The organism is Sphingomonas sediminicola (assembly GCF_049991885.1).
In the GTDB taxonomy this organism is placed as follows: domain Bacteria; phylum Pseudomonadota; class Alphaproteobacteria; order Sphingomonadales; family Sphingomonadaceae; genus Sphingomicrobium; species Sphingomicrobium sediminicola.
The window spans coordinates 1110776-1165689 of sequence record NZ_CP178916.1 but is presented as its reverse complement, the minus strand read 5'-3'; the positions used below and the strand labels follow the sequence as shown (position 1 = coordinate 1165689).

Below are 54914 nucleotides of genomic sequence, written 5' to 3'. Positions count from 1 at the left end.
GTCGATGTCGCACTCTGCCTTCCAGCAACCCTGATCGAGCGGGCGGTACGGTCTGTTTCCGGCTTTTCATTCGGCGGGCAGGACGTTCACCAGGAAGCTAAGGGCGCACACACGGGCTGCGTCTCGGCCCCGATGCTTCTGGATGCCGGTGCGAGCCTGACGATCGTCGGCCACTCCGAGCGCCGCGCCGGGCAATGCGAAACAGACCAGCAGGTCCGCGCAAAGGCAGAATCTGCACTAGGAGCCGGGCTGGATGTCATTCTTTGCATCGGTGAAAGCCTGGAAGTCCGGGAGGCAGGGCAGGCGCTAAGCACCGTTCAAGCTCAGCTCGATGCATCGCTGCCGCATGGTGAAGGTGCGGCCGCGGGAGTTCCGGCAAAGTTTGCGATAGCTTACGAGCCCATGTGGGCGATCGGGACGGGCAAGGTTGCCTCAACCGCCGACATTCGCGAAATGCACAGCGCCCTGCGCGAGCGGCTTGTCGCCGCCTATGGTGATGCGGGCAACGAGGTGCGCATCCTCTACGGCGGGTCGGTCAGTGCCTCGAATGCTTCGGAAATCTTTGCGGTCGACGACGTCGATGGCGCATTGGTGGGCGGAGCAAGCCTGACTGCCGAAAAATTCGTGCCAATCGTAATCGCGGCGGCATCAATCGGGTGACTGTTCAAGCCTCCAATCATTAGATGATTGATAAGATTGAAGTTCATTGTGGGAAGGAGATCATGAAACTCATTCTTCGTTCGATTGCGGTCCTGTCTTTGACCGCTGCGGTGCCTCTGGCGCCTTCCTTTGCGCAGACTGCTGGCCAGCAGGTGATCGACACCAGCGGCGCAGCCGTCGGTACGGTCGTTCGCGTCGATGGCGGCAACGTCATCGTCAAGACCGACAAGCATGAGGTCGCGCTTCCCAAGACTAGCTTTACGCCGAACGAGGGCAAGCTGCTGTTCGGGATGACCCAGGCGCAGTTGAATGCCGAGGTTGAGAAAAACCTTGCGGCTGCTGCGGCGCTGATTGCTCCTGAAGCAAACGTTAAGGGATCCGCAGGCGCCGTCGTCGGCACTATCGATGCGGTCGACGCCGAGTTCGTGACCTTGAAGCTTCAATCCGGAGCCCTTGTTCGCTTGCCTCGCAATGCAGTAGCGGCAGCTAACGGTGAAGTGGTGATCGGAATGACGGCCGAGGAATTGCAGGCGCAGGTCGCGGCACCTGCCGCGCAGTAGACGCTGACGGCATTGAAACGGCGGGCATCGAACGCTAGATGCCCGCCGCACCTCCCTGAAAGGCCGCCATGTTCAAGTTTCTTCTGATCGTTCAGACGCTCGTCGCCGCTTCGCTGGTAGGCGTGATCCTGATGCAGCGCTCGGAAGGCGGCGGACTGGGGGTTGGAGGAAGCTCGTCCGGCTTCATGACGGCGCGCGGCGCAGCAGATTTCCTGACTCGCTCGACGGCAATCCTCGGCGGCCTCTTCATCACGCTGTCCATCGTGCTTGCCGCGATTGCCGGCGCTACGCGCGAGCCGACCAAGGTCGATACTTCGCTCGCCAACCAGGTCGCTCCGGCGCCGACCACGGCACCCGCGGCGCCGCAACAGCAGCCAGCGCAGCCGACGCAAAATCAGAGCCAGCCGGCGGTCCCGCTCGCTCAATAACGGGCCCGAAACCAGATTTTTTTCGCATCGCGGGTTGCGCGGTCGAGCGGTTCGCCCCTAAGCCCCGACTCCCATGGCGCGGTTTATTTTTGTCACCGGCGGCGTGGTCTCATCGCTTGGCAAGGGTCTCCTCTCAGCCTCTCTCGGGGCGTTGCTTCAGGCGCGTGGCTACAAGGTCCGCATCCGGAAGTTCGACCCCTATCTGAACGTCGATCCGGGGACGATGTCGCCGTATCAGCACGGCGAGGTCTACGTGACCGACGATGGGGCCGAGACCGACCTCGATCTCGGTCACTACGAGCGGTACACCGGCGTGTCCTCGCGCCAGTCGGACAATATTACGACCGGTCGCATCTACCGCGACATCATCGCGAAGGAGCGGCGCGGAGATTATCTCGGCGCGACCGTTCAGGTCATCCCGCACGTCACCAATGCCATCAAGGAATTCGCGCTCGCGGAGACGGACGACGTCGATTTCGTCATTTGCGAGATCGGTGGAACCGTTGGCGATATCGAGAGCCTGCCCTTCATCGAATCGATTCGGCAGCTTCGGAACGATCTCGGTCGCGACCAGACGGTCAGCGTTCACACGACACTCGTGCCTTGGATCGCCGCCGCCGGTGAGCTGAAAACGAAGCCGACGCAACAATCGGTGCGGGAGCTATCCAGCCTGGGCGTTCAGCCCGAGGTCTTGCTTTGCCGCAGCGATCGGCCGCTTCCGGAATCTGAGCGCGAAAAGATTGCCCTGTTCTGCAACGTCCGGAAATCCGCGGTTATCCCGGCGCTCGACGCTCGCAACATCTACGACGTCCCGCTTCAGTATCATGAAGCCGGCCTCGATGACGAAGTCCTGTACGCGTTCGGGATCAAGGATGCTCCTGCGCCGGACCTGACACGCTGGCGCGAAATCATGGATCGCATCGATCATTACGAGAGCGAAGTGACGATCGGCGTCGTCGGCAAATATGTCGGCCTTCCCGACGCCTACAAGAGCCTGCGCGAAGCCCTGGTCCACGGCGGCATCGCCAATCGCACCAAGGTCAACATCGAGTGGATCGATGCCGAAATCTTCGAGCATCCGGAGTCCGACATCGTAGCGCAGCTCGAGCCGCTGAATGCGATTCTCGTTCCCGGTGGCTTTGGTGAACGGGGGTCCGAGGGTAAGATCGCCTCGGTAAAGTTCGCCCGCGAGCGCGAGATTCCTTTCTTCGGCATCTGCCTTGGCATGCAGATGGCCTGCATCGAAGGCGCCCGGAACACCGCCGGGATCAGCGAAGCCTCGACGACCGAGTTTGGCCCGACATCGGAACCGGTAGTTGGGCTGATCACTGAATGGATGAGCCCCGAGGGCCTGCAGGCCCGCGCGGAAGGTGGCGACCTGGGCGGAACGATGAGGCTCGGCGCCTATCCGGCCAAGCTCGACGGCAACAGTGTCGTCCGCGGCATCTACGGCAAGGACGAGATCAGCGAGCGCCATCGTCACCGCTACGAAGTGAATAGCCATTACAAGGATGCGCTGGAGAAGGGCGGTCTGGTCTTCTCCGGAATGTCGCCGGACGGCCGTTTACCGGAGATCGTCGAGCGTCCGGACCACCCATGGTTCATCGGCGTTCAGTTCCATCCGGAGCTTAAGAGCCGCCCGTTCGATCCGCACCCGCTTTTCGCCGGTTTCATAGAGGCCGCGCTGAAACAGTCGCGTCTGGTTTAATTCAGCTTAGGCACTAAATCGGGCTTCCCATGACCAATACCATGTCTACCCGCGTCGCAATTCTCGGCTCAGGTCCGGCTGGCCTGACTGCCGCAATCTATGCCGCGCGCGCCGGCCTTTCGCCGATCGTCATCCAGGGCATCCAGCCCGGCGGCCAGCTCACCACGACGACCGACGTCGAGAATTATCCCGGCTTCCGCGACGTCATTCAGGGTCCCTGGCTGATGGAGGAGATGCAGGCGCAGGCCGAGCATGTCGGCACGCGCATGGTGTGGGATCACATTTCCGCGGTCGACCTGAAGAGCCGGCCGATCCGGCTGACCGGTGACAGCGGCACGCAATATTTTGCCGACACGTTGATCATCGCGACCGGAGCCCAGGCCAAGTGGCTCAACCTGCCGTCGGAAGAGCATATGAAGGGCAGGGGCGCCTCCGCCTGCGCGACCTGCGACGGCTTCTTCTACCGAGGCAAGCGCGTCGCCGTGATCGGTGGCGGCAATACCGCGGTCGAGGAAGCCCTCTACCTCACCAATCACAGCCACGACGTAACCCTGATCCACCGCCGCGACAGCCTTCGAGCGGAGAAGATCCTTCAGGACCGGCTGTTCGCCAACTCGCACATCAAGATCATCTGGGATTCGGAAGTCACCGAGTTTGTTGGCGGCGGCGAGCCCGAAGCCCTCATCGGCCTCGACATCAAGAATCGCCTCACCGGAGAAGTGTCACGAATTGACGTCGAAGGCGCTTTCGTCGCCATTGGCCACAAGCCAGCGACGGAGTTGTTCGACGGGCAGCTCAAGCTCGACAGCGACGGCTATCTGGAAGTCGAGACCGGTACGACCAAGACCAGCATCCCGGGCGTGTTCGCCTGTGGCGACGTCATGGACAAGATCTACCGACAGGCCGTGACGGCGGCTGGAACCGGCTGTATGGCCGCGCTGGATGCGGAGAAATATCTGGCGGCGCAGGAGTTCGAAGCGCTCGCCGCGGAGTAACTAGCGGCTCTGAAGCCGCTCCACGAAATCCAGCAGGCTGCCGAAACTGGCGAAGTCCTCGGCGTCGACGTCGTCATCCTCGATGAGAACCCCAAGCCGTTCCTCGAGCGCGGTCAGGAAGTTTGCCACCGCCATCGAATCGAACTCCGGAAGCGAGCCGAACAGGGCCGTGCTCTCCGCAAACCCGCTCACCTGGTCCTCGGCCAGCCCGAGAACCTCGGACAGCAGTTCACGAAGCGTCACCTCGGCGATGACTTCGTCGGGCGCTTTCTCGACCTTTTTCAACACGCCCGCGGCCCTAGTCGAAGGCCATTGTTACGGCAACATCATTGCCTAGCGCCTCTCCGGCGGCGATGACGGCGGCGTGACGCCAGACCCGACGCCTCTTCCGCTCGATCGGCTGACGAGCCGTGGCGCGCCCGATGCTCCGGCACTGACCGCGGGAGCAGAGACGCTCTCTTACGCAGAGCTCGAGTGCGAGGTTGGCCAGGTGGCCGCGGCACTCTTGGATCAAGGTCTTCAAGCCGGTGATCGTATTGCGAGCTGGATGGGCAAGACCAAACTTGCCTGCGTACTACCGTTGGCCGCTGCCCGCGCAGGGTTGATGCACGTGCCGATCAATCCCGTCCTTAAACGCGCGCAAGCGGCTCACATCCTCGCGGACAGCGGGGCGAGGCTGCTGATCGCCAATGAGGCACGGCTGAAGTCGCTCGAGGCTGGCGATCGCGCCGAGGCGAGCCTGGCCTCTATGGAACAGTGGCAGCCGGGCGAGGAAATCCTTCCGCCATCCTCCCACAATCCAGATAAACTTGCGGCGCTCCTATACACGTCGGGTTCGACCGGAAAGCCGAAGGGCGTGATGCTGAGCCACGCCAATCTCTGGCTCGGTGCAATCAGCGTGGCGGATTACCTCGGTTTGTCGCTCAAGGATCGGACACTGGCGGTCCTGCCTCTGGCTTTCGATTACGGACAGAACCAGCTGCTTTCGACTTGGGCCGCCGGCGGTCACGCAATTGCGTTCGACTATCTCCTGCCGAGAGATGTGGTCCGTGCGGTTGGACGCCATGACGTCACGGTTCTCGCGGGCGTTCCCCCACTCTGGATCCAGCTTGCTGAAGCGGATTGGTCCAAGGGCGAGGGAGCCTCGCTGCGAACTCTCACCAACAGCGGCGGGCATCTGCCGGAGACGGTCCTCCGGAAGCTGCGCTCACTCTTCCCCGAAGCTCGCGTGCACCTGATGTACGGACTAACCGAAGCCTTTCGCTCGACAAGTCTTGAACCGGCACTGGCGGATGAGCATCCGGATAGCGTCGGGACTGCAATTCCCTTTGCCGAAGTGATGATCGCCCGGGAGGATGGTAGCGAAGCCGCGCCGGAAGAGGAGGGCGAACTCGTCCATGCCGGCCCTCTCGTTGCGCAAGGCTATTGGAACGACCCAGCGAAGACTGGCGAACGGTTCAAGCCGGCTCCGTCATTCTCGCGCTACGGCGGATCCGCTGTCTGGTCTGGAGATCGGGCGGTTCGAGGCAAGGACGGCCTCATCCGCTTCCGCGGCCGTGACGATGCGATGATCAAGGTGAGCGGCAATCGATTGAGCCCGACGGAGATCGAAGAAGCAGCTCTCGCCAGCGGAGCGGTCAGCGAGGTTTTGGCAATCGGAGTAAAGGAAGAGCGGTTAGGCCAGGCGGTGAAGCTGATCGCGGTCGCCAAGGGGGCAGGGGCCGAAGAACGCCTGCGAGCATATTTCGCGAAGGAACTGCCAGCCTATATGCAGCCAAAGGAGATCGTCTGGCGTGATGCTCTTCCGCTTTCGCCAAACGGCAAGGTTGACCGGGCGGCGATCGTGAAGGAATTCGCATGAAGGCGATGGGACTCGTCCCGTCCGGCTTCGGAGCCGATGTCGAGGGCCGCTTGCTGATTGGCGGACGCACCGCCGACGATCTCGTCGCCGAAGCGGGCGGCACGCCATTGTTCGTCTACGATGCGGGTCTGATCCAACAAAAGATCGGACTCTTCCGGGCGGCTATGCCGCCTGAGATTTCACTACATTATGCCGTAAAGGCAAACCCTTACACGCCATTGCTGTCATGGATTGCTGACAAGATCGACGGGTTTGACGTGGCTTCCGCTGGCGAACTCGGCCGGGTCGTGCACCTGGGCCTCCCGATCAGTTTCGCCGGCCCGGGCAAGACGGACCAGCAACTCGAGACCGCGATTCGAGCCGCCATCACCATCAACCTCGAAAGTGAGGGTGAGGGGGAACGCGCTCTGGCCATTGCTGCTCAAGGAAGCCGGCCGCCAAAGCTTGCCGTGCGTGTGAACCCTCCGTTTTCGCTGAAAGGTGCCGGGATGAAGATGGGTGGCCTCGCCAGCCAGTTCGGTGTCGATCATGATCGGGCGCCCGCACTTATTCGGCGGCTGATCGACGCCGGGGCGGATTGGCGCGGCCTGCACATCTTCGCCGGTAGTCAGGCGCTGCATGCGGACGCGCTGATCGAAGCTCAGGCCGCAACGGTTGCGCTTGCCGCGGAAATATCGGAGCAGGCCGGAACACCTCCGCCTGAAGTCAATCTCGGGGGTGGATTCGGCATTCCGTACTTCCCGGGCGACCAGCCTCTCGACATCGAGACCGTAGGAACGGCACTCGCCAAGACGTTGGAAGGCCGCCCGAAAATCCTCGGGGAGACCCGCTTATCAATCGAGCTTGGCCGTTGGCTCGTTGGAGAGGCCGGCGTCTATCTGACTCGCATTGTCGATCGGAAGGAAAGCCGTGGCGAGACCTTCCTGGTCACCAATGGCGGCTTGCATCACATGCTCGCGGCGAGCGGCAATTTCGGTCAGCTCCTGCGCCGCAATTATCCTGTCGCCCTGGCCAATCGCTTCGGAACGGAAGCCGACAGCGAAGCAACGATTACAGGCTGCCTCTGCACGCCGCTCGACCTGCTGGCGCATGAGGTTGCGCTTCCAAGAGCGGAAGTCGGCGATCTCGTGGCGATTTTCTGCGCGGGTGCCTACGGCCTTAGCGCGAGCCCGCAGGAATTCCTGAGCCAGCCCCGCGCACGCGAGCTGCTTCTTCAGGGGTAGGCGGCCTCGACGAAATATAGGCCCTCAGGCGGTGCGTTCAGGCCGAGCTCCGCGCGATCGCGTGCTTCGAGCGCTCGACCGATGTCGTTCGGTTGCCACTGGTTCCGACCGACCAGCGCAAGGCAACCCACCATTGAGCGGACCTGATGATGGAGGAAGCTCCGTGCGGCCGCCTCGATGTGAATCTCCTCGCCGACACGCTTCACATCAAGCCGATCGAGCGTCTTTACCGGACTATCCGACTGGCAGTTGACCGATCGGAAGGTCGTGAAGTCGTGGCGGCCGACGAGCATTGCCGCGCCCTCGGCCATCGCCTCGACGTCCAGCGGTACGGCGATGTGCCACACGCGCCCGAGATCCAACGCTGGCGGAGCACGGCGATTAAGGATGCGATACAGATACTTGCGCCCGATACATGAGAAGCGGGCATGCCAATTGTCATCGACGGGTTGAACTGCTGTGACCGAAATCGGATTCGGTCGAACGAGAGCATTAATGCCCTCGCGGAGGCGGTGCTCGGTGAGCGACTTCGCGATGTCGACATGGGCTGCCATCGCCAGTGCGTGGACGCCTGCATCCGTGCGTCCGGCGGCATGCACGGCAATGAGCTCGCCGGTCATCCGATGGATCGCTTCCTCGAGCGCCTGCTGGACCGATGGACCGTGGTCCTGCCGTTGCCAGCCCATGAAGGGGCCGCCGTCGAACTCGATCGTCAGACGCCAGCGGGTCACTCGCTTCCTCTCGGATTGAGTTGAGCTCCCTTGGGAATGGGGAAGCCGCGGAGCAGCTCATCCGGATGCATTCTCGTTCTACCGGCGCGCTGAACGACTATCGGCCTGATTGCTCGTTCTCCGCAGGCAATCTTCAAATGATCGTCGGCGACGATGCCAGGCGGGCCGCTACCCGGTACGACCTCAGCAGATAGCACCTTAATTCGCTCTCCCATGAACTCGAACCAGGCGCCGGGTGGATTGAATGCTCGCACCTGCCGTTCGACCGCGTATGCGTCCTGCGTGAAGTCGAGTTGAGTCTCCGATTTGTCGATTTTCGAGGCGTAGGTAACACCTTCCGCAGGTTGTGCTCGGGGTGGGTATTGTTCGGTGTCGGCGAGCCACCGCCAGAGAGCCTGTCCGCCGAGAACTGCAAGTTCTTCAGTAAGTTCCCCGGCATTCTTGCTATCGATTTCGATAGGCCATTCCAGCAACATCGGGCCGGTATCAAGGCCTTCGTCCATCTGCATCAACGTGACGCCTGTTCTCTTGTCGCCCGCGATAATCGCGCGCTGAATTGGCGCCGCGCCGCGCCATCTGGGCAGCAGCGAGGCATGAATATTCACGCAGCCCATCCGAGGTGCTTCGAGGATCGGCTTCGGCAGGATCAGGCCATAGGCCGCCACGACGGCAAGGTCTGCGTTAAGGGCTGCGAACTTCGCCTGCTCCTCTTCGCTTCGCAGCGACCTCGGCGTGCGAACTTCAAGACCGAGATCGTCCGCCCGTTCATGAACTGCGGTCTTCCGGTCGGCCTTGCCTCGCCCGGCGGGTCGTGACGGCTGGCAATAGACCGCCGCCACCTCGTGGCCCGCCTCTACCAGCGCGTTGAGCGCGGGCACGGCAAAGTCCGGGCTTCCCATGAAGATGATCCGCATTGCGGCGCCCTATGGCGGACGCCACGGATTTTGCCTACCTCACCGCTGCAATGGCTTCGGAAGAGATCGAGGCGCTCGCAGGCGCGCTGGCAAAGCTGCCGGGGCTCGGCCCCCGTTCGGCGCGCCGTGCGGTGCTTCACCTCATGAAGAAGCGCCAGACGGCACTGGAGCCTCTCCTGTCGGCCCTCCAGCGCGTCTCCGAGAAGCTTTCGACCTGCTCGATCTGCGGAAACGTGGATACCTCCGACCCGTGCGCCATCTGCCGGGACCCGCGCCGGGACGAGAAGAGCCTCTGCGTTGTCGAGGAAGTTGCAGATCTCTGGGCGCTGGACCGCTCTCGGCTATTCCCCGGACGCTATCATGTTCTTGGAGGCCGCCTTTCGGCGCTGGAAGGCGTCCGCCCCGAGGACTTAGCCATCGACAGCTTAATTCACCGAGTGAATTTCGGAGGGATCGAAGAGGTCGTGCTGGCAATGAACGCAACGCTGGAAGGCCAGACGACCGCTCACTATCTCGCCGAGCGGCTCGAAAAGTTTCCGATCCGCCTCACGCAGCTCGCTCACGGCCTGCCCGTGGGTGGGGAACTGGACTATCTAGACGAGGGCACGCTCGCGCAGGCCCTTAGAGCAAGGCGTCCCATTGCTTGAAGCGACTGGGCTGAAAGACTAAATCACCGACATGGCAATTCGAACGATCGTTGAAGTTCCCGACCCGCGTCTACGCGAGATCTCCAAGCCCGTGGAAGGCGTGGACGACGAACTGCGCACGCTCGTCGCCGACATGTTTGAGACGATGTACGAAGCGCCAGGCATCGGTCTTGCAGCGATCCAGGTCGGCGTTCCCAAGCGCGTGCTGGTGATCGACCTCCAGGAACCGGAAGAGGAGGGCGGCGATCCGGTCAAGGACCCGCGCGTCTTCATCAACCCTGAAATCCTCCGGACGTCCGATCAGGATGTGCCCTACACCGAGGGTTGCCTGTCGGTGCCCGACCAGTTCGCCGAAGTGGACCGCCCGGACCGCATCCGCGCCCGGTGGATGGAACTCGACGGTAAGGTCCGCGAGGAAGAGATCGAGGGCCTGCTAGCCGTCTGCCTCCAGCACGAGATGGATCACCTGGAAGGCGTGCTGTTCATCGATCATCTGTCGCGCCTGAAGCGCAACATGATTCTCAACAAGCTCGCCAAGCAGAGAAAAGTCGCGGCTTAGGCCATAACCGGCGTCACCGACGCCGCCGCATTCCTGCAATCCTCGGCACATTCGCGGCAGATCTGCGCGCAGAGCCTGCAATGCTCGTGGTCATGCTTCTCGCATTCAGCGGCGCAGGCCTCGCAGACTCGGGCGCATAGTTCGAGCACTTCGCGGACAACGTCGTCGTTGGACCCGGTCCGGCGTAAACCGACGCGGCATGCAGCCTCACAAATATCAGCGCAGTCGAGGCAGCTTCGAATGCACTGCGTCATGTCCATCTTCTCGGCCGCGCAGGCGTCCGCGCAGCTGAGGCACATCTTCGCGCAGTACATCAGATGATGGACGGCATCGCCTAGTGGCTGATTCACGTGGCCGTGAACGTCGGGGTGAAGGCTGATCATCTTGCGGATGGACATTGAAATTCTCTCCTCGCTCTGACCCTCAACGTTCCGCTTGAGCACCGGGTCCGACGGTCGTAAGTTCACATTTCGTTCCGTGGGGGAATCGAGATGGGTGTGGGGCTTGTAGCATTCGTTGTCGCCGCTTTGGCAGTCGGCGCTGTAATTGGCTGGCTGATCGGCAGCCGTGACGGCGTCGGCGCGAGGCAGACCGTTGATAGCCTGCGCCTGCAGCTGGATGAAGTCGTCAAGGAACGAGATGCGAATCGCGGTGCTGCGCAAGAGCTAGCGGCGCTCAAGGCAGTACAGGATGAGCGCGAGCGGGCGTTTGAGGAGCGGCTCGCCGAGCTGACAGCCGCGCGGGAAGCTTTGTCGGCCCAATTCGCGGAAGTTGGCGGCAAGCTCCTCGAGGGCGCGCAGAAACAATTCCTGGAGCGGGCAGACCAACGATTCCGCCAGTCGGAAGAAACCGCCGGCACGAGCCTCAAAGCACTGCTGCAGCCGGTTCATGATCGTCTCCAGCGTTACGAAGAGGTGGTGACGAAAGTCGAGGAGGAGCGGCGCAAGGATTTCGGCCTGCTCACCGGCCACATCGAAGCGATGAGGAGCGGCACTGAGCGGGTTTCTGCGGAGGCCGCCAAGCTTGTGAACGCCCTTCGCAATGCCCCGAAGGCTCGCGGCCGCTGGGGCGAGCAGCAGCTTCGCAATGTCCTCGAAAGCTGCGGGCTCACCGAACATTGCGACTTCGAGACCGAAGTGAGCCAGTCGGATGGAGAGGGCGGCCGGCTAAGGCCTGACGTCACTCTGCGCGTTCCGGGCGGTCAGAGCCTGGTGATCGATGCCAAGGTCAGCCTAAATTCCTATCAGGATGCGTTCGGAGCAGTCGATGAGACTGAGCGGGCGATGCACCTCACTGCCCATGCCGCAGCTATCAAGAATCACGTCAACACCTTGGGCAACAAGGCCTATTGGGCACAGTTCGACGACGCACCCGACTATGTCGTGATGTTCATCCCCGGTGAGCACTTCCTATCGGCTGCCCTGGAGCAGGACAGTAAGCTCTGGGATTACGCGTTCGAGCGCCGGGTACTTCTGGCGACCCCAACCAACCTGATCGCAATCGCGCGCACGGTTGCGGCTGTCTGGCGTCAGGAAAAGCTGGCCAAGGAAGCACGGCAGATCGGCGAGCTCGGCAAGGAGCTTTACGACCGTCTCGCCAAAGCCGCGCAAGATCTCAAGCGTGTCGGCGGCGGGCTGACCACTGCTGTCAACAATTACAACAGCTTCGTCTCATCTTTTGAGAGCCGATCTTTGGTTACTGCCCGCAAGTTCCGCGACCTCAACATTGAGCCCGGAGCTCGCGAAATCGAGATCGTGCAGCCCGTCGAAGCGCTGCCGCGATACAACGACGACGAAGAGCAGCCGCAGATCGCAGCAGAGTAGTTTGGCCTAGTAGGTCCGGCGAAGGTCGATCCGGCCGACGCTATTGCTCAGCGTCATGCGGTCGCCACTCGAGGTGATCGTCACCGGCTGCGCGAGGATTGCGCCTCCCTGGTTTTCGAAGCTCATCGCCGGATCGGGACAGAACATGCGCGTAGCTGCCAAGGGACCTACCGTCAGCACATTGCCGTTCTGGCTGTAGCTTCCACCCATGCCATTGCAGCCGAACCTGGCGCCGATGCGGTTGGCCTCGAACTGTACGTAATACTGGCCTTGCGGAGGCGTAACGCGACCATTCACGGCTTCGACGCGCCAATTGGTGCCTGCCAGTCCCGAGGGCGCTACGGGATCGCCCCCACAGCCATTGAAGCGGCGTCCGTCGATGTCGACCTGAACCCGGTCGCGATAGCCTTGCCCCGACATGACGTCGGTGCACTGCGCATGGACGATGTTCACGCCGATGCGCGGCGTCTGATAGATCTCACCGGCAATGCCGATGATCGCCTGCGGCCGCGGCTGTCGCACCGGCTGTCCGCCCGCTGGAATGAAGGTGAGGTCGCGCTCGTCGATGACCAGGGTCCAGCCCGGCTCCTGTCCAACGGCCCTATAAGGAGCGCTCGATGGCGGAGGATAGGTGAGACAGCCGCTCAAGAGCAGGGCGGAAAGGGGTGCGAGCCAAAGTTTCATAACCGGAACAGCCTTCGCAGTTGATTGCCGGTTCCTTATTGGTCTCGCCAGCTTGCCCTAACCTGAAAGGCCATGACGGCCGCTGCAATGGCCGCGTTGAGGCTGTCTGCCCGTCCGGCCATCGGGATCTTCACGAGGGTATCGCACTCTTCCTCATAGGCTGCCGGCAGCCCTTGCTGCTCGTTGCCGATCAGAAGGAAGCAGGGCCGCGTGTATTCGACCTCGAGATAGTCGTTGGTGGCTTTGAGGCTGGTACCGACGAGTTGGCCCGATCCCCCGCGCAGCCAGGTCACGAACTCGCTCCATGGCGCTTTCGCGACCTTCTGCGTGAAGATCGCGCCCATCGATGCGCGGACGGCCTCAACGGAATAGGGGTCGGCGCTGTCGTCGATAAGGATCAGCCCACCGGCACCGACCGCGTCGCCCGTTCTCAGGATCGTGCCGATATTGCCGGGGTCGCGCAGTGCCTGGGCGACGAACCATAATGGTGCGGAGGAGCGGTCGATCGCCGACAGGATGGTTTCCGGCTGCCCGTAGGCGCCCAGGATCATTTGCGGGTTATCCTTGCCCGATGTTTTCGAGAGGATGTCCGGCGTCGTTTCTATAGCGTCGCCGCCGGCGGCTTCCGTTGCGCCGATGATTTCGGACGCAAGGGGATGGCGTGCTCCTTCGGCCGAGAACATGATGATTTCAGGCAACCGGCCGCTGTCCCGCGCTTCGGCGATGATCCTCAAACCCTCGGCGAGGAACAGCCCTTCTTCCTTGCGCGCTTTCTTGTCGCGGAGGGAGCGGAGCCTCTTGACGGTCGCATTGGAGAAAGCGGTGACCTCGCGGGGCATTATTCTTCCCCGAACCGCTCCTCGACAAGCGTCGCAAGCTTCTCGAGCGCATCCTCGGCATTCGTGCCGGAGACATAAATCACGATCGAATCACCTTTGGCCGCGCCGAGCATCATCAAGCCCATGATCGAGGTTCCGCAGACCTTGTTTCCATCCTTCTCGACCTCAACAGTCGCATCCAGGCCGCTGGCAAGATTAACGAATTTAGCGCTCGCCCTCGCGTGGAGGCCGCGCTGGTTGGTGATCTGGACCTCGCGCCTCAGCGCGTTCAAGCGGCCGCTTCCCCGAGGATCTCGGAAGCGACCGAGATGTATTTCCGCCCAGCCTCGCGCGCTGCAGCGACCGCAGCGTGGACACCCATGACCTTGCGGGCGCCTTCGAGGCGGATGAGCATGGGCAGGTTCACGCCCGCGATTACCTCGATGTTCTCGGTCTTCATCAACGAGATGGCGAGGTTGGAGGGCGTTCCGCCGAACAGGTCGGTGAGGATGATCACGCCCTTGCCCCGGTCGACCCGGGCAATGGCGTCGGCGATGTCCTGACGCCTGGCTTCCATGTCGTCATCCGGGCCGATGCAGATCGGCTCGATCGCCTCCTGCGGCCCAACGACATGCTCCATGGCAACCACGAATTCAGCCGCAAGGCGGCCATGGGTCACCAGTACCAATCCGATCATTCGTTCAACTCACTTCCAGAATCGCCGCTAGAAACATCGGCTGCGGCGTGCCCCGGATCTTCCTCAATCGTGTCGCTCGGCTGCGAGGCCAGGTCACGATGGCGGACATTTGGCGAAAAACCCGCCCTCCGCAACCGTTCGGACATTTCCTCCGCAGCGCGGACGGACCGATGCCTTCCCCCGGTACAGCCGAAAGCCACGGTGACGTAGCTTTTGCCGGCGGCCCAGTAGCGGGGAATCCAGTCGGTGAGAAGCGCTTCAAGTCGGTCCATGGCCTGGAACCAGGCCGGGTCCTTTTCCAGGTGTTCGCGAACCGGCATGTCCAGTCCTGTCAGAGGGCGAAGCTCGTGCACCCAGTGAGGATTATCCAAAAACCGCATGTCGAACATCAGGTCTGCAGTTCGCGAGACTCCGCGGGCGTACCCAAATGAGACAATCGTCAGCACCGGCTCGTCGCTGTCGCTCGGATATCGGCGGCGGAGCTCGTCACGAAGCTCTGTGGGCGTGAGGTCCGTCGTATCGATGATATTGTCGGCTGCCGCGCGCAACGGCGCGGTGATATCGCGCTCGCGGGCAATGCCGTCCTCGGCGGGACGATCGGCAGCGAGCGGGTGCCTCCGGCGCGTTTCGTTGTAACGGCGCATCAGCTCAGTGCCGGCGCAGTCGAGGTACAGGATCTCGCCTCGTACGCCGTGGATCGATCGGATGAGCTGAGTGAGCGCCGATGCGTCAAAGCCTCGGCTTCGGACGTCCATTCCAACGGCCGCCGGGGCCAGCCGGCATTCCTTCTCGCCGCTTCCGTGAACGAAACTGTTCAGCAGCGACACAGGGAGATTGTCCACGCAATCCCACCCCATGTCTTCCAAAGCGTCGAGGACGCTGGACTTGCCGGCACCGGACATGCCGGTCACGAGCAGGAGGCGAGGGGGACTACGGCGGGAAGACACCGCCGATGTGTTAGAGCTTCAGCCCGAGCCGGTCGAGAGCAAGTGCAACCTTGGAGGCGGCCGATGCGGTCAGCGCGTCGACGCTGACCAGCGGCAGGTTCACGCCCAGCACCGGACGCTCGCGGCGGTCGTCCGGAAGCCGCATGATTTCGCTGGTGAGCTCCACATAGAGGGCTACGGGCACATCGCTCACCGTTTCCATGTCGACGATTCCGATGCCCCGGATCTCGAGCTTTCCCGCGATGTTCGGCGGAGCGCTGGCGATCAGCTTGTCACCCTCGCGGCGGACGATGGTCTGGTCGTCGCTGACCAGGGTGAAGCCGCGGTCGAGGAGGCGAAGCGCGAGATCCGACTTTCCCGACCCAGACGGCCCGGAAATCAGGATAGCGCGCCCTTCGGATGCGACGGTGCTCGCGTGAACCGTTTCAGAAGAGAGTAGGCGGTTCATGCTGCCTCCGTTGCCGGCAAGGTGATGGTGAAGCGGGCACCCGAAGGAGCGTCGTCGCGGTCCTGCACGTCAATTTCCCCGTCGTGTCCTTCGACGATCGCCCGGGCGATCGCCAGACCGAGTCCCGAGTGCCGCCCGAAATGTTCTTCCTCCGGCCTGATTGAGTGAAACCTGTTAAAGATGGCTTCACGCGCTTCCTCGGGCACGCCGGGGCCTTCGTCATCGATCCGTATCCTGACTTCGTCACCGACGCGGGCCGCTGCGATTTCGACGAGTCCGCCAGGCGGCGAGAAGCTGATCGCATTGTCGATGATATTGTCGATCGCACGGACCAGGCGGTTCGCATCGCCGAGCACGACGGCCGTCGCCCTGCGCGGCCTGGCGAAAGCGAGGTGCGCGTCGCCCTTCTCGCGGCGGTGCTCCCAGGACGACACGAGCTGTTCGATGACTGGGCCGAGGTCCACGGGCTCGAACTTGGCGCGGGCAAGTTCAGCGTCCGTCCGCGCTGCTTCGCTGATGTCGCCGATGAGGCGATCGAGGCGGACGACGTCGTCTTTCGCTACCGCGAGGAGCTGCAGCTTCAGCTTCGGGTCTTCAACTCGGTCGAGGCCATCCAGCGCCGAGCGGAGCGATGCGAGCGGGTTCTTCAGCTCATGCGTCACGTCGGCCGCGAAGTGCTCGATATTGTCCATTCGCTGTCGGAGCGACTGGCTCATGTCGGAGACGGAGCGGGCAAGCTGGCCGATCTCATCGGTCCTGGATGGCAGGCGAGGGACCTTTACCTCCCGTGCCCGGCCCAGCCTGACGCGGTGAGCCGCAAGCGCAATTCTCCTTAGCGGACGGACGATGGTGCGGGCGAGGAAGAGCGACAGAAGCACGGACAGGACCACCGCGATTGCCATCGCAATGGCGAGGGAGGTCCGCTGGCTTCGAATTGTTCGAGTGAATTCACGGTCGTTGGTGGTCAGGAGGACAGTTTCCTCGCCAACAGGAGCCGCCGCGGAAAAAACGGGAGTGAGGTCGGGGGCGTTGCGGACCTTGGTCACGGCCTGTCCCGTCTGCCTGGCGTACGTTCCTTCCGACCAGGATTGCAGCTTGTCTTCCGCGGGCTCGATGAAGTCGTCAAGCGGCTTGGCGCCGACGAGCGCGTTGAACCCCCGGTCGAGAGCGCGCGCCGCGTCCTTGTTCCATTTCTGGGTCGTTGGATCGCGAAGCGTGTAGGTCGGACCGGTCGCTTTCCAGCTGTCGGACCTCAGGGATCCGTCGCTTCCGTAAAGGCGGATGCGGCTGCCCGTCGATTTGGCGAGCGACAACAGCACCGAGTCGCGCGCCGGGGCGGGGGTCATGGCCAGCACGCTGGCGGTCATCTCGGCTTCGCGATGGATGAGCGTCAGCCTTTCCTCGCTCAGCTGGTTGCGAAAGGCGTCCAGGTAGAGAACACCGAACGCCAGAAGGACGATCGTCAGCAGGTTCACCGCGAGGATGCGGCGGGTGAGCGGCAACTGGCCGAACCAGTTGGGACGACGCTTACTCATCCTGGAACTTGTAGCCTACGCCGTAGAGCGTCTCGATGGCATCGAACTCCGGGTCGACAGCGCGGAACTTGCGGCGCATGCGTTTGATGTGGCTGTCGATGGTTCGATCGTCGACATAGATGTCGTCGTGATAGGCGACATCGAGGAGCTGGTTCCGGGTCTTTACGACCCCCGGACGTTGCGCCAGCGCTTCGAGGATCAGGAACTCCGTGACCGTCAGGGTCACATCCTTGCCGCCCCAGATGACCTTGTGGCGGGCGGGATCCATCACCAGCCGGCCACGCTCGAGCAGAACAGGCTCAGGCTCCGGCGCAGCGGATGACGCAACGCCCTTTGCCAGTTCCTGCCTGCGCAGGATTGCCCGAACGCGTGCGACCAGAAGCCGCTGCGAAAAGGGTTTGGCGATATAATCGTCGGCACCCATCGCGAGGCCCAGGGCCTCGTCAAGTTCATCGTCCTTCGACGTCAGAAAGATAACCGGCATCGGGCTGAATTCGCGGACGCGTCGGAGAAGCTCCATTCCATCCATTTGCGGCATCTTGATATCGAACACACCGAGGTCCGGCTGCTTGTCCGCAAAGGCCTTTAGGGCGACCGTCGGGTCGGTGTAGACCCGAGTCACGAATCCTTCCGCCTGCAATGCGATCGAGACGGAAGTCAGGATGTTGCGGTCGTCGTCGACCAGCGCGATCTCGTGGCTCATCCGCGACGGATAGATAGGCCAATCCCCTTAAACAAGCGGGGCCCCGACGAGCGACGTTTCGGCAAAATAATGGCCCTGAAATTTCAACTGCTTATTGGAAGCGCTTCCATTGTATCCGGCTGATACAGACTCGGCGAACCGCTTTGACGCGGCGAGATTTTCGGAGTTATAGGCGCCGTACGCATACGTATGCGGCGGCAGGCCAGCCCGGTCGCCGCCGTTTAATTTATTGAACGAAGGGGATTTTACGTGACTGACCGGGTGCCGCGCTTCGGCCTCAACGACCAGGGTATCGCGACGAGTGCAGAGGTCCACTGGAACCTGCAGACCGCACCTTTGGTCGAGGCCGCGGTTCAGCGCGGTGAGGGCCAGCTGGCGAAGGACGGTCCCCTCGTCGTCCGCACGGGCAAGCACACCGGCCGTTCCGCCAACGACAAGTTCACGGTCCGCGATGCCGAGACCGAAAATACCGTCTGGTGGGGCAAGTCGAACAAGCCGATGGAGCCGGGAGCGTTCGCGGCGCTCAAGGCCGACTTCCTCGATCACCTGAAGGGTCGCGACACCTTGTTCGTCGCCGATCTGTTCGGCGGTTCGCAGCCCGAGCACCGGGTCAACGTTCGCGTCATCAATGAATACGCCTGGCACAACCTCTTCATCCGCACGATGCTGGTGCGGCCAGAGGCGAGCGAGCTCGCCGGCTTCGTGCCCGAGTTCACGATCATCGACCTTCCGAGCTTCCGTGCCAACCCTCAGCGTCATGGCTGCCGCAGCGAGACCGTGATCGCGGTCAATTTCAGCGAAAAGCTGATCCTGATCGGCGGCACCGAATATGGCGGCGAGATGAAGAAGTCCGTCTTCGGCATCTTGAATTACCTGCTCCCGGCGGACGGCATCATGCCGATGCACTGCTCTGCCAACATCGGCCCAAGGGGTGATACCGCGATCTTCTTCGGCCTCAGCGGCACTGGGAAGACGACCCTGTCGGCTGACCCGAACCGCACGCTTATCGGCGACGATGAGCATGGCTGGTCGGACACGGCGGTCTTCAACTTTGAAGGCGGCTGCTACGCGAAGATGATCCGCCTTTCGGCCGAGAGCGAGCCGGAGATCTATGCGACCACCAAGCGCTTCGGCACGGTGCTCGAGAACGTGGTGATGGACCCCGAAACGCGTGAGCTCGATCTCGACAGCGCGGAATATGCCGAGAACAGCCGCGGCGCCTATCCGATCGACTTCATCCCGAACAGCTCCGACAAGAACATGGGGCCGGTTCCGAAGAACGTCGTGATGCTGACGGCTGACGCGTTCGGCGTCCTGCCGCCGATCGCGAAGCTGACTCCCGACCAGGCAATGTACCACTTCCTGTCCGGATACACCGCCAAGGTCGCCGGAACGGAGATCGGCGTCACCGAGCCGGAAGCGACTTTCTCGACCTGTTTCGGCGCACCGTTCATGCCTCGCCATCCGTCGGTGTACGGCAATTTGCTCAAGGAGCGGATTGCCAGAGGCCATGTCGACTGCTGGCTGGTCAACACCGGCTGGACCGGCGGCAAATATGGCGTCGGCAAGCGCATGCCGATCCAGGCCACCCGCGCGCTGCTCAATGCGGCGCTCGATGGCAGCTTGAAGAACGCGGAGTTCCGCAAGGATCCGAACTTCGGCTTCGACGTCCCGGTTGAGCTGCCCGGCGTCACGAACATTCTCGATCCCCGCAGCACTTGGGATGACACGGCCGAGTACGACCGGACCGCGGCCAAGCTAGTCGACCTGTTCGTCGAGAACTTCGCGCAGTTTGCCGACCAAGTGGACGAGGGCGTCCGACAAGCCGCGCCCAAGGTTCCCGCCGCCGCATAATTGCCCGGTCATCAAGGATCGGGCTCCCAATTTCAGGACCCGATCTAATGACCGAATATTCGCCACGACTTTTTTCGGCTGACGCCGAGATCGAGCATCTCGGGGAAGGGCTTCTCGCATGCACCTTGCCCCGCGAAGCCTGGACACACGAAGCTCACCTAGCCGCGACGACCTACCTCCTGCTTCGACGGCTCGACATTCATCTCGATGCCGAACTTCCGAGCATCATCCGTCGCTTCAACAAAAGCGTGGGCGGGGTGAACAGCGATACCGAAGGCTATCACGAAACAATCACGCGAAGCTTCCTGCACGGCGTTCGCCTGTTCCTTGAGCGCGCTGATACGAGCGAGCCGCTTCACATGCTCGTCAACGAGCTGCTTATCTCTCCAATGGGGCGTCGAGACTGGCCGCTCAGATTCTATAGCCGTGAGCTTCTATTCTCCGTCGAAGCGAGGCGATGGCACGTACCGCCCGACCTCGCGGTCATGCATTGAAGGTCGAATGTTCGCAATCTTCAGGATGGTGAAGGCCTCAGAATGGACTACTCCGCTACAACCCCTTGCCAAGGCGCGCATAAGTCGCAGCCTCCATCCCAATCCTCTTGAACTAGCGAACAGCAGCAAATATGTAAGCCTTGCGGACCGGGCCCCTCTGGCGGCTGTCCTTCGGGACATTCGTGATGTCGGACCGCATCGGTTGATCCGGTGCGTTCGATGGGCTGTCAGCATTCCCAGAGCACAATCGGGTCTCCGATCAAACCTCGGTTTGAAGGAAGAGGAGACACGTATGAATTCGCGTCTGTACACGCTGCTCGAGGCGCACCAGCGCATCGATGGCCAACTTCATCTCGAACAGCAACGCCGCTGGAAGGACTGGTTCAGAATCGCGCGACTGAAGAAGCTGAAGCTGCGCGTGAAGGACCTGATCCGTCGGCAGTCCCTCCAGGCAGGGAGGACTTGAGATGCAGTGCCCGACTTGTGCGACCCCGTTGACTATGTCGGAACGGCAGGGGATCGAGATCGACTATTGCCCGTCCTGCCGGGGCGTGTGGCTGGACCGCGGCGAGCTCGACAAGATCGTCGAGCGAAGCGGCGCCAGCGCGCCTGCCCGGCCGGTTCGCGAAACCTCCGGTGATCGGCACTGGGATGACGATCGTCATCACGGCCGGCACTATGGCAAGCGACGGAAGAGCTTTCTCGAAGAGCTGTTTGACTGACCGGGGGCGCCGCCGCCGGTTGGCGGTGGTGGCGCCCTCTCATCCCATCCGGGCCCCTCTGGCGGACGAATTGGTCCGTGATGTCGGACGGGAACGCTCCATGGCGGAGCGCTGACAAAGGGACCTGAAAATGGAAATTCTGTTCTTCGACTGGCTCGGTAAGCCGCTTTGGATGTGGCTCGGTTTCATCGGCGTGGTCGTCGCTTTGCTCGTGCTCGACCTTGGCGTGCTACACCGCAAGCAACGCGAGATCGGCGCGCGCGAAAGCATTCTTATGTCCGCGTTCTACATCCTGCTCGGCCTCGGTTTCGGCGGCTGGGTGTGGTGGTACATGGGGCCGACCGCCGGCATGAATTACGTTACCGGCTTCGTCATCGAGAAGAGCCTTGCGATGGACAATGTGTTCGTCATCGCAATGATCTTCACCTACTTTGCTGTTCCCCGCGAATATCAGCACCGGGTGCTCTTTTGGGGCATAATCGGCGTAATCGTCCTTCGCGCGATCATGATCGGGCTCGGCGCAACGATCGTCAGTCAGTTCGGCTGGGTGCTCTACATCTTCGCGGCGTTTCTGATCGTCACAGGCATCAAGATGTGGGTGTTCGCCGACAAGGAATATGACGTCGGTTCCTCGCCGGTGCTCCGCTGGGTCCGGAAGCGGTTCAACGTCACGGATGCCTTTCATGGCAACCGTTTCTGGGTTCGTCTGCCTTCTGGAAAGGGCAGAAACGCAGGCTTGTTCATGACGCCCTTGTTCCTGTCATTGGCGATGGTGGAAGTCGTCGACGTCGTCTTCGCGGTCGACTCGGTACCCGCCATCTTCGCGATCACGACAGACCCCTTCATCGTCTACACCTCGAACATCTTCGCCGTGCTCGGCCTGCGCGCCCTCTATTTCGCGCTGGCAGCGATGGTGCACCGATTCCACTACCTCAAGTACGCCCTTAGCGTGTTGCTGGTATTTATCGGCTCCAAGATCTTCGTTGCCGACGCTCTCGGCATCGCAAAGGTTCCCCCACTCTTGTCGTTGTCGGTGACCTTTGCAATCCTCGCGGCCGGCGTCGGCTATTCGCTATGGAAGACGGGCGGGAGGTCCGAGCAGGGACCGCCCGCTCCAGCAAAGAGCTAAGATCGAACCAGCCATGGGCGGGAGATCGCAACTCCCGCTCAGACGGCAGCAGCCAGCTGGTCGCTCCTTAGCCGCGCGCCTTGGCTATGTATTCGTCGACGTTCTTGGCGAGCACGTCCATCGGGACGTTGCCGCCAAGGACGACGGCATCGTCGAAGGCCTTGATGTCGAACCGCGAGCCAAGTGCCGCCTTCGCCTTGTCGCGCTGGCGGTTGATGGTCGTGTGACCGACCTTGTAGCCGCATGCCTGGCCGGGCCAACTGCAGTATCGGTCGACTTCGCTTGCCACTTCCTCGGCCTTCGAGCCGTTCTCGTTGACGAAGAAGTCCACCGCCTGCTGGCGCGACCAGCGCTTGGCGTGGAGGCCCGTATCGACGACCAGGCGGCAGGCTCGGAAGGCGATGCCCTGTAGGTAACCCAGGCGGCCGGCCGGGAAGTCGTCATAGACTCCGAACTCATCGGCGAGCTGCTGCGCGTAGAGCGCCCAGCCTTCGGAATAGGCGTTGAACGACAGCAACGTTCTGATGAGCGGCAGCTTGTTCGCATATTCGCCCTGCCAGACATGGCCCGGTATCGCCTCATGATGGGTGAGGTCGGGGAGGTCGAATTTGGTGTGAAGCTCGGTCGTCCGCAGATTGATCCAGAACTTGCCGGGGATAGACCCGTCGATCGACCCTGCTCCACCATAGGCGCCAGGTGCGCCGGGCTCTTCTTCGGGTGGAAGACGGCGAACTTCCAGATTGCCCTTCACCATCGTGTTGAACATCTGTGGGAGCTTCGAGCGGATGATCCGCAGCCGCTCGTTGATAAAGGCGAGGATCTCAGCGCGGCCCTTGTCGCCGGGCGAGAACTTGTAGCGCGGATCCTTGCCAAGCGCCTGCATCCGCTCGCCGACCGAACCTTTGGTGTAGCCAAGGCTTTTCAGGATCGGGTCCATCCGGGCCTGCAGGGCGCGAAGCTCCTCCAGGCCCATCTGGTGGACCTCATCGGGCGTCATTGTCGTGGTCGTCGAAGCCTTCAGAGCCCAGGCGTAGTACCCATCGCCGTCCTTGCGTGCCCACATTCCGGGATCGCTCTTGGCCAATCCGCGCTGGAGCGTGAGTTCGGCGATCTGGCGCTCTAGCGCGGGCGCAACCTGCTGCTGGACGATGGCGCGGGCCTGCTCGGCCCAATTGCCCGAAATGTTCTTCTCGCGGGTGCGGCGTTCGATGGATTCGACCAGCCCACCGCCCCTGCGGGCACCGTCCAGCGATTGGCCAAGCTGCTTCAGCGCCTTGTCGAGCAGGAAGTCGGGTGGGATCAGGCCCTTGTAGCGGGCCATGATCACTCGCCCGAGTTCATTGTCGAGCTGCTCGGGGTAGGACTTGAGCCTCGCGATGTAGGCATCTGCGTCGTCGCGTGTCGCAATCTGATGCTCGGAATCGAGGAAGCGCGGAGTGTCGAGGTAGGCGCCCACATTCTGGATGACCACGTAGGGCGTGTTCCGCCAGCTGCCGACGGCAACGTCGCCATAAGGCTGCATGAAGCCTTCAAGTGCATTCGCGTAGGCACTCCGGACGACTTCGACGCTGGTGCGAACCGAGTGCGAAAGCGCGGAAACGTCGATTGCATTGGCCCGTGCGAGGTCGCCGCGGAGCGTCTGTGCAAGCCTCTGCTGCCCGATGCCCGAACGGTCGCCGAGCTGCGAACGAAGGGCGATATGCTCGCCCTTGTCGATTCCCAGTGACGTGGCGGATTCTGGCGACTGGCGAAGCAGGTTCTCGGCAATTGAATCGAGAAGCGCCGAGGCCTGGGCGTCGGCGGATGTTGTCTGTGCAAAGGCCGGCGAGAGACCGCCGCTCAAGAACGGAAGGGCGGCGCTGGCCGAAAGGGCTGCAACCGCCTCGCGGCGGCTCAGGAACAATTCTGACAAATTAAACTCCGTCAGCTGGGGGGAAGTTGACGCTCAGGCTCGACGAGGAGGCAGTTTCCATCAACCCCCGTTATGCGAACGCGCTCGCCAGGACGACCGGGGCCACCACGCGCCGACCATTCGCTATCGCCGACGCGGACGCGTCCCGAATGCTCGTCGACCGTCTCGATGACCGTGACGCTCTTACCGACCATGCGCGCGACCCGATCATTGAGCAGCGGGTCGCTGCTATCCGCGGCCTGGTTGGCGTAGACTTTCCTGCCGATCATCACCGCAACAAGCGCATAGATCGTGAACAGGATCAGCTGGAACGCCAGCGGCATCCCGAACAGCAAAGTGAATGCTCCGGTGGCGAGCGCCGCCACTCCGATGAAGACGAGAAAGAATCCCGGCGCGATGATCTCGGCGATCAGCAGCAGGATACCCCCGATCATCCACAGCCAGCCGGGCTCCAGATTGTCGATCATTAGCCTTCAATCCTCGGAGCGCCGGGGACGGAAGGCGGCGCGCCGCGACTTGCTTTGATCTCCGATTTGACCCGCGGTGCAGCACTCACCTTTTCGCCGCCTGCGCCAAAGGCTTCGCGCGCCAATTCGCCGATCCCGCCCAGCGTCCCCATCAGCTGGGTCGCTTCGACCGGGAATAAGATGGTCTTCGCATTAGGCGAGGTTGCGAACTTCCCCAGCGCCTCGACATATTTCTGAGCGATGAAATAGTTGATCGCCTGGCTCGATCCGCCTTCGATCGCGTCGCTTACCGATTTGGTTGCATTGGCTTCGGCAGCTGCCGCACGCTCGCGCGCCTCGGCTTCCCGGAAGGCAGCTTCCTTCAGGCCTTCCGCCTGTAATATCTTGGCCTGCTTCTCGCCCTCGGCGCGCAGGATCTCCGACTGGCGCATACCTTCCGATTCGAGGATGGAAGCGCGCTTCTCGCGCTCAGCCTTCATCTGGCGGGTCATGGCATCGACGATGTCGCGCGGAGGACGGATGTCCTTCAATTCGACCCGCGTGATCTTCACACCCCACGCCTCGGTCGCATGGTCGACGACCGCAAGCAGGCGCGCGTTGATCTCGTCGCGCTTCGACAAAGTCTCGTCGAGATCCATCGAACCCATCACCGTACGAAGATTGGTCGTCGAGAGCGCCATGATCGCCGTGTAAAGATCGCTCACCTCGTAGGCGGCCTTTGCGGCATCCAGAACCTGGAAGAATACGACGCCGTCAACGGCGACCATCGCATTGTCCTTGGTGATGATTTCCTGCCCGGGGATATCGACCACCTGCTCCATGACGTTGATCTTGTGGCCAACGCGGTAAAAGAAAGGAGGGACGAAATTGAAACCGGGTTGCCCGACGCGAACGAAACGCCCGAAATGCTCGATCGTGTAGCGATAACCCTGGTGGACGATCTTGACGCCGATCATGACGTAAAGAAGCGCTAGAACTGCAACTGCGGTCATGAACGTAGTCAGCATCATATCCCCCAAAACATCATTCTCGGCATATTGATGTGGCTGGAAGCGGAACGAAAGGAAAATCGAGGTGACTTCGGACTTGTTCGCGATGCGCTCGATCCTGTTTCTGCCTGCCTCGAACCCTCGGGCTATTGCGAAGGCGCGAGAGAGTGCGGCGGACCTGATCGTCCTGGACCTCGAAGATGCGGTCAAACCGGCTGACAAGAGGGAGGCGCGGGCTGCGGCGGTCGACGCCGTGACGTCAGACTGGCCGATGCCGGTCGCCATTCGCGTCAACGGAGTAGGGACCGAATGGCATTCGCTCGATATCGACGCGGTCGCCCGATCGAAATGCGACGTTGCAGTTCTCCCGCGTGCCTCGTCTGGTCATCTTGTCCGCGATGTCAGGGAGGCCATTGGCAAGCCCCTGTTGGCGATGATCGAGACGGCCGCGGGAGTGCTGGCGGCGTCCGAGATCGCGCGCGAAGTTGGGGCGCTGATCGCCGGAACGAACGATCTCCGAACCGACCTTCGCCTGCCTCTCGATGCGACGCGGGAGCCGATTTCGACGGCACTCCAGCTAATCGTCCTAGCAGCACGAGCGCACGGCATCCCGGCGTTCGACGGGGTGTACAATCGCCTTAGCGATATCGACGGGTTCATCGCTGAGTGCATCCATGGACGTACATTCGGCTTCGACGGGAAGTCGTTGATTCATCCCGACCAGATCGGACCGTGCAACGAGGCCTTTGGCCCCAGCGAGGACGAAGTGGAAAGCGCGCGCCGGCTGGTGGAAGCTTTCAGCGGCGGCGCCGAGCGGTTCGAGGATCGGATGATCGAACGCATGCACGTCGAGGCCGCGCGGCGCGTTCTCGAACGCGCAGGACAGCCCTAACCGAATGCTGAACCGCCTCTTGCGGGCCGGAGCGAGGGCCTTTCACAAGATGCTCACGGTTGGATGGTTCTTCCGCCGACCAAGAACGTTTGGCGCTCACGCGATCGCACTTACGCCCAATGGTCGCCTGATCTTGGTGAAGCTTTGGTATGCGCCAGGGTGGCGGCTGCCGGGCGGAGGACGAGATGCGGCCGAGCCGGCGGCAGACGCCGCCCTTCGCGAACTTCGCGAAGAGATTGGGATGACCTCGCATGGCGAGGTCAAACTATCGTGCGAGCTAGAGGAATCGGTCGACTTCAAGCGCGATAACTGCTCGCTCGTGGTCGTCCGTGACGTGGAATACCGACCCAGGCGCTGGAGCTGGGAAGTTGAGAAGGTCTGTGACGCGCCGCTCAACGACCTGCCTGTCAATCTATCGCCTCAAACCCGCCGCTGGCTGAATTCCGTCGGGCCGCTCGTCTAGCCCGCCCCTTGGCGAATCGACGGAACCTTGGCATGGGCCGATATGGCCCCACACAACGATTCCCCCGAAATCCCGCTCGGACTGACGTTCGACGACGTCCTCTTGCAGCCGCTTGAATCCTCGGTCCTGCCGAGCCAGGCTGACACTAGCACCCAGCTCACCCGCGAAATCCCGCTCAACATTCCGTTGCTTTCGTCGGCGATGGACACGGTCACCGAAGCCGACATGGCGATCGCCTTGGCGCAACTCGGCGGCATCGGCGTGCTCCACCGCAATCTTAGCGCTGAAGAACAGGCTGCCGCCGTCCGCGCCGTGAAGCGGTTCGAGAGCGGCATGGTCGTTAATCCGATCACGATGACGCCGGATCAGAAGCTAGCCGAGGCGCTGGAGCTGATGAAGGCGAACCGGATCAGCGGCATTCCAATCGTCGAGAAGTCCGGAAGGCTCTGCGGCATTCTCACCAACCGCGACGTTCGCTTCGCTGAGCACCCTGACCAGGCGGTTTCGGAGCTTATGACCAAGGAAAATCTCGCTGTCGTTGGGCTCGGCACAAGCGGCGAGGTCGCCCGCCGGATCCTTCACCAACGAAGAATCGAGAAGCTACTGGTCGTCGACGACCGTAACCACCTGGTTGGGCTTATTACCGTCAAGGACATCGAGAAAGCGGTGGCGGCTCCCCACGCAACCAAGGATGCGGAAGGTCGGCTTCGAGTAGCCGCCGCGACCACCGTAGGGGATGCGGGCTTTGAACGGTCGCAGGCCCTGATCGATGCGGGCTGCGACTGTATCGTCATTGACACGGCCCATGGCCACAACACGGAAGTCGCTCGCGCCGTCGAGCGAGTGAAGACCATGTCGAATTCGGTGCAAGTTGTCGCCGGCAACGTCGCTACTGGAGATGCCGCCAAGGCGCTCGTCGACGCCGGCGCTGACGCAGTGAAGGTCGGCATTGGACCGGGATCAATCTGCACGACGCGTGTCATCGCGGGTGTCGGCGTCCCGCAACTGACAGCGATCATGGAAAGCGCGCGTGCAGCCTCGCAAGCGGGTGTGCCGGTGATCGCTGACGGCGGCATTCGCACCAGCGGAGACATTGCCAAGGCTCTGGCCGCTGGCGCTTCGACCGTGATGGTCGGATCTCTTCTGGCAGGCACTGAAGAGGCGCCCGGTGAGACGTTCCTGTACCAGGGCCGAGCCTACAAGAGCTACCGCGGCATGGGCTCGGTCGGGGCGATGGCCCGCGGTTCGGCCGACCGTTATTTCCAGCAGGATATCAAGGACCAGCTGAAGCTGGTGCCGGAGGGGATCGAGGGGCAGGTCCCGTACAAAGGCCCAGTTCGCGATATCGTTCACCAGCTTGTCGGAGGCGTGAAGGCGGCGATGGGATACACGGGGTCTGAGACCATTCGGGACCTGCAGCAGCGTGCGAAGTTCGTTCGAATCACAAATGCCGGGTTGTCGGAGAGTCACGTCCACGACGTCGCGATCACTCGCGAGGCGCCCAATTATCCGACACGCTAAGCTATGACACCGGCCGCGAGACTTCAGGCGGCGATCGAAGTTCTGGATGAGGTAATCGTCTCCGCGCGCGACGATGGGCCGCCCGCGGACACGATCGTCACGCGCTATTTCAAGACACGCCGTTACGCGGGGTCAAAGGATCGCCGTGCTGTTCGGGAACTGGTTTTCCGCGCGATCCGCGTAGTTGCGGATCGTCCGGAGAGCGGACGCGCGGTCGTCCTGGCGCTCACACAGCAGGATCCAGAGCTGCTCGATTTGTTCGGCGAGCCTCGCGGACCGGAGCCACTTGTTAACGGCGAGGCAAGTGCCGAGACTGGATATGTTCCCGGTTGGTTGCAGGACGAACTGTCACCGCTCGTCGCACCGGAGGAATGGCCCGCGCTTTTGGATCGCGCGCCGCTCGATATTCGGGTGAACATCGCCCGAGCTGCTCGCGAAGATCTGATTGCCCAATTCGAGGATGCGGAGCCGACTCCGCTGAGCCCGTGGGGCGTCCGCCTGATCACAGAAACGCGTCTGGACGATAATCCGGCATTTGCTGATGGTCTGATCGAAGTTCAGGACGAAGGCAGCCAGCTCATCGCGCTCGCCTGTGGGCCAAAGCCGGGTGAACGTATTCTCGACCTTTGTGCAGGGGCCGGCGGAAAGGCGCTGGCGCTCGCAGCCGCCGAACCTTCGGCTGTCATCGTTGCGACAGATACAAACCGCGCCAGGCTTTCCAATCTCGTGCGACGCGCAGATCGAGCAAAGGCGAGGATTGAGGCCCGTCTGCTAAATCCCAATGAAGAGCTGTCGCAGCTTCCCGATTGGGTGGGGCAGGGGGATGTCGTCCTCGTCGACGCTCCTTGCTCAGGCAGCGGCACCTGGCGGCGCAATCCGGAAGGCCGCTGGCGCCTGACGCCGGCAAGGTTCGACCGGGTCGTGGCGCTTCAATCGCGCTTGCTCGATATCGCGGCCGAGCTTGTCAAGCCGGGGGGGCGGATCGTCTATGCGGTTTGTTCTCTGCTGTCCCGCGAGGGGGCAGGCCAAATTCAGGACTTCCTCAGCCGCCGTTCATCGTGGATCGTCGAGGAAACGCCAATCGCTGCCGGGCGTTGGGATGATGTCGGAAAGCTTTTGACTCCGGGTCACGACGGCACCGATGGCTTTTTCGTCGCGCGGCTGGTTAGCCCATGTTAGAACCGCCGGGCCCGAGGAGATGAGGATGCGCCTTTTGCCCCCAGTTTTGATTGCCGGTATCGCAGCAGCGCTGGTCGCGACCGCAGCGGTCGGCCAGCGGCCTGACGATCAGCTTTCTCCGCGTTCGGTTGAGTTGTTCCGCCAGGGTCAGACGCACCTGGCGGCGGGTCGCTTTGTCGAGGCAGACGAGGCGTTCGAAACCTCGCTCGCAGTCGATCCGCGCAACCGCGCCGCTTACAATGCGCTCGCTCGCGTCGCGCAGCGTCAGAAGCTGTTCGGCCAGTCGATCCGCTTCACCAAGAAAGCGCTTCTCCTTGAGCCGAACGATCGCGACGCAATCGCCATCCAGGGCGAGGCAATGGTCGAGCTGGGCGCCGTGGCCCGCGCGAAGGAAAACCTCGTAAAGCTTCAGAAGCTTTGCCCGACGGGCTGCACTCAGCTCGCAGAGCTCTCCGCGACGATCAATCGCGGTCCGACGGTCGCTTCGGCCAAGCCGCCGGAAGTTCCGAAGAGCAACTAGACGTTAGGCGCGGGCCGAAAGCTCGCGCGCGACTTCAACGAATTCCGCGACGCTGACCGTTTCAGCGCGCCGAGAGCTGTCGATGCCGAGACGCTGCAGCGCTTCTAGCGCGCCGGGCAGATTCTTCAGGCTCGACCTCAGCATCTTTCGCCGCTGGCCAAATGCAGCCTCCGTCAGTCGTTCGAGCACGGCAGCCTTCACGCCCCCGGGCATGTTCTTCGGCACAATGTGGACGACCGCAGACATGACCTTGGGCGGCGGGACGAAGGCCGAGCGGTGCAAATTCATGACGATCCGGGCGTCCGATCTCCACTGGGACAGAACGGACAGACGTCCGAAGTCCTTGCTGCCGGGAGCCGCGACGATTCGCTCCGCCACCTCTTTCTGGAACATGAGCGTCAGCGAGCGCCACCACGGCGGCCACGGCCCGCTTAACCAACGCAGGAGCAAGGCTGTTCCGACATTGTAGGGAAGGTTCGCGACGACGTGCGCGCCTTCGCCCGCCTCGGTGGGCTCGTCGATGGTCAACGCGTCGGCATCGATAATCCGGAGCTTGCCCTTGTGCCGCGCTTCCAGCTCGGCGAGGGCCGGGATGCAGCGGCGGTCGCGCTCAACCGCGACGACCGAGGCACCGGCTTCAAGAAGAGCATTGGTAAGGCCGCCGGGACCCGGACCCACTTCATAGGCGGTTAGGCCTTCCAGGGGCACCTGGAACCGCGGCGATGCGGGCCAGCAACTGGCGGTCGAGGATGAAGTTCTGGCCCAGCGACTTGCTTGCCTGGAGCCCATGCCGCGCGATCACATCGCGCAGCGGCTCCGTTGCTTCAATCACTCGACGAGTTCCCGGTTCGCCGAGCAGTACGCGGCCATCCGGATTGCCGACGCCATCGGCCTCGGGTCGGCCCGATCCTGACCCGCAATGTCGAATGCTGTGCCGTGGTCCGGTGCAGTCCGGATGATCGGCAGCCCCAGCGTGACGTTGACGCCGTCTTCGAAATGCAGGGCTTTCAGAGGGATAAGCGCCTGGTCGTGATACATGCAGAGCGCCGCGTCGTAGCGGGCACGAGCGGCAGCGTGGAACATCGTGTCGGCAGGATGGGGGCCGGTGACTCGCCATCCCTCCGCCCGAAGCGCCGCAATCGCAGGCTCGATCAGTTCGACCTCCTCGCGGCCGAGCATGCCACCTTCGCCGGCATGGGGGTTTAATCCGGAAACGGCGAGCGTGGGTTCGGCAATCCCGAAGTTTCGCTGGAGGCCGCGAAGCGTCGTACGCCCCCGTGCCTCGACTAGAGCGGCCGATAGCTCGTGCGGAACTTCGGCTAGCGGGACGTGCGTGGTCACAGGAACTGTCCGAAGGGTAGGCCCAGCAAGCATCATGGCGACATTGCCGTGAGACACGCCGCAGCGCTCGGCGACGAATTCGGTTTGCCCAGGGTGGGAAAAGCCGATGCCGTAAAGCTGCTCTTTGGAAACCGGACCAGTGACTACCGCTCCCGCGGAGCCGGAACGGGCAAGCCCTACAGCGATTTCGAGAGAATCGAGCGAGCAATGGGCGCCCGACATGCTCGGACGTCCAGGCAAATCCCCGTCAGCCGATGAGATCTGGATCAGCGGCAGTGCATAATCGAAGACCGAGTCCGCTTGCCGTGGATCGTCGATGAGCTCGAGCGGGCCGTCCCAGACGTGCGCGATCGACCGTGGATCGCCAATCGCCACGAACGGCGGAAGATCGAAAGTGGCGCGGCCGTCCCAGCACTTCGCTACGACCTCCGGTCCGATCCCGGCGGGATCGCCCAAGGAAACTGCAAGTGGCCGGGACGGAGTTTGCACCATCAGCCCCGCTCGTGGATCCTCAAACCTAACGGAATTCGATCACCGCATCGCGGCGCAGGTCGCGGAGGTAGCGGCGGGCACGAAGATTCACGCGCTCTTCGCTGAGCTGGTTGAAGACCTGGTCGAAGGTCGGTGCGGTCGGATCGGCTTCGTCGCGGCCGCAGATCACTAGAGTGCGGACGCCTTCTTCGATCGATCCAAACGGACGCGTGGCCTGGCCGACCTGCAACGGAAGCATGATCTCCTGGAGCGCGGGCGGGAGCTCGCGAAGCCGGATCTGGTCGCTCTGGACGACTTCGCCATTGAATTCGCCGGCGATGCGATCTGCTCCGCCACAGCCGCCGACATTCCGAGCCGCTTCCGCGAACTTCGCCACGCGAGCTTCGGCCTGGGCACGCGTTGTGCCGGCCGGGAAAGTGATCGAGACCTGCTTGAGGCTCAGGACTGCATTCCTGGGATCGGCAGAAAGAATTTTGCGCGCATCCTGGATCGCGATGATCGAGACGCCGCCCGGGACGGGGATCGGCGCGCTGACCTGGCCGGCGCCCATGCTCCGGAGCACGTTCCCCAACTGCTCGGGAAGTTGTTCCGGGCGGACCCAGCCGAGGTCGCCACCCACCGCCGCCGTCGAAGCTTCCGAATATTGCCGGGCATAGCCGGCGAAGGATGCACCCTGACGTAGCTGGCCGATGATCTGGTTGGCGTTGGCCATCGTCTGCTGCATCTTGTCGCTGGTCGACGACAGGAAGATCTCGCTGACGCGATATTCCTCGGTTCCCTTCGAGGCGTTCAGTCTCTCGAGGACGGCTTTCACTTCTTCGTCGCCGACGCTGATCGTATTCTCGATCTTCGCCTGCTGAAGGCGCCGCCAGGCGGTTTCGCCCTCAATTTGGCGACGGAGCGAACGCACCGATGAACCGTGCGTCTTGAGGTAGGCGCTGAGTTGATCGGAATTCATCTTCACGCCTTCGGCAACGCGGCCGAATGTGCGGTCGATGTCCTTGTCCGTGACCTTGATCTCTGCGGTCTTGGCGGCCTGGATCTGAAGGGTCTCGTCGATCAGGTTACGAAGAACCTGCTGACGAAGCTGGTCGATCTGGTCGCTGGGAAGCTTGCCTTCATTCGCAATTGCCAAGAGCGCGAGGCGCTGGTCCACGTCGGTCTGTGTGATGACCTCGCCGTTGACGATCGCAGTCGCCTTGACGACCGACGGCATGGCCTGGCCGAAGATCTGGGGATTGTCGGGCAGCCGCAACGCGCTGGCGCTGCTTGTGGCTGGAGGCGAGTCTGCCGCATCCTGCGCCGCTGCTGCAGTCGCTACGGCCAGTACGAGCGCCGCTGCTGCATAACGAGCGCGGGCCGGGAAAAAATCGGATGCTGCGAACAAGTGCGGAAATCCCTTGTAGTTCAATTGAATGAGCGGATTAGCGTTTATTCAGCCCCGCTGAACGCAGGCTTAGCGGCCGAGCCCCTTGAGCGACACCCGGAACGAGAAGGTGCTCCCTTCGCGGAACCCGCCAATTCGCTCATAGTCCCGCCGCCACGAGACGCCAAGCGCAATGCACTCATCCTCGTAATCGATGCTCAGGCGGTGCCGGACAGGCTCGAATCCGTCGGAAACGGATAGCGGATCCTCGCTTGCGTCGGTCAGGTCGAGGACGGTCGCGCCGAACACCGACCAATGCTTGGCGAACTTGATCCGGGCCGCGGCGCGAAGCTCTTCCTTGTCGCGAAGGTCCTCGATTGATTCGTCGATGTCCCGGTTGAGGCGGAGATAGCCGATCTGGGCATAGGTCTCCTCGCCGCCGACGGTCAGGTCGATCTCGTTCCGGCGGAAAGCCATGTTGTCCTTGTCGATCCGGAAGCGATGCGTGATGTCAATCAGCCGGCCGTAGCGGACCCGAGTCCGTCCGACGATATCCGAGACGCGATCAGCAAGTCCCGTTCCGCTAGGAAAGATCTCGCCCTTCTTCTTGATCCGATAGCTCTGACCGATCGTGGTCATGATCGACAGCTTGGGCCGGTCGTAGGACCAGTCGAGCCCATAGGTGATCCGCGAGCTGTCCTCCCAGCGGTCGTATCCGGGGAAGCGGCTGAGCGCGAAGAGATTGCTGTCCTCCAACTCGATCGCGCGGGCGTCTTCATTCGGAATGTCGAGATTCGGAGTCGGCGGCGTCAGGACGACCTGGAAGCGCGGAGAGAATTTCTGCGTTCCACCGAAGAGCGGACCGACGAACGGCCATTTTACGTCCGCTGCAAGCGCCCCGATTCCCCGCGCGTGCCATCCGTCTTCGCCGCGATAAAGTGGGACTTCGGTGCTCGCGGCGTCCTTCGTGTGGTAGATGTCCCCGCGCGCATAGCCGGTGAAGGTCACTTCCTGGCCCCAGTTGGTCAGGCGTCGCAGGTCCCAGCGCGCGCTTGCGAAGGCACGCTGCGTGTCCTGGCCTTCGATGCGGAGGATCGCGAGGCTGTTCGCTTGTAGTTCCAGCGTTCCGCCGAGCATCGGCGGGTCCAGCCGGAACCGCGCATCGATAGCGGGCAAAGCAATCGGAATGCGCTTCTGGACGTCGTCGACGCGCAGACCTTCGAAAGCCCAGCCGGCGATGGAGATGTAGCTATTCGGGCTGATCCGCTCTGCGTTGATGAAGCTGCGGAGGCGGTCGTCCTGGGTAATGTCGTAGCGGCGAGTCACCGTTTTGTCGGTCGCGATCCGGATCGAGCTCGTCACACTCCACAGCGGATCGACCTGCGCTTTCCCGTTCGCCTCGAAGTAGCCGCGGAAACCCCTGTTCTCGGTTTTCTCCGGTTCGCCGAGCTCGGTCAGTCGCTCGATCCGGCCATAGGTGAGGAAGCCGCCGACCTGGAATGCGCCGAGGCGGTTGAGTTCCCGGTAGCGCGTCTCGATGGCAGGCAGCAGACCGGTATAGAGGTGCGGAGTAATGGTGAGATCGCGGTTCGGCCCGAACCTCTTGTAATAGGGGAAGGCGAGCTTGAGGCCCCGGCGATGCGAGATGCTGATGTCCGGGACGAGGAAACCGCTAATCCCTCCGCCATCGCCGCCCGTCGCCAGGCTGAAGATTGGGAGCAGTGGGAGCGTAACGCCGAAAATCCGGATCCGTCCACCCTGGAAGCGGACCCGATCGGCCTTGGGATCGTAAGCGACGCGGGCGGCGGTGATCGCCCAGCTGGGGTTACGCGGGCAGCCCGTTTCGGTCGTGACCGGGCAAGGCGAGTAGATCGCGTTGTCGAGCACGGTGATTTCGCCGGTCTTGCGCCCCCTAGTCGCAGCAATGCGGCCACCGCTCTCCAGCACGATCAGCAGGTTCTCCACGGTCCCGTCGCGCAAGGTATCCGTCAGGACGACATTGTCGCCGACGAACTTGTCGCCCTCAGGGTTCACCACGACGACATTGCCCTGGGCGCGGACCTGACCCGACTTGCGGTCCCAGACGACCTGGTCGGCGGCAACGTAATTGCCGTCGCGGGAAAGTCTTACCTGGCCGATCGCTGTGACGAGATCGGCTTCGCTGTCGTAAGTGACCTGGTCGGCGCTGAATTCGACGACCTCATCGGTTTCCGGAGGTGCGACATCTGACGGCGGAGCCTCGGCGGCCGGCAATGATGCCGGTGCGGTCTCTTGGGCGGTGGCAATCGCGGGAGCAAGCGAGAGCGGGAGAGCCGTCCACCAGGCAAATCTCATACGCAAAAGATGGTCCCGCCGCTCAACCCTGGTTTCAAGCCCAGCCAGCCTATCGCACCTTGGCAGGCAGTCCACAATCCGCCTTGCATGGGAGGCCTTTGCTATTGCGGCGGGTGGGTCTTAAGAGGCGCTGCATATCCGTCAGATCAAGACATTCGCAGGACTTTCCTTGATGAAAATTCGTTTTGCCGACAGCCGGCCTTCAGGCGATTTCGCCCTCGTGCTTCCAGTCTCGGGTAAGAACCGTATCGCGCTCGACAGCCTGGGCGCTGACAGGTCTGCGGTCGACGCCGCGCTGAAGAGCCAAAGGTTCGAGGGGGATTCCGGAAGCGCGGCCGAGCTGTTCATTCCCGCCGACGGTGGCGTTCGGCGCCTGATCGTCGTCGGTACCGGTGATGGCACGGGTCCGTCCGAGGCAGCCGAGAAGCTTGGCGGCGCCCTCGTGGGGCGCCTGCTGACCTCTGGCGAGAAGCAGGCCGTGCTCGACCTTTCGGGGCTTAACTATGATGCGGATTCGGCCGCTCGCGTCGCGCTTGCCGCAGCGCTCCGGGCTTGGCGGTATGACCGTTACCGGACGAAGCTCAAGGACAAGCAGAAGCCGACCTTGACGGAGCTGACGATTGTCGGTGCGCCGGCGGATTCGGCGGGCATCTGGGAGAAGCGCTGGAAGCCCGTTTACGAAGGGGTGGGCCTCACTCGCGAACTGGTGACCGAGCCTGCGAACATCATCTACCCCGAGACCTTCGTCGAGCGCGTCCAGGCCGCCGTCAAAGGTTCCGGCCTTGAAGTCGAAGTGCTGGATGGTGCGGCGATGAAGAAGCTGGGCATGGGCGCGCTGCTCGGTGTCGCGCAAGGCTCCGTCCGTGACGGGCGCCTGCTCATCCTGCGCTGGAACGGCGGCAAGGACGGCGACGCGCCCGTGGCTTTCGTCGGCAAGGGAGTCACGTTCGACACCGGCGGCATCTCGATCAAGCCGGCTGCCGGCATGGAAGCCATGAAGTGGGACATGGGCGGCGCCGGAGCAGTCGCGGGCGCCATGCTCGCGCTCGCCAAGCGCAAGGCAAAGGCGAACATCGTCGCAATCTGCGGACTCGTCGAAAACATGCCTGACGGAAATGCGCAGCGGCCCGGCGACGTCGTGACTAGCATGTCGGGCCAGACCATCGAGGTGATCAACACCGACGCGGAAGGTCGGCTCGTGCTTGCCGATGCGATCACCTACGTCCAGCGCAACTACAAGCCGAAGATCGTTGTCGACCTCGCGACGCTCACGGGCGCTATCGTCATCAGCCTTGGTCACGAGTTCGGCGGCCTGTTCACGCCGGACGACGACCTCGCCAACCAGCTGCTCGACGCTTCCAAGTCGTCGGGCGACAAGCTCTGGCGCCAGCCGATGGCGGAGTCGTTCGACAAGCTGATCGATTCGCCGATCGCCGACATGAAGAACGTCGGTCCCCGCGAAGGCGGCTCGATCACCGCCGCCCAGTTCATCCACCGGTTCGTCGAGAACGGCACCCGGTGGGCGCATCTCGACATTGCCGGCATGGCCTGGTCGGACAAGCCGAACAGCACGTACGACAAGGGCGCGACCGGTTATGGCGTAAGGCTCATCGATCGCTTCGTCGAAGCGTCGGTGGAGGCACGCTGACGCCTGGATGCAGGTCGACTTCTACCAGCTCGGACGAACGCCGCTCGAGCAGGTGATTTCCGCGATTTCGCAACGGCTCCTCGTGGAGAGGAAGCGCCTGCTCATCGTCGCGGAGGACGAAAATCTGCTGGGGAGGCTGGACCGCATGCTCTGGGATCAGGGGGCGACCAGCTTCCTGCCCCACGCGCCTTCGGGCGGAAGCGATGACGCCCGCCAGCCTATCCTGCTGTCGAACAGTAACGATGCGCCTAACCTCGCTCGGAACGTGCTGATCGCCGACGGCCAGTGGAGAGAAGTGGCGCTGACCTTCGATCGCGCATTCTACTTGTTCGATGCCGCGACCCTGGAAGGCGCGCGCGTGGCCTGGAAGCTGCTCGCAGGCAGGGAAGGGATCGAGCGCCGTTACTGGGCTCAGGACGAGCAGGGGAAATGGGTCCAGAAGAGCTGACCCTTGCCCCGTCTACCGCGTGCCGCTAGGCGCTGCGGCTAATCCCAACCCTTTGTTTCAGGAGACCGCACGGCCATGGCCGCTACGCGCACCTTTTCGATCATCAAGCCCGATGCCACCCGCCGCAACCTGACCGGTGCGATCACCAAGAAGCTTGAGGATGCGGGTCTCCGCGTCGTTGCTTCGAAGCGGATCCACATGACCCGCGATCAGGCGGAAGGCTTCTACGCCGTTCATAAAGAGCGTCCGTTCTACAACGACCTGTGCGCCTTCATGACGTCGGGTCCGGTCGTGGTTCAGGTCCTCGAGGGTGAGAACGCCGTCCTTCGCAATCGCGAAGTGATGGGCGCGACCAACCCCGCCGATGCCGCCGAAGGCACGATCCGCAAGGAATTCGCTGAATCGATAGAGGCCAATTCGGTCCACGGTTCGGACAGCGACGAAAATGCGAAGATCGAAATCGACTTCTTCTTCAAGCCCGAAGAAATCGTCGGCTAACGGCTCAGGCTGACTAGTCGCAGGGAGCGGCCGCCGAACAGGCCGCCGCCTTCCCACCGATAACTGATTACGTAGGAGCCGGTGGCCGACTTGTCGGCGCCGGCTTCTACATATTTGGCGACCATCCGGGCGCGGACACGGTGCGTGCCTTTTCCGTCGGCTGCCGACTTTCCGAGGGCGGATTCGACATCGCTAGCGCTGAGTTGGCCGTCGCTTCCGACTTCGATGGCGTCGGCCTCGGGAAGCGCGACGGTCAGCGATTGAAGCGCATGGCTGTCTTCGACGGGCGTGATTTCCAGGCTTCGCCCGTCGCTTTGCACCTTGCCGCGGAGCGTGAGCGGAATCGCCTGCCTCTTTTCGACGACAGTCGTCGGGCCCTTGTCGCCGCTATCGGTCTTCCAGCTGATCCAGACTCCGACGGCGGAGACGAGCAGGGCTGCGATCGCGATCGATTCGCCGAGGGTTACCCAGCGGAGGCGCGATCGTCTCTTGGCTTCGTTCGAAGGCGAATCGTTCATCGGCCACCTGCTTCGAGCAAGCGCCGCGGCGCCGCAAGCTCCCAGCTTTCCGCGATGCGGTCGGCGACATGGCCCCAGTCGACCGCTTCGCCCGTCAGATTCACCGAAATCCAGCCCGCATGATGAAGGTAAGCCGGCTTCGAATAGGTCTCGGGATGACTCTCAAGCAGCATCGCCTGTTCGTCGAGACTGCTGGTTCGAACGCAGACGACCGTCTTTCCGTCGCTGTGGTGATTGTCGCGAAATTGCGCGAACTGCTTTCCGGCAACGAAGAAAGTCGCTTGGCCGTGCGAGAGTCGTTCTTCGGTCTCGGGCAGTTCCAGGGCCGCCTGCCGCACGCGGTCCAATGATTTCGTCATCGCTTCACGAACTCGCTGAGAATTCTCGGATACAGCTCATGCTCGGCCGCCAGGACGCGTTGTTCTAGCGTCGTAGGTGTGTCGCCGGGCTCGACAGGTACTTCAGCCTGGCCGAGCACTTCGCCCGCATCGAGTTCCTCAGTAACGATATGCACCGAACAGCCCCCGGCCGCGTCGCCGGCTTCAAGCGCGCGGGCGTGCGTATCCAGGCCCCGATATTTGGGAAGGAGGGAAGGGTGGATGTTGAGGATTCGCCCGCGCCATTGCCCGATGAACCAAGGAGAGAGGATTCGCATGAAACCAGCGAGGGCGATCGTGCCCACGCGGTGCTCTTCCAGGGCCGCGCTCAATGTTCGGTCGAACTCTTCCTTGTCGACTCCCTTGCTGTCCAGGCCCAGGTCGGAAGGCCCCGCTCACGGGCCCAATCCAGGCCAGCCGCCTGCGGTTTGTTGGAGGCGACGAGCGCGACTTCAAAGCCGGTCGCTTTCTCGGCGAGCGCCTGCATGTTGCTGCCGCGCCCGGAAATGAGGATAGCGACCCGGCGGGGATCACGCATTATGCGTTGCGGTCCAGCTGCCCTCGGGACCGTTCACGGTGCAGCCGCGCGGGCCTTCGTCTATCCGGCCAATTCGGGAGACGGTTTCGCCTGCCTGTTCGAGAAGCGCAGTGACGCCGTCGGCCTCGGAGGCAGCGACAACAACGACCATCCCGACGCCGCAGTTGAAAGTCCTGACCATTTCCGCAGGATCGACGTTGCCTCCCTCGCGGAGCAGTTCAAAAACCGGGAGCGGGACCCAGGCGCCGGCATCGATGACGGCATGCCGGTTGGCCGGAAGCACGCGCGGAATGTTCTCCAGCAGCCCGCCGCCGGTGATGTGCGCCAATCCTTTGATTCGCCCCTGCTGGACGAGCGGGAGCAGCGACCGCACGTAGATTCGGGTCGGTTCGAGAAGTATTTCGCTTAACGTTCGGCCTTCCGCCCAAGGGTAGCGCGCGTCGAGATCCCAATTGCGATCCGCGATGATCTTGCGAACGAGCGAGAAGCCATTGCTGTGGACGCCTGAGCTGGCGAGGCCGAGAACCATGTCTCCCGGCGCGATTTCCTTCCCGGTCAACACTTTGCTGCGATCGACGGCGCCAACGCAGAACCCCGCGAGGTCGTAGTCGCCTTCGGAATACATGCCCGGCATTTCGGCCGTTTCGCCGCCAATCAACGCGCAGCCTGCCTGGCGGCAGCCATCGGCGATGGATGCGACAACTTCGGCCGCGATGGCATTGTCGAGCTTTCCGGTCGCGTAATAGTCGAGGAAGAACAACGGCTCGGCGCCCTGGACGATCAGGTCGTTGGCGCACATCGCAACGAGGTCGATGCCGACGCCGCGATGATTGCCCGCCTCGATCGCGAGCTTCAGCTTGGTTCCGACGCCGTCGTTGGCGGCCACCAGCAGTGGATCATCGTAACCTGCCGCCTTCAGGTCGAAGAATCCGCCGAAGCCGCCAAGCTCCGCATCGGCCCCCGGCCGGGCGGTTGAGCGGGCGAGCGGTCCGATCGTTTTGACGAGCGCGTTCCCCGCGTCGATCGACACTCCGGCGTCTGCATAGGTCAGCGGCTTGTTGGACATCAGGGGCCGCCTAGCCACAAGCCGCTTGGATTTCCACGCCGTTGTCGCCAAAAGGCAGCGCGAATGCTCCGCCGCCGCCTCGTTTCCCTTCTGATCCTGCTCTCCGCGGTCCTCGGTCTATCGGGGGTGCTCTACGCGCAGATGGAAGCGGGTGAGCGCGGCATTGCGCCGATCGACAGCTCGGGGACGCTTGAAGTCACCGGAATTCATGTCGACGTGATGGGCAAGGACGGCCAGTCGGCTCGCTACGAAGGTTGGCGCATCGCCCAGCGGCAAGGGTTCAGGGCATATTGGGCCAAGGCGCACAACCGCCCTGTGACCGAGGCACCGACCGTTCCGGATTCGACTCTGGACGAACTGGTGAGCTCGATTGTGGTCGAACGTGAGCAGATCGGGCCGAATCGCTATATCGCCGACCTCGGAATCCTCTTCGACCGGGCCCGCTCGGCGGAAATACTCGGCGTAGGCGGAGACGTCCGCCGTTCGGCACCCATGATTCTTGTGCCGGTCCTCGTTACAGCAGGCTCAGAGACCTCCGTCGAACTTCGCAATCCTTGGCAGCGGGCGTGGGCGGAGTTCCGGACTTCGCAAAGCCCGATCGATTACGTCCGGGTCACCGGCTCCGGAATTGATCCGCTGCTGGTGAATGCGGCGCAGACGGATCGGCCAGGTCGCGGCTGGTGGCGTAACATCATCGACCTGTACGGAGCTGCGGACATCCTGGTGGCGCAGGTGGAGTTCCAGCGCCTCTACCCGGGTGGACCGGTCTTCGCGAAATTCGTTGGCTATCATGGGCCGGACAGGCAGCCGGTCGGCGCCTTCACCATTTCAGCGCCTGCCGGTGCAAGCGCGCTCCAGGTCATGCGGGCAGGTGTGCAGCGCATGGATCAGATATTTGCAGAGGCGCTTGCCGACGGCAGGCTGGTACGCGATCGCAGCCTCGACATTCCTGAGCCTCCGCCACCGCCGGAAGTCGTTGAAGAGGCGCCGAAGCCGGTCGCTGGACGGCCGTGGACATACCAGGTGCAGATCGTCTCGCCCGACGTGAACATCTATAACTTTGCCATGGCCCACCTTCGCACGACTGGCGGCGTCGACCAGGTTGTTCCGGTGAGCATCAATCCGGGCGGCGTCAGCTATGTGAACGTCACCTTCCGCGGCGAACTGCCAGCCCTTCGTGCGGCCCTGACGGCTCGCGGCTGGAGCGTCGAGCAGAATGGATTCGTTCTGCGTATGACTTCCTCTGGAAAGGGGCCGCCGCCTCTGGCGCCGCCCGCCCCGCCTCAGCCGGCCCAGCCTGCGCAGGCCCCTCCGGCCAACCCACCCAGGGGAAATGAATGAAGCGCGGCGCGGACCAGATCGCGCTTCCCCTCGACTGGCCCCAGACAGAAGGCGAATCGCGCTTCATCGTCTCCGACGCCAACCGCGAGGCGTTCGAACATTTCCGTCACTGGAGCATGTGGCCGGTCAAGGCGACGGTCCTGACGGGCCCTCGAAGGTCCGGCCGCACTCTGCTCGCGCGAACCTTCGCCGAGCGCGTCGGCGGTCGCCTGATCGATCAGGCTGACACCCGGGACGAGGAGGAAGTTTTCCACGCATGGAACGACGCCCAGGACAGTGGCCTTCCGTTGGTGATGGTCGCTGACGAGGCGCCCCCGGCTTGGGCGCCCAGGCTTCCCGATCTGCGCACTCGGCTGGCGATCACCCCAATTGCGAGGGTCAATCAGCCCGACGACAAGCTGTTCGGGGCGTTGATTCAGCTATTGTTCGCGGATCGCGGGCTGCATGTACCGCCCGATGCTCTCCGCTTTATGTCCGAGCGGCTCAGTCGCGAATATTGGACAGCGGAGCGCGCCGTCGAGGAAGTCGACCGTTTCGCCATTGCCGAGCGGGCGCGGGTGACCATGCCCACCATCCGGCGTGCGCTGTCACAGGCAAGAATGATCGGCGACGCGGCCTAGCTGCAGCTGACTCGCTCGATCTTGTTGTTGGCGTCCAGATAGATCGTCACCCGGTCGGCGCTGAACTCCATCGTGACGACCGAGCCGTTCGGTACCCAGCGCAGTACATGAGCGCCCGATTTGCTCATGATCTCGGCACCGATGTCGGCGGTCGCGTCCTGTCCGGCGAAAGCGCTCAGCCCCTTGTTGCTGCAGGAGCCGGCGAGAGCGGGTCCATCTGCTGGGACGGTGCTGCAGGCAGCAGCTAGGAGCGGGGCTAACACGACCAGCTTACGCATCGACCGTTTCCTGCTCCACGACGCGGCTCATCTTCAGCTTCCCGTTCTCGATCGCAAAAGCCAGCCGGCCCTCGACGAGATCGAGCGCGTCTCGGCCGAATTCCTCGAACCTCCAGCCACTCAATATGTTCAAATCCTTGCGAACGCCGGCCGCGAGAGCTTCCAGGTCGTCCGATCGCGCGATCAGCCTCGGAGCGACACCGGTTTCTTTCGCCCGGATCTTGAGGAGCAGCTTGAGGAGGTCGCTAACCAAAGCGGCGTCCTTAGTAAGGCCAGGCCGACGCGGCTCGCGATCGGGAAGCTCGTGCGGCTCCAAAGCAGCTGCCGCCTCGACGGCAGCCATCAGGCGAGCGCCGATATCGTTTGTCCGCCACCCCGCGGAGAGCCCGCGTACCCGTCCAAGGTCATCCTGCGTCTTCGGAGGGTGTGCGGCGAGCTCGCCGAGCGTATCGTCCTTCACGATCCGGCCTCTCGGGATATTCTTCGTCCGTGCCTCGGTCTCGCGCCATCCGGCGAGCGCCTTTAGGCGACCGAGCACCGCAGGATTTCGGCTCGGAAGTTTCAGGCGCTTCCACGCGTCTTCAGGCTCAAACGCGAAGCTCATCGGATTCGCGAGCCGTTCCATCTCCTCGTCCAACCATCCACCGCGGCCCGTCTTCTTCAGCCGGTTCAGCAGCTTCGGGAAGACGGTAGCGAGGTGGGTTACGTCGGCGATTGCATAGTCGATCTGGCGCTTGTCGAGCGGCCGGCGGCTCCAATCGGTGAAGCGCGCCCCCTTGTCGATGTTGTGACCGAGCATCGATTCGATGAGGTTGGAGTAACCGACCTGCTCACCGTGCCCGAGCGCCATGGCCGCGATCTGGGTGTCGAACAGGGGCGAGGGCGTCTTGCCGGTCAGGTTGTAGATGATTTCGAGATCCTGACCTCCCGCGTGGAAGACCTTCAGGACTTCCTCCTGCTTCACGAGCAGGTTGAGGAGAGGGTCGAGGTCGATATCCGCCTTCGGATCGATTGCCGCGGCTTCTTCCGGGCTCGCGATCTGGATCAGACAGAGGTCCGGCCAATAGGTGTTCTCGCGCATGAACTCGGTGTCCACTGCGACGAACGGGTGCTTGGAGAGGCGCTCGACAAGGGGAACCAGGTCATCGGACCGGGTGATCAAAGGATGGATTCGCATGGGTCTGGGGCGGCATTAGCGGCCAGTGGCCGGGTTGACAAAAGGCTTTGCGCCAGTGAGTGCCGCCGCGAATTTCCGAACATCGCTATCGGCAGGCAAATGCACCCTTATCGCACTCATAATTGCGGGCAGCTCCGCGCTTCCGACGTCGGCTCGTCCGTCCGTATCTCCGGCTGGATCCATCGGAAGCGGGATCACGGCGGCGTCCTGTTCATCGACCTTCGCGATCATTTCGGGATCACGCAGGTAGTGGCGGCCGCTGGAAGCCCGATGCTCGAGCAGCTGGACGCTTTGCGCGCCGAATCGGTTGTCTCGATCACTGGTGATGTCGTTGCTCGCGGTCCGGAGGTCGTGAACAAGAAGCTTCCGACGGGTGAGATCGAGGTCGTTGCCCGTGAAGTGGTCGTCCAGTCGGCCGCAGCCGAGCTGCCCATGCCGGTCGCTGGTGAGCAGGACTATCCGGAAGATATCCGCCTCAAGTACCGCTACCTCGACCTTCGCCGGGAGCAGGTACACGCGAACATCATGCTTCGCTCGGCGGTGATCAGCTCGATCCGTCGCCGCATGATCGACCAAGGCTTCACCGAGTTCCAGACGCCGATCCTGACCGCCAGCTCGCCGGAAGGCGCGCGCGACTATCTCGTCCCAAGCCGCGTCCACCCGGGCAAGTTCTATGCGCTCCCGCAGGCGCCGCAGATGTTCAAGCAGCTGATCATGGTCGCGGGCTTCGACCGCTATTTCCAGATCGCGCCCTGTTTCCGCGACGAAGACGCTCGCGCCGACCGTAGCCCGGGCGAATTCTACCAGCTCGACTTCGAGATGAGCTTCGTCACCCAGGAGGACGTGTTCAATGCGATCGAGCCGGTGCTCTCGGGTGTGTTTCAGGAGTTCGCGAACGGTCGCTCAGTCACTCCGGCCGGAGAGTACGTTCGCATCCCATATAAGGAAGCGCTGCTAAAGTACGGCAGCGACAAGCCAGATCTCCGTAATCCGCTGCTAATCACCGATGTCTCTGAGCATTTCAAAGGCTCGGGCTTCGGCCTGTTCGCCGGCCTGGTCGAGAAGGGCGCAGTCGTCCGCGCGGTCCCGGCTCCGGGCACCGCCGAAAAGAGCCGCAAATTCTTCGACGACATGAATGAGTGGGCACGGAGCGAAGGCTTCGCGGGTCTCGGCTATGCAACCCGCAAGGGTGGCGAGTGGGGCGGCCCGATCGCCAAGAACCATGGCGAAGAGGGCATGAACCGCATTGCCGAGGCGATGGGCCTCGGCCCTGACGATGGCCTCTTCTTCGCTGCCGGCAAGGAAGATGACGCAGCGAGGCTCGCGGGGGCTGCTCGTACGCGCGCCGGTGAGCAGCTCGACCTGATTGAGAAGGACTCGTTCCGCTTTTGCTGGATCGTCGACTTCCCGATGTTCGAGTACAATGACGATCAGAAGAAAGTCGACTTCTCGCACAATCCATTCTCGATGCCGCAGGGTGAGATGGAGGCGCTGGAGACCAAGGACCCGCTCGATATCCTGGCGTGGCAGTACGACATCGTCTGCAACGGCGTAGAGCTGAGTTCCGGGGCGATCCGGAATCACCGTCCGGACATCATGTACAAGGCGTTCGAGATTGCCGGCTATTCCAAGGAAGAAGTCGACACGAACTTCGCGGGCATGATCAATGCCTTCAAGTTCGGCGCACCTCCGCACGGTGGATCGGCTCCGGGTATCGACCGCATAGTCATGCTGCTGGCCGACGAGCCCAATATCCGCGAGGTCATCCTCTTCCCGATGAATCAGAAGGCGGAAGACCTGATGATGAACGCCCCCGCGACGGTCATGCCGAAGCAGCTCAAGGAGCTTCACATCCGGATCGTCGACCCCGCCTAGAGCGGCTCAATTGCCGGCAGAGACGCGATTCTTCCGGTAGATCGCGAAGAGGATCAGCAGGAATGCCGTAAGGCGGAAGAGATAGATAGCTCCTCTTTCCTCTGTCGGAATGTCTGCCAGCGCGAGGATCGACTGGCCCACCCCCAGCAATGCGAACGCCAAAGCGAAGGCGAGGAACAGCCCGTCCCGCGAACGGTGCCAGTAGCGCAGGAAGAACAGCCCGCAGACCAGGAAGCCAAAGGCGACGGCGCCGGATAGGAAGTCGTACAGGGTCATCGATCAGTCCTCTGCAGCGTCCCAGATGAAGCCCCAAATCAGCGAGACGACCGCCGCCAGCGCCAGCAGAAGTCTCGGTAAACGCAGGTCGGTCTCGGGTTGGGGCCAGACCACGAGATCGAGGACGAGGACCAGGTTGTTCAGCGCGAGGAATGCGAAGCAGATGCTGCTCCACAACAGCAAGCGGATACTTGAGCGGCTGTAGCTGCGCCCGAGTAGCCACGCGCAGGCGGAGCTCGTCAGGAAACACAGGACGTAAACGACTGCCGGGAAGACTTCGCTCATCCTCAGTCCTTCCGCAGTTTGAAAGCGTTTGCGAACGCCGCAGCACCGCTGGTCGTCGAGGAGACGATTGCGCGGCGGACCGCGTCGGGCCGGACGGTGTAAACCTGCTCGAGCTGATCGACGCAGGCGGCGACCTCGTCGTTGACCGGCATGTATACTGCCCCCTCGGCTTCGGTCGACGCTAGACCGGCCGATACGAGCGCGTCGAGAGCCTTGCTGACCACGAGTTCGCTCGCCCGCATGGTGGCAACCAGCTCGTCCCGCGACCAGACGCGTTGGTCGCGCTTGAGCATGAGTAGGAGCTCGAGGGCCCATACCGACCGAAAGCTGGATCCGATGAACCGGAGAAGGTCTTCGGAAGGACTCACTTCGGATTGTCGGGAATGAGCAGTCCAGACATAGGACCGGCCCTAGCGAGCCAATGCGTGCTCACGCAACCGCCGAAATGACCTATCCAAAGTGAGGTTCATTTTTATGAAGCGGAAACTAATTCGGTCGACTAGTGTCTTGTTCGCCGCAGCCGGGGGGCTGCATGTTTTCAACCGGGCGGGGGGAGTAAAACCGACCGGAGAGTAAGAGTGAACGTCCAAGCCCAGCGGGACTTTATCGACCGCCGCCAGCTCGTCAGCGCTCTTCGTGCGCTGAGACGGGGCGACTTCACCGTTCGTTTGCCCGAGGCCGTCGATGGAATCGACGGCGAGATTGCCAGCCTCTTCAACGAGGTGGTCGGCATGAACGAGGCGATCACCGAGGAATTCGAGCGCCTGTCGAAGGTCGTCGGCAAGGAAGGCAAGATCACCCAGCGCGCCCGTGTTCGTGGTGCCAGCGGCGGGTGGGACAGCAAGCTTCGAGCCGTCAACGAGCTCATCGACGACATGGTGCAGCCGACCGCGGAAGTTTCGCGAGTGATCGGCGCGGTCGCGAAGGGCGACCTTTCTCAATCGATGACCACGGAGATCGACGGACGTCCGCTGCGGGGCGAATTCCTCCGTATCGGCAAGATCGTGAACACGATGGTCGAGCAGCTCGCGTCTTTCGCTTCCGAAGTGACGCGCGTGGCCCGCGAAGTGGGCACCGAGGGCAAGCTCGGTGGCCAGGCACGCGTGAAAGGCGTCGCCGGGACCTGGGCCGACCTGACCGACAACGTGAACGCGATGGCCACCAACCTTACCGGTCAGGTCCGCAACATCGCCGAGGTGACCACCGCGGTTGCCCGCGGCGACTTGTCCAAGAAGATCACCGTGGAGGTGAAGGGCGAGATCTTGGAGCTGAAGAACACCATCAACGTCATGGTGGACCAGCTCAACGGCTTCGCGTCGGAGGTGACCCGCGTGGCTCGCGAGGTGGGCACGGAAGGAAAGCTGGGCGGTCAGGCGCGTGTCGAAGGCGTCGCCGGTACGTGGAAGGACCTCACGGACAATGTGAACCTGATGGCTGAGAATCTCACCGGCCAGGTCCGCAACATCGCAGAGGTGACCACCGCCGTGGCTCGCGGCGACCTCTCCAAGAAGATCACCGTCGACGTGAAGGGCGAGATCCTCGAGCTCAAGAACACCATCAACACCATGGTGGATCAGCTCAACGGCTTCGCTTCGGAAGTGACTCGCGTGGCCCGCGAGGTCGGCACTGAAGGCAACCTCGGCGGACAGGCGCAGGTGCCGGGCGTTGCAGGCACGTGGAAGGATCTCACCGACAACGTGAACCTGATGGCCGCGAACCTTACCGGCCAGGTGCGTAACATCGCCGAAGTGACCACCGCCGTGGCTCGCGGTGACTTGTCCAAGAAGATCACCGTCGACGTGCGCGGCGAAATTCTGGAGCTGAAGGACACCATCAACACGATGGTGGACCAGCTCAACTCGTTCGCGTCCGAGGTGACCCGCGTGGCCCGCGAAGTGGGCTCGGAAGGCAAGCTCGGCGGTCAGGCGCAGGTGGAAGGCGTTGCCGGGACCTGGGCGGACCTTACCGACAGCGTGAACCTGATGGCCGGCAATTTGACCGGTCAGGTCCGCAACATCGCCGAAGTGACCACCGCCGTCGCCAAGGGCGACTTGTCCAAGAAGATCACCGTCGACGTGAAGGGTGAAATCCTCGAGCTGAAGAACACCATCAATACGATGGTGGACCAGCTGAACGCCTTCGCCTCCGAAGTGACCCGCGTGGCCCGCGAAGTGGGAACGGAAGGAAAGCTGGGCGGTCAGGCGCAGGTTGAAGGCGTCGGCGGCACGTGGGCCGATTTGACCGACAACGTGAACCTGATGGCCGCGAACCTGACGGGTCAGGTCCGCAACATCGCCGAGGTGACGACGGCCGTGGCGCTGGGCGACCTATCCAAGAAGATCACCGTCGACGTAAAGGGTGAAATCCTTGAGCTGAAGAACACCATCAACGTCATGGTGGACCAGCTGAACTCGTTCGCATCGGAAGTGACTCGCGTTGCCCGCGAGGTCGGCACCGAGGGCCGCCTCGGCGGTCAGGCGCAGGTGGAAGGCGTCGGCGGCACCTGGAAGGACCTCACCGACAATGTGAACGCCATGGCCGCGAACTTGACGGGCCAGGTGCGCAACATCGCCGAAGTGACGACCGCCGTGGCCAGCGGCGACCTGTCGAAGAAGATCACCGTCGATGTGAAGGGCGAGATCCTTGAGCTCAAGAACACCATCAACGTCATGGTGGACCAGCTGAACTCGTTCGCATCGGAAGTTACGCGCGTGGCGCGCGAGGTGGGAACGGAAGGAAAGCTCGGCGGTCAGGCACAGGTGCGCGGCGTCGGCGGCACCTGGAAAGATCTCACCGACAATGTGAACCTGATGGCCGAGAACCTCACCGGCCAGGTCCGCAACATCGCCGACGTGACCACCGCGGTCGCGAAGGGCGACTTGTCGAAGAAGATTACCGTTGACGTTAAGGGCGAAATTCTCGCCCTCAAGAACACGATCAACACCATGGTCGATCAGCTCAACGGCTTCGCGTCCGAAGTGACCCGCGTGGCTCGCGAAGTGGGTACCGAGGGCAAGCTCGGCGGTCAGGCGCAGGTGCCGGGCGTCGGCGGCACGTGGAAGGACCTTACCGACAACGTGAACCTGATGGCGACCAACCTCACCAATCAGGTCCGCGGCATCGCCGAAGTCGTGACCGCGGTTGCTCAGGGCAACCTCAAGCGGAAGCTGACCGTGGACGCCAAGGGCGAAATCGCGGCCCTCGCCGACACCATCAACTTCATGATCGATACGCTTTCGACGTTCGGCGACCAGGTCACGAACATGGCCCGCGAGGTCGGCATCGAAGGCAAGCTCGGCGGGCAGGCGAGGGTGCCGGGCGCCGCAGGCTTGTGGCGCGACCTCACGGACAACGTGAACCAGCTCGCCGCGAACCTGACCAACCAGGTGCGGTCGATCGCCGAAGTGTCGACCGCGGTGACCAAGGGCGACCTTACCCGCTCCATCGCCGTCGAGGCGCAGGGCGAGATGGCTGCGCTCAAGGACAACATCAATGAGATGATCCTCAACCTGAAGGAGCAGACGCTCAAGAATGCGGAGCAGGATTGGCTGAAGACCAACCTCGCCCGCTTCTCGCGCATGCTTCAGGGCGAGCGCGATCTCGCGACCGTGTCGAACCTGATCATGTCCGAGCTCGCGCCGCTGGTGAACGCGCAATACGGCGTGTTCTACGTTTCCAAGCGCGAGGACGACGAGACCAAGCTCGAGCTGGTCGCCAGCTACGGAGCGGAGAGTCAGGACGAACTGAAGCAGGAATTCGGCCTTCGCGAAGGCCTGATCGGTCAGGCGGCTGCGGATCGCCGGCCCATACTCCTTAAGGACGTACCGCCCGATTTCATCCGCATCGGCTCCGGACTTGGTCATGCCCGTCCCGCGAGCGTCAGCATCCTGCCCGCGCTGTTCGAAGACGAAGTGAAAGCGGTCATCGAGCTCGCTTCGTTCAACGAGTTCAACGAAACCCACCAAAGCTTCCTCGACCAGCTGATGGAATCGGTCGGCATCGTCTTGAACACGATCGCTGCGACCATGCGCACCGAGGGGCTCCTCAAGCAGTCGCAGCTGCTCACGCAGGAACTTCAGGCTCGACAGACTGAGCTCACCCGCAAGCAGCAGGAACTCCACGCGACCAACGAGGAGCTTCAGGAGAAAGCGCAGCTGCTCGAGAACGAGAAAAAGCAGGTCGAAGCGAAGAATATCGAAATCGAAATGGCCCGCCGAGCGGTCGAGGAGAAGGCCGAGCAGCTTGCGCTCACCTCGAAGTACAAGTCCGAATTCCTGGCGAACATGAGCCACGAGCTGCGGACGCCGCTCAACTCGCTGCTGATCCTGTCGAAACTCCTGTCCGACAACGCCCAGGGGAACCTCAACGACAAGCAGGTGGAGTTTGCGAAGACCATCAACTCGGCCGGCTCGGATCTTCTCAACCTCATCAACGACATTCTCGATCTTTCGAAGATTGAGTCCGGAACGGTGACCATCGAGGTCGGCGAAATGCCCGTGCAGCACCTCAAGCAGCACATGGAGCGCACGTTCCGTCAGCTCGCCGCGGACAAAGGCCTCGACTTCAACGTCGAGGTCGAAGGCAAGCTGCCGCAGACGATCCGCACCGACGAGAAGAGGCTGCAGCAGATCGTCCTCAACCTGCTGTCGAACGCCTTCAAGTTCACCTCGAAAGGCAGCGTTACCCTTGGAATCAGCTGTGCCGAGAGCGGCTGGAGTCCCAACCATCCGGTACTACGCAATGCCGACCGCGCGATGGAGATTTCGGTCACGGATACCGGCATCGGTATTCCCGAAGACAAGCAGAAGCTCATCTTCGAAGCCTTCCAGCAGGCGGACGGCACGACGAGCCGCAAATATGGCGGTACGGGCCTCGGGCTTTCGATCAGCCGCGAAATCGCACGCCTTCTGGGGGGTGAGCTTCAGGTGCGTTCGAAGCCAGGCGAAGGCTCGACCTTCACGCTCTACGTGCCGCTCGAAGCGGAATTGACCTCCACAGCCGCGATCGGGACGCCTGCGCGCTACGACAACAGCGGTGCGGTCGTTCCCACCGCCCTGCCGACCGAGTTCGAGGTCAGCGACGATCGGGACCGGATCGGCAAGGATTCGTTCGTGCTCATCGTCGAGGACGATCCAACATTCGCATCCATCCTACTTGATGCGGCGCATGAGGCTGGATTGAAGGGTGTCGTCTCGACTGCGGGGGCGGGCACACTCAACATGGCGCGCAAGCTTCAACCAACGGCGATAACGCTCGACCTGGGCCTAGCCGATATCGACGGCTTCGTGCTCCTCGATCTCCTCAAGCACGACCCTGAAACCAAACATATTCCGGTGCATGTGATTTCCGGCGCCGACCGAAGCCGGTCGGTTATTGGCATGGGCGCTTCGGGGGTGACGGAGAAGCCTGCGGAGCGCGACGAATTGGTCCGGATCTTCCGTCCGCTGGTCGAGGAATTGCAGAAGCAGAAGCCGCGTCGGCGCAAGAAACTCGGCGATGCGCCCCTGCCGTCGACACGGCCGGTTCCTGAGCTTGCCGGAGCGAAAGTTCTGATCGTCGACGACGACATTCGCAACATCTTCTCCCTGACAAGCGTTCTGGAAAGTCACGATGTTGAAGTGCTCCATGCGGAGCGGGGTAAGGACGGTATCTTGATCCTGGAGCAGACGCCGGGCGTCGATGCGGCGCTGATCGACATCATGATGCCGGAAATGGACGGCTACGAGACTATGCAGCAGATCCGCAGGCGCCCGGAGCTGGCGGACTTGGCGCTTATCGCCGTCACCGCGAAGGCCATGAAAGGCGATCGCCAGAAGTGCCTCGATGCCGGCGCATCCGATTACATCGCGAAGCCCGTCGATATCGAGCTGCTGCTTGCGTTGCTCCGGGTCTGGGTGGCGCGGGCGCGCGAAGCCTCGGCATCCTCCGCTCCAATGGAGGCGGCAGAGTAAGGAATGATCCGTCCTGTGACTGAAGTTTCGGTAAATCCACTGGCGGAAGAAGGAGCGGCGGCCTTCGCTTCCGAGAGGGGGCGGCCACGCGTCCTTCTGGTCGACGATGACGAGCGGAACCTTCTCGCGGTTGCGACCGTCCTTGAGGATCTCGGCGAAGTGGTCCTGGCGCGATCGGGCGAGGAAGCTCTCAGGCACCTGCTGAGGGGCGAGTTCGCCGTCATCCTGCTCGACGTCTACATGCCGGGCATGGACGGCTACGAGACCGCCCAGATCATCCGCAGCCGCCACCAGACCAAGGGCATTCCGATCGTCTTCCTGTCGGCGGTCAACAAGGAAACCGAACATCTCCTCCGCGGTTATTCCATGGGTGCGGTGGATTATGTCTTCAAACCCGTCGACCCGGTCGTCCTGCGGTCCAAGGTCACCGTCTTCGTCGACCTGTTCGCGAAAACCAAGGAGATCGAGCGAAAGGCCGCGCAGGAGCAGGCTCTCCTCGACGCGACGATCCGAGCGAACGCGGAGCGACTGAAGGCCGAGCAGGAATTGCGCCGCGCCGAGCAACGGCAGGCCGCGATCATCCAGTCCTTGCCGATGGTTCTCTATCTGGAACCCTATGACTCGGAACGGCGCTGGCCCCACTATGTCAGCGGCGACCTTCGTGCGATCACTGGATTCTCGTTCGAAGACGTACAGAAGCAGCCGGACATTTGGTCCGAACGGCTTCACCCTGATGATCGCGACACGGTTGATGCAGCGCTTGGCATGCGCCGCGAGAGCGGGCGGAGTTCCGTCGAATATCGATGGCAGTGCGCGGACGGGACGTACCGGCACTTCCTAGACCAGGCGGTGCTCCTGAAAGACAGCGACGGTCGTCCGCTAGAATTCGCCGGAACGCTTACGGACGTCACCGAACAACGCTCATTAGAGATGAAGCTGGTTCAGGCGCAGAAGATGGACGCGATCGGCAAGCTGACCGGCGGAATTGCGCACGATTTCAACAATCTGCTTGCGGCGGTGATCGGCGGGCTCGGGCTTATCGAGAAGCGCGCGAACCTTGCTGAAGGCGAGGCTCGAATCCTGGGTATGACGAAGCGCGCCGCCGAACAGGGCAGTGAGCTGGTCCGTCGATTGCTCGCCTTTGCCCGCAAGCAGGCACTCGAACCGCGGCCGATCGGGATCGCCGCACTTCGGAATGCAGTGTCCGACCTGCTCACCCACACACTGGGCGGCCTGGTCGACCTCGATTGGCGCGTCGAGGGCGAGGTTCCCGATGCTTTTGCAGACCAAGCACAGCTCGAGCTTGCTTTAGTCAATCTGATCATCAACGCCCGCGACGCGATGCCGGGCGGAGGCACCGTAACGGTTTCGATCGAAAGCCGCCGTGCAGCCGAGGAAGAACTGCCAGGGCTTGCAGCCGGTGAATATGTTCGCATTTGCGTTTCGGATACGGGCAGCGGGATCGCACCGGAGCATCTGGAGAAGGTGCTCGAGCCCTTCTTCACTACGAAGGATGTGGGGAAGGGCAGCGGGCTCGGCCTTCCGATGGTCTACGGTTTCGCAAAGCAGTCGAACGGCGCGTTCCGTATCGACAGCAGCCTGGGTCGAGGGACCGCAGCCGAACTGTGGATACCACGTGCTCCGTATGACGCATCCGATCAGCCCTACGATGCCACAACAGACGAGCCCCTCGGCGAAAGGGCTACACGACCGCTCAAGATCTTGCTCGTGGACGATCATCCCGAGGTGCGAACCACCACGGCAGCAATGCTCGAGGAGCTAGGCCACTCGGTTGTCGAGGTTGCCAACGGCAAGGAGGCGCTCACCGCGTTGCAGAACGGGTCGAGCAGGTGTGACCTTTTGATCAGCGATTATGCGATGCCGCACCTGTCCGGGACGGAATTCGTTCGGCGGGCTCGCGAGCTTCATCCCGGAATACCGGCCCTTATCATAACGGGCTATGCGGAAACCGAAGCGGTGGCCGATCTACCAAAGAAGGTCGGCATCCTGCTCAAGCCGTTCAGGCCTCGAGCCCTCGAGAACGCCATTGCGCGCGCTTGCAATCCGGCAGCTGTTGCGACTTGAGCACCTTCCGATCGGTATCTCCCGAATAGAGAAATCAGAGCGGCGAACCGAGAAACTCTGCCGTTGCGAATGCATTAGGTCGACAAACGACGAATCGGAAATGGGATAACAGGTGTCTGGTTCCGAATTGCCAAGCGAGAAGGAAATCGAAGAGGCGCACAGCCGGTTGGCGGAGGGCCTCAAGAGCTGCCGTTCCGTAGTGGCAAACTACAAGGCCATGATTGCGAAAGATTCCGATGAGGGTGCGCAACCCGACCAGGAGCCTGAATCGAACCTCTAAAATGGTCAGTTTCCGGGAGCGCCCACGTCCACGCGAA

The 54914-nt window shown here is 62.5% G+C and carries 56 protein-coding genes and 2 pseudogenes (2 of these 58 running past the window's edge); 29 read left to right on the top strand and 29 right to left on the bottom strand.

What is annotated here, in order from left to right:
* The 5 genes from tpiA to trxB all read left to right on the top strand — a co-directional run.
* Positions 1–660: the 3' portion of a triose-phosphate isomerase gene (gene tpiA, locus ACMC5O_RS06060; RefSeq protein WP_187709516.1), read on the top strand. The gene continues 105 nt to the left of window position 1, outside the view; only the last 660 of its 765 coding nucleotides appear in the window; its start codon lies off the left edge, out of view; the stop codon is at positions 658–660.
* 62 nt (positions 661–722) lie between these two features.
* Positions 723–1220 (top strand): hypothetical protein, encoded by a 498-nt coding sequence (locus ACMC5O_RS06055; protein ID WP_426693431.1) that lies wholly within the window; start codon positions 723–725, stop codon positions 1218–1220.
* 68 nt (positions 1221–1288) lie between these two features.
* Positions 1289–1648: a preprotein translocase subunit SecG gene (gene secG, locus ACMC5O_RS06050; protein ID WP_187709518.1), complete on the top strand. Its 360-nt coding sequence runs from the start codon at positions 1289–1291 to the stop codon at positions 1646–1648.
* A gap of 73 nt (positions 1649–1721) precedes the next feature.
* A complete protein-coding gene (locus tag ACMC5O_RS06045) occupies positions 1722–3356 on the top strand; it encodes a CTP synthase (RefSeq protein ID WP_187709519.1) in 1635 nt (544 codons plus the stop codon).
* 29 nt (positions 3357–3385) lie between these two features.
* Positions 3386–4351: a thioredoxin-disulfide reductase gene (gene trxB / locus ACMC5O_RS06040; RefSeq protein ID WP_187709520.1), complete on the top strand. Its 966-nt coding sequence runs from the start codon at positions 3386–3388 to the stop codon at positions 4349–4351.
* On the opposite strand, the gene ACMC5O_RS06035 is transcribed toward trxB, so the two are convergent.
* Positions 4352–4639 (bottom strand): acyl carrier protein, encoded by a 288-nt coding sequence (locus tag ACMC5O_RS06035; RefSeq protein ID WP_246444491.1) that lies wholly within the window; start codon positions 4637–4639, stop codon positions 4352–4354.
* A gap of 76 nt (positions 4640–4715) precedes the next feature.
* Between ACMC5O_RS06035 and ACMC5O_RS06030 the strand changes: the two genes are divergently transcribed.
* Entirely contained in the window at positions 4716–6212 is a 1497-nt protein-coding gene (locus ACMC5O_RS06030) for an acyl-CoA ligase (AMP-forming), exosortase A system-associated (RefSeq protein ID WP_426693430.1), read from the top strand.
* Positions 6209–7435, top strand: coding sequence for a pyridoxal-dependent decarboxylase, exosortase A system-associated (locus tag ACMC5O_RS06025; RefSeq protein WP_187709521.1), 1227 nt, complete (start codon positions 6209–6211; stop codon positions 7433–7435). Before ACMC5O_RS06030 ends, ACMC5O_RS06025 begins: the two co-directional genes overlap by 4 nt.
* On the opposite strand, the gene truA is transcribed toward ACMC5O_RS06025, so the two are convergent.
* Positions 7426–8166, bottom strand: coding sequence for a tRNA pseudouridine(38-40) synthase TruA (gene truA / locus ACMC5O_RS06020; protein WP_187709522.1), 741 nt, complete (start codon positions 8164–8166; stop codon positions 7426–7428). The two genes, ACMC5O_RS06025 and truA, sit on opposite strands and share 10 nt — an antisense overlap.
* A complete protein-coding gene (gene fmt / locus ACMC5O_RS06015; protein ID WP_187709523.1) occupies positions 8163–9080 on the bottom strand; it encodes a methionyl-tRNA formyltransferase in 918 nt (305 codons plus the stop codon). Before fmt ends, truA begins: the two co-directional genes overlap by 4 nt.
* Positions 9081–9130: 50 nt before the next feature.
* Here fmt and recR point away from each other — a divergent pair, with 50 nt between their 5' ends.
* Positions 9131–9727 (top strand): recombination mediator RecR, encoded by a 597-nt coding sequence (gene recR, locus ACMC5O_RS06010; RefSeq protein ID WP_426693514.1) that lies wholly within the window; start codon positions 9131–9133, stop codon positions 9725–9727.
* 31 nt (positions 9728–9758) lie between these two features.
* The gene (def, locus tag ACMC5O_RS06005) at positions 9759–10286 is read left to right on the top strand and encodes a peptide deformylase (RefSeq protein WP_187709524.1); all 528 of its coding nucleotides are present in this window, start codon (positions 9759–9761) and stop codon (positions 10284–10286) included.
* On the opposite strand, the gene ACMC5O_RS06000 is transcribed toward def, so the two are convergent.
* Complete coding sequence (locus tag ACMC5O_RS06000; RefSeq protein ID WP_187709525.1) at positions 10283–10684, bottom strand: four-helix bundle copper-binding protein; 402 nt, start codon at positions 10682–10684, stop codon at positions 10283–10285. The genes def and ACMC5O_RS06000 overlap by 4 nt on opposite strands.
* Before the next feature lie 93 nt (positions 10685–10777).
* On the opposite strand from ACMC5O_RS06000, the gene rmuC reads away from it, so the two are divergent.
* Positions 10778–12109, top strand: a complete 1332-nt coding sequence (gene rmuC, locus ACMC5O_RS05995) for a DNA recombination protein RmuC (protein WP_187709526.1) — start codon at positions 10778–10780, stop codon at positions 12107–12109.
* A gap of 6 nt (positions 12110–12115) precedes the next feature.
* Here the strand turns inward: rmuC and ACMC5O_RS05990 are convergent, their stop codons facing one another.
* Genes ACMC5O_RS05990 through ACMC5O_RS05955 form a run of 8 tightly spaced genes read right to left on the bottom strand, consistent with a single transcriptional unit; the run spans position 12116 to position 17941 of the window.
* A complete protein-coding gene (locus ACMC5O_RS05990) occupies positions 12116–12793 on the bottom strand; it encodes an META domain-containing protein (protein ID WP_426693429.1) in 678 nt (225 codons plus the stop codon).
* A 35-nt stretch (positions 12794–12828) separates the two neighbouring features.
* A complete protein-coding gene (locus ACMC5O_RS05985; RefSeq protein WP_426693428.1) occupies positions 12829–13632 on the bottom strand; it encodes a TrmH family RNA methyltransferase in 804 nt (267 codons plus the stop codon).
* A complete protein-coding gene (locus ACMC5O_RS05980; RefSeq protein WP_187709529.1) occupies positions 13632–13904 on the bottom strand; it encodes an HPr family phosphocarrier protein in 273 nt (90 codons plus the stop codon). The genes ACMC5O_RS05985 and ACMC5O_RS05980 overlap by 1 nt, the downstream gene beginning before the upstream one ends.
* Complete coding sequence (locus tag ACMC5O_RS05975; RefSeq protein ID WP_187709530.1) at positions 13901–14308, bottom strand: PTS sugar transporter subunit IIA; 408 nt, start codon at positions 14306–14308, stop codon at positions 13901–13903. The genes ACMC5O_RS05980 and ACMC5O_RS05975 overlap by 4 nt, the downstream gene beginning before the upstream one ends.
* Positions 14305–15255 (bottom strand): RNase adapter RapZ, encoded by a 951-nt coding sequence (gene rapZ / locus ACMC5O_RS05970; protein WP_426693427.1) that lies wholly within the window; start codon positions 15253–15255, stop codon positions 14305–14307. Before rapZ ends, ACMC5O_RS05975 begins: the two co-directional genes overlap by 4 nt.
* 10 nt (positions 15256–15265) lie before the next feature.
* Positions 15266–15703, bottom strand: coding sequence for an HPr kinase/phosphorylase (locus ACMC5O_RS05965; protein WP_187709531.1), 438 nt, complete (start codon positions 15701–15703; stop codon positions 15266–15268).
* The gene (locus tag ACMC5O_RS05960; RefSeq protein ID WP_187709532.1) at positions 15700–17238 is read right to left on the bottom strand and encodes a sensor histidine kinase; all 1539 of its coding nucleotides are present in this window, start codon (positions 17236–17238) and stop codon (positions 15700–15702) included. Before ACMC5O_RS05960 ends, ACMC5O_RS05965 begins: the two co-directional genes overlap by 4 nt.
* Complete coding sequence (locus ACMC5O_RS05955; protein WP_187709533.1) at positions 17231–17941, bottom strand: response regulator transcription factor; 711 nt, start codon at positions 17939–17941, stop codon at positions 17231–17233. The genes ACMC5O_RS05960 and ACMC5O_RS05955 overlap by 8 nt, the downstream gene beginning before the upstream one ends.
* Positions 17942–18190: 249 nt before the next feature.
* On the opposite strand from ACMC5O_RS05955, the gene ACMC5O_RS05950 reads away from it, so the two are divergent.
* The 5 genes from ACMC5O_RS05950 (at position 18191) to ACMC5O_RS05930 (ending at position 22140) form a co-directional block, all read left to right on the top strand.
* Entirely contained in the window at positions 18191–19795 is a 1605-nt protein-coding gene (locus tag ACMC5O_RS05950) for a phosphoenolpyruvate carboxykinase (protein WP_187709534.1), read from the top strand.
* Positions 19796–19842: 47 nt separating this feature from the next.
* The gene (locus tag ACMC5O_RS05945) at positions 19843–20289 is read left to right on the top strand and encodes a hypothetical protein (protein ID WP_187709535.1); all 447 of its coding nucleotides are present in this window, start codon (positions 19843–19845) and stop codon (positions 20287–20289) included.
* 292 nt (positions 20290–20581) lie between these two features.
* Positions 20582–20755: a DUF465 domain-containing protein gene (locus ACMC5O_RS05940; RefSeq protein WP_187709536.1), complete on the top strand. Its 174-nt coding sequence runs from the start codon at positions 20582–20584 to the stop codon at positions 20753–20755.
* Between the two features lies 1 nt (position 20756).
* The gene (locus ACMC5O_RS05935) at positions 20757–21011 is read left to right on the top strand and encodes a zf-TFIIB domain-containing protein (RefSeq protein ID WP_426693426.1); all 255 of its coding nucleotides are present in this window, start codon (positions 20757–20759) and stop codon (positions 21009–21011) included.
* 130 nt (positions 21012–21141) lie between these two features.
* Entirely contained in the window at positions 21142–22140 is a 999-nt protein-coding gene (locus tag ACMC5O_RS05930; RefSeq protein WP_187709537.1) for a TerC family protein, read from the top strand.
* A gap of 67 nt (positions 22141–22207) precedes the next feature.
* Here the strand turns inward: ACMC5O_RS05930 and ACMC5O_RS05925 are convergent, their stop codons facing one another.
* The 3 genes from ACMC5O_RS05925 to ACMC5O_RS05915 are packed head-to-tail and all read right to left on the bottom strand — an operon-like array spanning position 22208 to position 25526.
* Positions 22208–24052 carry a DUF885 domain-containing protein gene (locus tag ACMC5O_RS05925; protein ID WP_246444492.1) on the bottom strand — a complete coding sequence of 615 codons (1845 nt, stop codon included), beginning with the start codon at positions 24050–24052 and terminating at the stop codon, positions 22208–22210.
* 11 nt (positions 24053–24063) lie between these two features.
* Positions 24064–24519, bottom strand: a complete 456-nt coding sequence (locus ACMC5O_RS05920; protein WP_426693425.1) for an NfeD family protein — start codon at positions 24517–24519, stop codon at positions 24064–24066.
* Entirely contained in the window at positions 24519–25526 is a 1008-nt protein-coding gene (locus ACMC5O_RS05915; protein ID WP_187709874.1) for an SPFH domain-containing protein, read from the bottom strand. Before ACMC5O_RS05915 ends, ACMC5O_RS05920 begins: the two co-directional genes overlap by 1 nt.
* An 88-nt stretch (positions 25527–25614) precedes the next feature.
* Between ACMC5O_RS05915 and ACMC5O_RS05910 the strand changes: the two genes are divergently transcribed.
* Genes ACMC5O_RS05910 through ACMC5O_RS05890 form a run of 5 tightly spaced genes read left to right on the top strand, consistent with a single transcriptional unit; the run spans position 25615 to position 30083 of the window.
* Positions 25615–26400 (top strand): HpcH/HpaI aldolase/citrate lyase family protein, encoded by a 786-nt coding sequence (locus ACMC5O_RS05910; protein WP_187709875.1) that lies wholly within the window; start codon positions 25615–25617, stop codon positions 26398–26400.
* Between the two features lie 4 nt (positions 26401–26404).
* Entirely contained in the window at positions 26405–26863 is a 459-nt protein-coding gene (locus ACMC5O_RS05905; protein WP_187709539.1) for an NUDIX domain-containing protein, read from the top strand.
* A gap of 42 nt (positions 26864–26905) precedes the next feature.
* Positions 26906–28384 (top strand): IMP dehydrogenase, encoded by a 1479-nt coding sequence (gene guaB / locus ACMC5O_RS05900; RefSeq protein WP_426693424.1) that lies wholly within the window; start codon positions 26906–26908, stop codon positions 28382–28384.
* A 3-nt stretch (positions 28385–28387) separates the two neighbouring features.
* Positions 28388–29563 carry an RsmB/NOP family class I SAM-dependent RNA methyltransferase gene (locus ACMC5O_RS05895; RefSeq protein WP_426693423.1) on the top strand — a complete coding sequence of 392 codons (1176 nt, stop codon included), beginning with the start codon at positions 28388–28390 and terminating at the stop codon, positions 29561–29563.
* A gap of 25 nt (positions 29564–29588) precedes the next feature.
* Positions 29589–30083: a tetratricopeptide repeat protein gene (locus ACMC5O_RS05890; protein ID WP_187709540.1), complete on the top strand. Its 495-nt coding sequence runs from the start codon at positions 29589–29591 to the stop codon at positions 30081–30083.
* Between the two features lie 3 nt (positions 30084–30086).
* Here ACMC5O_RS05890 and rsmA read toward each other — a convergent pair.
* From rsmA to ACMC5O_RS05870, 4 genes and pseudogenes are all read right to left on the bottom strand, one after another.
* A pseudogene (rsmA, locus tag ACMC5O_RS05885) lies at positions 30087–30915 on the bottom strand (16S rRNA (adenine(1518)-N(6)/adenine(1519)-N(6))-dimethyltransferase RsmA).
* A complete protein-coding gene (gene pdxA / locus ACMC5O_RS05880; RefSeq protein WP_426693422.1) occupies positions 30912–31916 on the bottom strand; it encodes a 4-hydroxythreonine-4-phosphate dehydrogenase PdxA in 1005 nt (334 codons plus the stop codon). The pseudogene rsmA and the gene pdxA overlap by 4 nt, the downstream one beginning before the upstream one ends.
* 25 nt (positions 31917–31941) lie before the next feature.
* Complete coding sequence (locus ACMC5O_RS05875) at positions 31942–33303, bottom strand: peptidylprolyl isomerase (protein WP_187709542.1); 1362 nt, start codon at positions 33301–33303, stop codon at positions 31942–31944.
* Between the two features lie 69 nt (positions 33304–33372).
* Entirely contained in the window at positions 33373–35616 is a 2244-nt protein-coding gene (locus ACMC5O_RS05870; RefSeq protein WP_187709543.1) for an LPS-assembly protein LptD, read from the bottom strand.
* Between the two features lie 172 nt (positions 35617–35788).
* On the opposite strand from ACMC5O_RS05870, the gene ACMC5O_RS05865 reads away from it, so the two are divergent.
* From ACMC5O_RS05865 to ndk, 3 genes are all read left to right on the top strand, one after another.
* Positions 35789–37264 (top strand): leucyl aminopeptidase, encoded by a 1476-nt coding sequence (locus tag ACMC5O_RS05865; protein WP_426693421.1) that lies wholly within the window; start codon positions 35789–35791, stop codon positions 37262–37264.
* A gap of 7 nt (positions 37265–37271) precedes the next feature.
* Positions 37272–37712: a DNA polymerase III subunit chi gene (locus ACMC5O_RS05860; protein WP_426693420.1), complete on the top strand. Its 441-nt coding sequence runs from the start codon at positions 37272–37274 to the stop codon at positions 37710–37712.
* Positions 37713–37787: 75 nt separating this feature from the next.
* Positions 37788–38210, top strand: a complete 423-nt coding sequence (gene ndk / locus ACMC5O_RS05855; RefSeq protein ID WP_187709545.1) for a nucleoside-diphosphate kinase — start codon at positions 37788–37790, stop codon at positions 38208–38210.
* Here the strand turns inward: ndk and ACMC5O_RS05850 are convergent.
* The 4 genes and pseudogenes from ACMC5O_RS05850 to purM form a co-directional block, all read right to left on the bottom strand.
* Positions 38207–38728 carry a hypothetical protein gene (locus ACMC5O_RS05850; protein ID WP_187709546.1) on the bottom strand — a complete coding sequence of 174 codons (522 nt, stop codon included), beginning with the start codon at positions 38726–38728 and terminating at the stop codon, positions 38207–38209. The two genes, ndk and ACMC5O_RS05850, sit on opposite strands and share 4 nt — an antisense overlap.
* Positions 38725–39087, bottom strand: a complete 363-nt coding sequence (locus ACMC5O_RS05845) for an MmcQ/YjbR family DNA-binding protein (RefSeq protein WP_187709547.1) — start codon at positions 39085–39087, stop codon at positions 38725–38727. The genes ACMC5O_RS05850 and ACMC5O_RS05845 overlap by 4 nt, the downstream gene beginning before the upstream one ends.
* Positions 39084–39643 (bottom strand): annotated as a pseudogene (purN, locus tag ACMC5O_RS05840) (phosphoribosylglycinamide formyltransferase). Before purN ends, ACMC5O_RS05845 begins: the two are co-directional and overlap by 4 nt.
* Positions 39636–40709, bottom strand: coding sequence for a phosphoribosylformylglycinamidine cyclo-ligase (purM, locus tag ACMC5O_RS05835; RefSeq protein ID WP_187709548.1), 1074 nt, complete (start codon positions 40707–40709; stop codon positions 39636–39638). The pseudogene purN and the gene purM overlap by 8 nt, the downstream one beginning before the upstream one ends.
* Before the next feature lie 63 nt (positions 40710–40772).
* On the opposite strand from purM, the gene ACMC5O_RS05830 reads away from it, so the two are divergent.
* Both ACMC5O_RS05830 and ACMC5O_RS05825 read left to right on the top strand, forming a co-directional pair.
* Positions 40773–42050 (top strand): heavy-metal-associated domain-containing protein, encoded by a 1278-nt coding sequence (locus ACMC5O_RS05830; protein WP_187709549.1) that lies wholly within the window; start codon positions 40773–40775, stop codon positions 42048–42050.
* On the top strand, positions 42047–42670 hold the full coding sequence (locus ACMC5O_RS05825; RefSeq protein ID WP_187709550.1) for a DnaA ATPase domain-containing protein: 624 nt from the start codon (positions 42047–42049) through the stop codon (positions 42668–42670). The genes ACMC5O_RS05830 and ACMC5O_RS05825 overlap by 4 nt, the downstream gene beginning before the upstream one ends.
* Here the strand turns inward: ACMC5O_RS05825 and ACMC5O_RS05820 are convergent.
* Positions 42667–42948 (bottom strand): I78 family peptidase inhibitor, encoded by a 282-nt coding sequence (locus ACMC5O_RS05820; protein WP_187709551.1) that lies wholly within the window; start codon positions 42946–42948, stop codon positions 42667–42669. The two genes, ACMC5O_RS05825 and ACMC5O_RS05820, sit on opposite strands and share 4 nt — an antisense overlap.
* Positions 42941–44125: a ribonuclease D gene (gene rnd / locus ACMC5O_RS05815; RefSeq protein ID WP_187709552.1), complete on the bottom strand. Its 1185-nt coding sequence runs from the start codon at positions 44123–44125 to the stop codon at positions 42941–42943. The genes ACMC5O_RS05820 and rnd overlap by 8 nt, the downstream gene beginning before the upstream one ends.
* A 99-nt stretch (positions 44126–44224) precedes the next feature.
* Here rnd and aspS point away from each other — a divergent pair, with 99 nt between their 5' ends.
* On the top strand, positions 44225–46000 hold the full coding sequence (gene aspS, locus ACMC5O_RS05810; RefSeq protein WP_187709553.1) for an aspartate--tRNA ligase: 1776 nt from the start codon (positions 44225–44227) through the stop codon (positions 45998–46000).
* A 6-nt stretch (positions 46001–46006) separates the two neighbouring features.
* Here the strand turns inward: aspS and ACMC5O_RS05805 are convergent, their stop codons facing one another.
* From ACMC5O_RS05805 to ACMC5O_RS05795, 3 genes are read right to left on the bottom strand one after another with little or no spacing between them, the layout of a single operon-like run.
* Complete coding sequence (locus ACMC5O_RS05805) at positions 46007–46276, bottom strand: DUF5985 family protein (protein WP_187709554.1); 270 nt, start codon at positions 46274–46276, stop codon at positions 46007–46009.
* A gap of 3 nt (positions 46277–46279) precedes the next feature.
* Positions 46280–46561 carry a DUF5985 family protein gene (locus ACMC5O_RS05800; RefSeq protein WP_187709555.1) on the bottom strand — a complete coding sequence of 94 codons (282 nt, stop codon included), beginning with the start codon at positions 46559–46561 and terminating at the stop codon, positions 46280–46282.
* A gap of 2 nt (positions 46562–46563) precedes the next feature.
* On the bottom strand, positions 46564–46854 hold the full coding sequence (locus ACMC5O_RS05795; protein ID WP_187709556.1) for a hypothetical protein: 291 nt from the start codon (positions 46852–46854) through the stop codon (positions 46564–46566).
* A 285-nt stretch (positions 46855–47139) separates the two neighbouring features.
* Here ACMC5O_RS05795 and ACMC5O_RS05790 point away from each other — a divergent pair, with 285 nt between their 5' ends.
* From ACMC5O_RS05790 to ACMC5O_RS05780, 3 genes are all read left to right on the top strand, one after another.
* A complete protein-coding gene (locus tag ACMC5O_RS05790; protein WP_426693419.1) occupies positions 47140–52512 on the top strand; it encodes a HAMP domain-containing protein in 5373 nt (1790 codons plus the stop codon).
* A gap of 15 nt (positions 52513–52527) precedes the next feature.
* Positions 52528–54597 (top strand): response regulator, encoded by a 2070-nt coding sequence (locus tag ACMC5O_RS05785; RefSeq protein ID WP_426693418.1) that lies wholly within the window; start codon positions 52528–52530, stop codon positions 54595–54597.
* A gap of 112 nt (positions 54598–54709) precedes the next feature.
* Positions 54710–54877: a hypothetical protein gene (locus tag ACMC5O_RS05780; RefSeq protein WP_187709557.1), complete on the top strand. Its 168-nt coding sequence runs from the start codon at positions 54710–54712 to the stop codon at positions 54875–54877.
* 5 nt (positions 54878–54882) lie between these two features.
* Here the strand turns inward: ACMC5O_RS05780 and ACMC5O_RS05775 are convergent, their stop codons facing one another.
* On the bottom strand, positions 54883–54914 hold the 3' portion of the coding sequence (locus tag ACMC5O_RS05775; RefSeq protein WP_426693417.1) for a M16 family metallopeptidase. Its footprint extends 2380 nt past the window's final position; the window shows 32 of its 2412 coding nt (coding positions 2381–2412); its start codon lies off the right edge, out of view; its stop codon occupies positions 54883–54885.

Coding starts and splice junctions, on each gene's coding strand:
- ACMC5O_RS05930 (WP_187709537.1), top strand. CDS start 21,142: ATGGAAATTCTGTTCTTCGACTGGCTCGGTAAGCCGCTTTGGATGTGG.
- aspS (WP_187709553.1), top strand. CDS start 44,225: ATGCACCCTTATCGCACTCATAATTGCGGGCAGCTCCGCGCTTCCGAC.
- recR (WP_426693514.1), top strand. CDS start 9,131: ATGGCTTCGGAAGAGATCGAGGCGCTCGCAGGCGCGCTGGCAAAGCTG.
- ACMC5O_RS05940 (WP_187709536.1), top strand. CDS start 20,582: ATGAATTCGCGTCTGTACACGCTGCTCGAGGCGCACCAGCGCATCGAT.
- guaB (WP_426693424.1), top strand. CDS start 26,906: ATGGCCCCACACAACGATTCCCCCGAAATCCCGCTCGGACTGACGTTC.
- ndk (WP_187709545.1), top strand. CDS start 37,788: ATGGCCGCTACGCGCACCTTTTCGATCATCAAGCCCGATGCCACCCGC.
- ACMC5O_RS05990 (WP_426693429.1), bottom strand. CDS start 12,793: ATGAAACTTTGGCTCGCACCCCTTTCCGCCCTGCTCTTGAGCGGCTGT.
- ACMC5O_RS05920 (WP_426693425.1), bottom strand. CDS start 24,519: ATGATCGACAATCTGGAGCCCGGCTGGCTGTGGATGATCGGGGGTATC.
- ACMC5O_RS05960 (WP_187709532.1), bottom strand. CDS start 17,238: ATGAGTAAGCGTCGTCCCAACTGGTTCGGCCAGTTGCCGCTCACCCGC.
- rnd (WP_187709552.1), bottom strand. CDS start 44,125: ATGCGAATCCATCCTTTGATCACCCGGTCCGATGACCTGGTTCCCCTT.
- ACMC5O_RS05865 (WP_426693421.1), top strand. CDS start 35,789: ATGAAAATTCGTTTTGCCGACAGCCGGCCTTCAGGCGATTTCGCCCTC.
- ACMC5O_RS05795 (WP_187709556.1), bottom strand. CDS start 46,854: ATGCTCAAGCGCGACCAACGCGTCTGGTCGCGGGACGAGCTGGTTGCC.
- secG (WP_187709518.1), top strand. CDS start 1,289: ATGTTCAAGTTTCTTCTGATCGTTCAGACGCTCGTCGCCGCTTCGCTG.
- ACMC5O_RS05890 (WP_187709540.1), top strand. CDS start 29,589: ATGCGCCTTTTGCCCCCAGTTTTGATTGCCGGTATCGCAGCAGCGCTG.
- ACMC5O_RS06000 (WP_187709525.1), bottom strand. CDS start 10,684: ATGTCCATCCGCAAGATGATCAGCCTTCACCCCGACGTTCACGGCCAC.
- ACMC5O_RS05870 (WP_187709543.1), bottom strand. CDS start 35,616: ATGAGATTTGCCTGGTGGACGGCTCTCCCGCTCTCGCTTGCTCCCGCG.
- ACMC5O_RS05820 (WP_187709551.1), bottom strand. CDS start 42,948: ATGCGTAAGCTGGTCGTGTTAGCCCCGCTCCTAGCTGCTGCCTGCAGC.
- ACMC5O_RS06025 (WP_187709521.1), top strand. CDS start 6,209: ATGAAGGCGATGGGACTCGTCCCGTCCGGCTTCGGAGCCGATGTCGAG.
- ACMC5O_RS06055 (WP_426693431.1), top strand. CDS start 723: ATGAAACTCATTCTTCGTTCGATTGCGGTCCTGTCTTTGACCGCTGCG.
- def (WP_187709524.1), top strand. CDS start 9,759: ATGGCAATTCGAACGATCGTTGAAGTTCCCGACCCGCGTCTACGCGAG.
- ACMC5O_RS05860 (WP_426693420.1), top strand. CDS start 37,272: ATGCAGGTCGACTTCTACCAGCTCGGACGAACGCCGCTCGAGCAGGTG.
- ACMC5O_RS05895 (WP_426693423.1), top strand. CDS start 28,388: ATGACACCGGCCGCGAGACTTCAGGCGGCGATCGAAGTTCTGGATGAG.
- ACMC5O_RS05915 (WP_187709874.1), bottom strand. CDS start 25,526: ATGCTGACTACGTTCATGACCGCAGTTGCAGTTCTAGCGCTTCTTTAC.
- ACMC5O_RS05800 (WP_187709555.1), bottom strand. CDS start 46,561: ATGAGCGAAGTCTTCCCGGCAGTCGTTTACGTCCTGTGTTTCCTGACG.
- fmt (WP_187709523.1), bottom strand. CDS start 9,080: ATGCGGATCATCTTCATGGGAAGCCCGGACTTTGCCGTGCCCGCGCTC.
- ACMC5O_RS05975 (WP_187709530.1), bottom strand. CDS start 14,308: ATGATCGGATTGGTACTGGTGACCCATGGCCGCCTTGCGGCTGAATTC.
- ACMC5O_RS05850 (WP_187709546.1), bottom strand. CDS start 38,728: ATGAACGATTCGCCTTCGAACGAAGCCAAGAGACGATCGCGCCTCCGC.
- trxB (WP_187709520.1), top strand. CDS start 3,386: ATGACCAATACCATGTCTACCCGCGTCGCAATTCTCGGCTCAGGTCCG.
- ACMC5O_RS05905 (WP_187709539.1), top strand. CDS start 26,405: ATGCTGAACCGCCTCTTGCGGGCCGGAGCGAGGGCCTTTCACAAGATG.
- ACMC5O_RS05935 (WP_426693426.1), top strand. CDS start 20,757: ATGCAGTGCCCGACTTGTGCGACCCCGTTGACTATGTCGGAACGGCAG.
- ACMC5O_RS05910 (WP_187709875.1), top strand. CDS start 25,615: ATGCGCTCGATCCTGTTTCTGCCTGCCTCGAACCCTCGGGCTATTGCG.
- ACMC5O_RS05830 (WP_187709549.1), top strand. CDS start 40,773: ATGCTCCGCCGCCGCCTCGTTTCCCTTCTGATCCTGCTCTCCGCGGTC.
- pdxA (WP_426693422.1), bottom strand. CDS start 31,916: ATGGTGCAAACTCCGTCCCGGCCACTTGCAGTTTCCTTGGGCGATCCC.
- ACMC5O_RS05985 (WP_426693428.1), bottom strand. CDS start 13,632: ATGCCCCGCGAGGTCACCGCTTTCTCCAATGCGACCGTCAAGAGGCTC.
- ACMC5O_RS05825 (WP_187709550.1), top strand. CDS start 42,047: ATGAAGCGCGGCGCGGACCAGATCGCGCTTCCCCTCGACTGGCCCCAG.
- ACMC5O_RS05965 (WP_187709531.1), bottom strand. CDS start 15,703: ATGAACCGCCTACTCTCTTCTGAAACGGTTCACGCGAGCACCGTCGCA.
- ACMC5O_RS05955 (WP_187709533.1), bottom strand. CDS start 17,941: ATGAGCCACGAGATCGCGCTGGTCGACGACGACCGCAACATCCTGACT.
- ACMC5O_RS06045 (WP_187709519.1), top strand. CDS start 1,722: ATGGCGCGGTTTATTTTTGTCACCGGCGGCGTGGTCTCATCGCTTGGC.
- ACMC5O_RS05805 (WP_187709554.1), bottom strand. CDS start 46,276: ATGACCCTGTACGACTTCCTATCCGGCGCCGTCGCCTTTGGCTTCCTG.
- rmuC (WP_187709526.1), top strand. CDS start 10,778: ATGGGTGTGGGGCTTGTAGCATTCGTTGTCGCCGCTTTGGCAGTCGGC.
- ACMC5O_RS05845 (WP_187709547.1), bottom strand. CDS start 39,087: ATGACGAAATCATTGGACCGCGTGCGGCAGGCGGCCCTGGAACTGCCC.
- ACMC5O_RS05945 (WP_187709535.1), top strand. CDS start 19,843: ATGACCGAATATTCGCCACGACTTTTTTCGGCTGACGCCGAGATCGAG.
- purM (WP_187709548.1), bottom strand. CDS start 40,709: ATGTCCAACAAGCCGCTGACCTATGCAGACGCCGGAGTGTCGATCGAC.